Origin of the sequence: Pseudomonas sp. P9_31, from assembly GCF_034008235.1 — a bacterium.
Lineage (GTDB): Bacteria > Pseudomonadota > Gammaproteobacteria > Pseudomonadales > Pseudomonadaceae > Aquipseudomonas.
Genome location: NZ_CP125375.1, coordinates 1,841,539 through 1,898,907 on the forward strand (window position 1 = coordinate 1,841,539; position 57,369 = coordinate 1,898,907).

Consider the following 57,369-nt stretch of genomic DNA (forward strand, 5'->3'; position numbering starts at 1 on the left):
AATTTTGTTGTGTTTTTTATAGGTGGTGCTGGGGATCAGGAAAGCTACTATCTGAGTGGGCCGAATAATAATGTGGATGATGTGCGTGAGATATTTATAAGAGATGCAAAGCAGCTAAAATTTCCGAAAGGAAAATTTGAGTCTTGGCCTCTTGGTTATAATGATTTTATTACTGACAAAGATTTATCAGAGCATGTGCTGAAAAAAATACCTGATTGCTCTACAGCGGTATATATCATCGGTCATAGTCTTGGGGGGTGGAATGGCGCGCACCTGTCCAGTGTTCTGACCGATAAAGGCTACAAGGTAAGAATGTTGATAACCATTGACCCGGTTGGTGAAGGTAAGGTTGTTTGGAGTATTTCGAATATATATAGATTGCAACCTAAGCCGAAAGCTGAGTACTGGGTTAATATTCGAGCTGCTGCTGCACCTGAAAAGCGCAATTTGTCTGACAGGGTCGCAGATTTTGGCGGGCAGTGGGAAGTTGTCGAAGGGCCGGATGTGATGGGGCGGGTTGACGTAAATCACGCCGATGCACATATCATGTACATTCGGCCATTGAATAATGGAAAAACAGCTCGGCAAATACTGAATGAGTCAATTTTGAACTATTTTAAGGAATAACATTTGATATTTCGATGCGTTTTATTGGTCGCTATTGCCTTGTGCGCTTCGTGTTCTCTGAATCACGGGAAGCCGATAGCGACGCTGATATATTCCGATGTTGAGGAGTTAAGAGATACTGGGATATATCAGGTGAGCTTTACTTCGGATGTTGCGATTCTTGATCTATTCAAGTCCAGCATCGGTCAAGGATTGATCTGCGCAGTTGATGATGATCTCGATTTTGCCGTGGCTCATCAGATAAAACGTTCTGGCTATGGTCTGGTGGAACGCATTGAAGATGACTCGGTGTACAAATACAAGGCCGATGTTATTTTCAGGGAGTCAACTGGAGAAAAAGGCGCAGAGATTTTTCCGGAGGGCGAGGTGTTGAGTCGTTGGTTAACTAATCGAAGCTACATTTCCTGTGTGTTTCGGGTTCATACCACAACCTATAAGACTTATTTTTCAAATGTTATGCGTGTTCCAACAGGCGATTTGGTGCGAGCTATCGATAAAAAATAAAATCCAGCGCTTGGCGAGGCCTCTTGTCAGGAAACCAAGAGCCTCGGGACTTTTCATGTCTACTCCGTCGCTTTCCAATCACCGCTTAGCAAACCATCTAGAGGCTGCCTCACGGTTGGTGACACTGGACCCCGCTGGTAATGGAGCGATGGTGGGAGCTATTTCAAACATTTATCCAGAAAAACCAAAGCTAAAGCAGGGTTGGAAGAAGGGCCTAATGTAAATAGTAAAATGGATGTAAATCATGAAGAGGCGGATGTTGTGTTTACGACGGTTTTGGCGGATGAGAAGTCTGCTCTTGCGTACGTGATTCAATCTATTAATAAACATTACAGAGGTTGATGTGAACATCCCGAAATTTTTTTTGCTTGTCACTGTTTTTGTTTTGGGTGGGTGTTCCTTCAATCAAGATAAAGCCCTTGCTAATCTTGATTTCTCAAGAATGGCAAGGGTGCGCGATACACCTGTCTATAATCTATATTTTTCAGCAGATATCGATATTCTCGGTTCATACAAGTCGCGTGTTGGTGAAAAATTAATGTGTGCCTTGGCAGATGATGTCGATTTCAATCTGGATCATCGGATGAAGTATTTCGCTCAGGGTGCCGTTGCTCGGGATAAAACTCAACCGGGATTTAAGTTTGTCTCACAGATTATTTTTAATGAGTCTATTTCCGCTGGCGCTAGCGAGAGGGCTTTGGGGGCACCGGAATTGAAAGGTCTCCTGTCGAATAAAGAGTATGTGACTTGTCGGTTTCTGGTTAGCGCAACGATGACGAATACCTATTTTTCGAATGTGATGTACGTCCCGGTTGTAAGAATAAAACAAGCCGTGGATGGTAAATGAATTTGATGTCAAAGCATTTATTGTTTTGTAGTTGGATTTGCCGTTGGCTAGTGTTGCTTTGTCTTTTTTTTATTTTTTGGGCGAAAAATGAAAAAGTTTCTGTTGGTTTTTGCGTTTTTTATGTGTTCGTCGTGCATGCATTTGGACGTGCCTGCACCACGAATCGAATTTGCATCAATTGAGTATGATTCAGGGCTCTATAACCTGCGCTTTAGGTCCGACAGAGATCTGGTTAATTTGTATAAGGCACATGGCATAAGCGCGCAGGTAGGGACTTGGCTAACCTGCTCTCTGGATGGGGACGTTGATTTTTCTATCCTGCATCATATTCAACTGTCAGGGCGTGCCGTTGTCGATGAAGTGCGCATTGTTGAAGGGGATCGTCGTTATGAATTCAACAGCAGATTTATGTTTGAAGAGGATGAAGATGAGGGGGCTAGTTCTCGTCCTATCCGCAAAGAAGTGTTGCTGTCGTTGTTAAAAAAACAGGAATATATTCCGTGCAAGGCAACAGTTACCGCGTTTTTGTACAAGGCGTATTACTCCAAGGTTATGTACATTCCAACGTCACGGATTATTGTCGAAGTTGAGAAAGAAATTACGGCTCCTGAGTATGTGATTTTGCCACCAGAAGATCGACAACTGTCATGGTTGCAATTTGAACAGATCTGCATCAACGAGACGCGTTACTACGCGGGTGAGATCATCGTTCATGGGGGCGTGTGCAGCGGTTTGCCCTACAGTGGGCTGTTGAGTTCATTCGCACCACTGAAAGGAAAATTTCGCATTGTGGACATGAAAACCATGCAGCCTAAAGCGAACGTCAGTTACACCATAAAGCGTGCCGATGGGCGTGAAGAAGAGGGGCTAAGTGATACTCGGGGCGAAACGCACATGTTCGGTTCGGACCATCACGAAACCTTCAAACTTTTCGTGGCCGAAGACGGTGTTGGAGGGATTCCGATATAAAACACTAAAATCCCAATATGTGGGACGTAAAATTACATATTGAGATTTTCCATATGGAAGGTCTATAGTCCAGCTCACTCACTGCCAAAAAACAAAACAGGTGAAGCGATGCTGGCGCAATTGATCGCGCTCGATTGGGGGACAACCTCATTACGTGCTTACAAACTCGGTTTCGGTGGCCAGGTGCTGGAACTGCGTGCGCTCTCGTCCGGGATCATGCAGCTGCCCAAGACGCCGCGAACCATCGCCGGCCAGGCATGCGCCGACGGTTTTGAACTGGCCTTCGATGAGGCGTGCGGTGACTGGCTCGACGCACAGCCTGATTTGCCGGTGATTGCTTGCGGCATGGTCGGCAGTGCTCAGGGCTGGCGCGAAGCGGCCTACTGCGACACGCCGGCGAACGTCGCCAATCTCGGAACTTCCCTACAAACCGTTCGCAGCCTTCGCGGTGTCGATGTGCACATCGTGCCGGGCGTGATTCAGCGTTCGCGCTTGCCGAATGTGATGCGTGGCGAGGAAACCCAAGTCCTCGGCGTGTTGCAGAGTCTGCCGAGCGGGGCGGGTAACGATCTATTGATTGGCCTGCCGGGCAGTCATTCGAAATGGGTGGAAGTGGCCGATGGCTGCATCGTGCGTTTCGATACCTTCATGACCGGCGAAGTCTTCGCCGTGCTCAGCGAACACAGCATTCTCGGGCGCACTCAGCAGCGCGGCGCATCTTTTGATGGCGAAGCGTTTGACCGTGGCGTGCAAGTGGCGCTGTCGGCGGACGGCGAGATCGGGCCGCTGTCGACGCTATTCAGTGCCCGCAGTCTGGGGCTGACCGGCGAACTGAGTAGCGCCGCGCAACCGGACTATCTGTCCGGCCTGTTGATCGGTCATGAACTGTCGGCCCTGGCCAATGTTCAGCGGCACCGGCACAACAGCGTGCACCTGCCTTCGATCATCCTCATCGGCAACGCCCAACTCTGCAGCCGCTACAGCCGGGCACTCGACGCCTGTGGTTTTGCCCGGGTGGCCCTGGCCGAACAGGCCACCGAGCGCGGGTTGTGGCAGTTGGCGGTCGCCGCCGGACTGATCACTGCAAACCCATCCCGTTAAACCTGACTGGAGGTCTGACATGTTCAAGCAAGCACTGGCACAAAACGGTCTGATCGCGATCCTGCGTGGCCTGCGCCCGCAAGAGGCGGCAGCCGTCGGCGAAGTCCTGTACTCGGCCGGATTTCGCGTCATCGAAGTGCCGCTTAATTCCCCCGAACCGTACGAGAGCATCCGCATCCTGCGCCGTACGTTACCCGCCGATTGCCTGATCGGTGCGGGCACGGTGTTGACGCCGGAACAGGTCGAGCAAGTGAAAGTGGCGGGCGGCCAAGTGATCGTCATGCCTCACAGCGATGCCAAGGTGTTGCGCGCGGCGAAGGCCGCCGGGCTGTTCCTGTCGCCGGGCGTGGCGACGCCGACCGAAGCCTTTGCGGCGCTCGCCGAAGGGGCGGATGTGCTGAAGATGTTCCCGGCCGAACAGATGGGCCCAGCCGTTGTGAAAGCCTGGTTGGCGGTATTGCCGGCGGGGACGGTGCTGGTGCCGGTGGGCGGGATTACGCCGGACAACATGCAGGTGTTTGTCGAGGCCGGCGTCAAAGGTTTCGGCCTCGGTTCCGGGTTGTTCAAACCGGGTATGACGGCTGACGAAGTAGCGGTGCGCGCCAAGGCGTATGTCGCTGCATGGAACGCTCTGCGTTAAGACTTTTTGGCGCCGAGCGCGCTACATCTATAAGAGAGATAAAAAGATGAAAATCACCAAACTCACTACCTTCATCGTTCCGCCGCGCTGGTGCTTCCTCAAAATCGAAACCGACGAGGGCGTGACCGGTTGGGGTGAGCCCGTGGTCGAAGGCCGCGCGCACACCGTCGCCGCTGCGGTCGAGGAATTGTCCGACTACCTGATCGGCAAAGACCCACGCAACATCGAAGACATCTGGACCGTGCTCTACCGTGGCGGTTTCTACCGGGGCGGGGCGATCCACATGAGTGCCCTGGCCGGTATCGACCAGGCGTTGTGGGACATCAAAGGCAAGGCCTTGGGTGTGTCGGTCAGCGACTTGCTGGGCGGCCAGGTGCGGGACAAGATCCGCGTCTACTCGTGGATCGGTGGTGATCGCCCGGCGGACACCGCTCGCGCTGCGAAAGAAGCGGTCAGCCGTGGTTTCACAGCGGTGAAAATGAATGGCACCGAAGAACTGCAATTCCTCGATTCCTTCGAGAAGGTCGACCTGGCCCTGGCCAACGTCGCCGCCGTACGCGATGCCGTCGGCCCGAATGTCGGCATCGGCGTGGACTTCCATGGTCGGGTGCACAAGCCCATGGCCAAGGTGCTGATGAAGGAACTCGACCCGTACAAACTGATGTTCATCGAAGAGCCGGTGCTCAGTGAAAACTACGAAGCGCTGAAAGAACTGGCGCCGCTGACCAGCACACCGATTGCCCTCGGTGAGCGGTTGTTTTCGCGTTGGGACTTCAAGCGTGTGCTCAGCGAAGGCTACGTCGACATCATCCAGCCCGATGCCTCCCACGCTGGCGGCATCACCGAGACCCGCAAGATCGCCAACATGGCCGAAGCCTACGACGTGGCACTGGCGCTGCATTGCCCGTTGGGCCCGATTGCCCTGGCGGCGTGCCTGCAACTGGACGCGGTTTGCTACAACGCGTTCATCCAGGAACAGAGCCTGGGCATTCATTACAACGAGAGCAACGACCTGCTCGATTATGTGAAAGATCCGCGGGTGTTCGACTACGACAAAGGCTTCGTGAAGATCCCCAATGGCCCGGGCCTGGGCATCGAGATCAACGAGGAATACGTGATCGAACGCGCGGCGGTCGGCCACCGCTGGCGCAACCCGATCTGGCGCCATGCCGATGGCAGCTTTGCCGAGTGGTGAGTGGCTGACACAACACCGCCCCCTGTGGGAGCGAGCCTGCTCGCGATGATGGCGGTACATCCGACATTGATGTGACTGACAAGACGCCATCGCGAGCAGGCTCGCTCCCACAGGTTTGATCTCCAGGCAGAGGAGATCCGCGTTCATGTTTGTTCCACGACCTCAATAAACATAAGAAGAGGCACCCCCCATGCAACCGCAAACCCTCACCGGGCAAGCATCGTTGGTGACGCCCAGTCGCAAGCGTTTTTTCATCATGGTCCTGTTGTTCATCACCGTGGTGATCAATTACCTGGACCGCAGCAACCTGTCCATTGCCGCCCCGGCGCTGACCAGCGATCTGGGCATCGATCCGATTCATGTGGGGCTGATCTTCTCCGCGTTCGGCTGGACCTACGCCGCCATGCAGATCCCCGGCGGCTGGTTGGTGGACCGGGTGCCGCCGCGCATTCTCTATAGCGTCGCCTTGCTGCTGTGGTCGCTGGCCACGGTGATGCTCGGCTTCGCCGCCAGTTTCATCGCGCTGTTCGTGCTGCGCATGGCGGTCGGTGCCCTGGAGGCGCCGGCCTATCCGATCAACAGCCGCGTGGTGACGACCTGGTTCCCCGAGCGCGAACGCGCCACCGCCATTGGCTTCTACACCTCCGGGCAGTTCGTCGGCCTGGCGTTCCTGACGCCGGTACTCGCCTGGCTGCAGCACCAATATGGTTGGCACATGGTGTTTGTCAGCACCGGCGTGGTGGGCATTATCTGGGCGGTGATCTGGTACGCGGTGTATCGCGAACCACGGGATTTCAAGGGCGCCAATGACGCTGAAATCGAATTGATCCGCGAGGGCGGCGGGCTGGTGGATATCCAGGTTGAAACCGCGAAGGCCAAGGCGAAATTCAGCTGGGTCGATCTCGGGATTGTCCTGAGTAAACGCAAGTTGTGGGGCATTTACCTCGGCCAGTTTTGCCTCAATTCGACCTTGTGGTTTTTTCTGACGTGGTTCCCGACTTACCTGGTGAAATATCGCGGCATGGACTTCATCAAGTCTGGCTTACTGGCGTCGCTACCGTTTCTGGCGGCTTTCGTTGGCGTGCTGTGTTCGGGGTTCTTCTCGGACTTTTTGATCCGTCGCGGCTATACGGTGGGTTTCGCCCGCAAATTGCCGATCATTGGCGGCCTGCTGATTTCCACCTCGATCATCGGTGCCAACTTCGTCGAGTCGACGCCGCTGGTGATTGCCTTCCTCGCGCTGGCCTTTTTTGGCAACGGTCTGGCCTCGATCACCTGGTCGCTGGTGTCGACCCTGGCTCCGGCACGGTTGCTTGGACTGACCGGTGGCGTGTTCAATTTCATCGGTAACCTGGCGGCGATTACCACGCCCATCGTCATCGGTTTCCTCGCCTCCGGTGATTCGTTTGCCCCGGCGATTACCTATATCTCGGTTCTGGCGTTGTTGGGTGCGCTTTCCTACGTGTTGCTGGTGGGCAAGGTCGAGCGTATCAAGTTGTAGTCGCAGCCGTCGGGCGACCATAATGCCGCCCGTTCACTCGCTCAACGGTAAAGGCTGGATATGCAGGAAGACGCCCCAAAAATCGCCAAGGATGCCGCGCCGACCGGCACCCAGACACTGCTTCGTGGCCTGGGTGTGGTTCAGGCCGTGGCCAGTGGCGCCCGCGATCTCAAGGAAATCGCCCGGCTGATCGGCACGACGCGCAGCACCACCCATCGTCTGGCCAGTTGCCTGGTGGACGAGCGTTATCTGCGGGTGGTGCCGCAAGTTGGTTATCTGCTGGGGCCGAAACTGATCGAGTTGGGTTTCCAGGCGCGTGAAGAGCTGCCACTGGTGACGTTGGCCGGGCCGTATCTGGATGAGTTGTCGGCGTTGACCGGCGACACCATTCACCTGGCGATTCGCGAAGGTGACGAGGTGCTGTACCTGCTCAAGAATCCAGGGCGCAACGGTCCGGAAATGCGTTCGCGGGTCGGCCATCGCATGCCATTGGCGCGTACCGGCATCGGTAAGGCGCTGATGCTCGATGACTCGCAGGAAGAGTGGCAACGGCTGTACGAAGTCAGCTTGCCGGTGGGTGGGAAAAATCAGTTCTGGCCGCAGCACCCGGAGCAATCCTGGGAGCAGTTTCAGCAGCGCATGATCGAGTACGTGGCCGGTGGATACGCCTTCGACCTGGAAGACAACGAACCGTCGATCCGCTGCGTGGCGGCGCCGATCCGCGATGCCAGCAAGCGCATCGTCGCCGGTATCAGCATCGCCAGCACCGTGCCGTACATGCCGCTGGAAAAAATGGCCGAGCTGATTCCCCTGATCAAAGGGGTCACGGCCCGGCTGTCGGCGGAGCTTGGTTTGAAGGTGTAAGCCGCGAAGATTTAGACCTTCAGCGTCGCCATATCGATCACGAAGCGGTACTTCACGTCACCGGCAATCATGCGGGTGTAAGCCTCGTTGATCTGGCGGATGTCGAGCATTTCGATGTCGCAGGTGATACCGTGCTCGGCGCAGAAATCCAGCACTTCCTGGGTTTCGGCGATACCGCCAATCAGGGAGCCTGCCAACACGCGACGACCCAATACCAGTTTGGCAGCGTGGACCGGTGGATCGATCGGTTCAATCAGGCCCACCAGAATGTGTACGCCGTCGAAACGCAGCGTATCGAGGTAGGGATTGAGGTCGTGCTGCACCGGAATGGTGTCCAGCAGGAAGTCGAAATGTCCTGCGGCGGCTTTCATCTGTTCAGCATCTGTGGACACGATCACGTGGTCCGCGCCTTGACGACGACCTTCTTCAGCCTTGCTCGCCGAGCGGGTGAACAACGTCACTTCAGCGCCCATTGCCTTGGCGAACTTGATGCCCATGTGACCGAGGCCACCCATGCCGAGAATCCCGACCTTGTCGCCGGCCTTGACGCCGTAGTGCTTGAGCGGCGAGTAGGTGGTGATGCCGGCACATAGAATCGGTGCGGCGCTGGCCGGGTCGAGTTTCTCCGGGATGCGCACGACAAAGTGCTCGCTGACCACGATGCTGTCGGAGTAACCGCCCATGGTGTTGCTGCCATCGACCCGGTCCGGGGTGGCATACGTCATGGTCGGACCTTCCAGGCAGTATTGCTCCAGATCCGCCTGGCAGGCTTCGCAGTGGCGGCACGAGTCGACCATGCAGCCGACCCCGACCAGATCGCCGACTTTGTGTTGGGTAACATTCGCACCGACGGCGGTGACTTTGCCGACGATCTCATGGCCGGGCATCAGCGGGTAAACCGCAATGCCCCACTCGTTGCGTGCCTGATGGATGTCGGAATGGCAGACGCCGCAGTAGAGAATATCGATCGCAACGTCGTCGGCCCGTGGGCTGCGGCGTTCGAATTTCATCGGGGCGAGGGGAGTGGTGGCTGACTGAGCGGCGTATCCGATGGCGGTGTACATGGTGAACCTCGCAAAAGCAGTGACAGGTGAGGCGAGCCATTCTGGGCGCCGCAAGGGTTACCGGCCATGGCGATTCCTCCGGGTGTCATGCCTAATCCTCCGGCATGCACCGTTGATTGGTCGCATTGGCGTTCAGACCTGCGATGATGCTTTCATCCCTTTTTCGCGACTTTTTTTGTGAAGAGCTCCTCATGTTGTTGACCCGTCATCTCGATGCCAATGCCACCCTGGTTTCGCTGATCCAGCCGCTGACTGTTCGCGATGGTTTCGCTCCCACCGCATTGCCAGGGGTACAGGTTTTGCGGGCCAGTTGTGATGTGGCCCGTGGCCCGCAAATCTACGAGCCAAGCCTGGTCATCATCGCCCAAGGCAGCAAGTTGGCGTATCTGGGCCCGCGTACGCTTGAGTATGGTGCCGGGCATTACCTGATTCAGGCGCTGCCGGTACCCTTCGAGTGCGAGACGTTTTCGGCTCCGGATGGCCCGATGCTGGGCGTTTCCATCGCCATTGACCGGGTGTTGCTCAGTGAGTTGGTGCTGGCCATGGGATTGTCGCCGGGGCGCACTGTTGCCGCGCAGACACCCGAGTCCATGACCTCGGCGGTGCTCGACGATGCCATGCGCGGTTGCGTGGAACGGTTGTTGCGCTGCCTGCACGATCCGCTGGAATGTCAGGTCATGGGCCCGGCGCGCTTGCGTGAATTGTTGTTCGTGGCGTTGCGTGGGCCGCAAGCCGATGTATTGCGGGCGTTGGTGGAGCAACAGGGGCAGTTCGCCCGGATCGCGGCGTCCCTGAGTCATCTGCATGCGCATTACACCGAGCCGCTGAACGTCGAGACCCTGGCCAGTTGCGCGAACATGAGCGCGTCGACGTTTCATGAGCATTTCAAACGCAGCACCTTGTTGTCGCCGGTGCAGTATTTGAAGCGTTTGCGTTTGCTCAGGGCGCAGCAGTTGTTGCTGGGCGAAGGACTGGGCGTGGCTCAGGTGGCGCATCGGGTGGGGTATCAGAGCACGTCGCAGTTCAGCCGCGAGTACAAGCGTTATTTCGAACGTAATCCGGGAGATGAACGCGCCGCTTGATCTAGTGAGGGCTCATGTGGGAGCGAGCCTGCTCGCGATAGCAGTGTGCCAGTCGACATCAATGCTGGATGATAAACCGCAATCGCGAGCAGGCTCGCTCCCACATTGGTCTGGTGCTGATGCTTGAATTGTGGGCAACAAAAAGGCCCCCATTTCGGGAACCTTGTTGTTTAAGTGTTCGACTTACATGTTCGGATAAGTCGGGCCGCCAGAGCCTTCCGGCGCCACCCAGGTGATGTTCTGTGCAGGGTCCTTGATGTCGCAGGTCTTGCAGTGAACGCAGTTCTGGGCGTTGATCTGGAAGCGCTTCTCGCCGTCTTCCTGGGTTACCACTTCGTATACGCCGGCCGGGCAGTAACGCTGGGCGGGCTCATCGTACAGCGGCAGGTTCTTGCCGATCGGGATACTTGGATCGGTCAGCTTCAGGTGGCACGGCTGCTCTTCTTCGTGGTTGGTACCGGAGATGAACACCGAGCTGAGTTTGTCGAAGCTGATCTTGCCGTCCGGTTTCGGGTAGTCGATCTTCTTGCAGTCGGCCGCCAGTTTCAGGCAAGCATAATCCGGCTTGGTGTCGTGCAGGGTGAACGGCAGTTTGCCGCCGAAGATGTTCTGGTCGATCCAGTTGAAACCACCGCCGACAATGGCGCCGAACTTGTGAATCGCCGGGCCGAAGTTACGGCTGGCGAACAGTTCGTCATAGAGCCAGCTCTTCTTGAAGGCGTCGACGTAAGTGGTCAGCTCTTGCGTGCCGTCCAGATCGGCGAACAGCGCGTCGGCCACGGCGTCAGCGGCGAGCATGCCGGACTTCATCGCGGTGTGGCTGCCTTTGATCTTGGCGAAGTTCAGGGTGCCGAGGTCGCAACCGATCAACGCGCCACCCTTGAAGACCATTTTCGGCAGCGAGTTCAGGCCGCCTTTGCAAATGGCACGAGCGCCGTAGCTGATGCGCTTGCCGCCTTCCAGGTATTGCTTGAGCACCGGGTGATGCTTGAGGCGCTGGAACTCGTCGAACGGTGACAGGAAGGTGTTGCTGTAGGAAAGATCGACGATCAGACCGACGACCACCTGGTTGTTTTCCAGGTGATAGAGGAACGAACCACCGGTGTTCTCGGTGCCCATGATGTCCAGCGGCCAGCCGGCGGTGTGGACCACCAGGCCTGGCTGATGCTTGGCCGGGTCGATTTCCCAGATTTCTTTCAAACCGATGCCGTAGTGCTGGGCGTCGGCTTCGCTGTCGAGGTTGAAACGCTTGATCAGCTGCTTGCCGATATGGCCGCGGCAACCTTCGGCGAACAGCGTGTACTTGGCACGCAGTTCCATGCCCGGGGTGTACAGGCCTTCTTTCGGATGGCCTTCACGATCGACACCCAGGTCGCCGGTGATGATTCCGCGAACCACGCCGTTCTCGTCGAACAGCGCTTCCTGGGCGGCGAAGCCCGGGTAGATTTCCACGCCCAGGTTCTCGGCCTGCTGAGCCAGCCAGCGGCACAGGTTGCCCAGGGAAATGATGTAGTTGCCTTCGTTGTGCATGGTCTTGGGCACAAAGAGGTCAGGAATCTTCTGCGCGCTGTCGGCGTTTTTCAGAACGAAGATGTCATCGCGTGTGACGGGCGTATTCAGCGGTGCGCCGAGTTCTTTCCAGTCCGGGAACAGTTCGTTCAGGGCCCGTGGCTCGAACACGGCACCGGACAGGATATGAGCGCCGACTTCGGAGCCTTTTTCGACCACGCAGACGCTGATTTCCTTACCGGCTTCGGCGGCCTTCTGCTTCAAACGGCAGGCGGCGGACAGGCCAGCGGGGCCGGCACCGACGATGACCACGTCGAATTCCATGTATTCGCGTTCCACAGGCTATCTCCTACTCAAGGCTCAACAGTTTTTTTCTAATTGGAGGTTTGGCGTTGCATCCATTATTTACTTCGATCAGGCGTCGAAAGCGACAATGGGTGACCCACCTTTCTCTCTAGGTGGCGCATTATATCTACACCACTCCTAGCGTCCAATACAAACGTTTGTTTGAATTGGCTCAAAGCCAGATAAATCAAAGTCACGCGGCTTATGACTGGCCATTTTGCCGTATTGACCCGAATAGGTGTTCCGGTCAAGATACGGGCGGTTTTGCGCTCGCCGTAGGCTGACTGTTGGTTTCAAGAGCACCTCTAAAGACAGGGCGATGGCAGTACCAGGTGATGCGCCGCGCAGGTTTGGCGCGCAGTTTACACGTCGCGATAATGAATGACTTGTTGGTCACCACTGACGAACGGTCAAAAGCCTCGTGAGCAAGGTTCACCCGATACACCTGCCAGCGTTTTTAGAGGTGCCCTTGCGCCGATGAGCATCAACCGCCAGGTTCGCCTAGGCGACTTTCTTTTCACCGGAGAGTAACGAGGAATCCATGAAGGTTCTTGTAGCTGTCAAACGCGTTGTGGATTACAACGTCAAGGTTCGTGTCAAGGCGGACAATTCCGGCGTCGACCTCGCCAACGTCAAGATGTCGATGAACCCGTTCTGCGAAATCGCAGTGGAAGAAGCCGTACGTCTGAAAGAGAAAGGCGTTGCGACTGAAATCGTCGTCGTCTCCATCGGCCCGTCCACCGCTCAAGAGCAACTGCGTACCGCGCTGGCTCTGGGTGCCGACCGCGCCATCCTCGTCGAATCCGCTGAAGATCTGACTTCCCTGGCCGTTGCCAAATTGTTGAAAGCGGTTGTCGACAAGGAACAGCCTCAGCTGGTGATCCTCGGCAAACAAGCCATCGACAGCGACAACAACCAGACTGGCCAGATGCTTGCGGCATTGAGCGGCTACGGTCAGGGCACGTTCGCTTCGAAAGTCGAAGTGTCCGGCGACAGCGTTGCCGTGACCCGTGAAATCGACGGCGGCGCGCAGACTGTTTCGCTGAAACTGCCGGCCATCGTCACCACCGACCTGCGTTTGAACGAGCCACGCTACGCGTCGCTGCCAAACATCATGAAAGCCAAGAAGAAGCCGCTTGAAGTGCTGACTCCGGACGCTTTGGGCGTTTCCACCGCCTCCACCAACAAGACCCTGAAAGTCGAAGCGCCAGCTGCACGCAGCGCGGGTATCAAGGTCAAGTCGGTGGCTGAACTGGTCGAGAAACTGAAAAACGAAGCGAAGGTAATCTAAATGACTATCTTGGTTATTGCTGAACACGACAACAAAGTACTGGCCCCGGCCACGCTGAATACTGTGGCTGCTGCTGCCAAGATCGGTGGCGACATCCACGTACTGGTTGCAGGTCAGGGCGCTGGCGCCGTGGCTGAAGCCGCTGCGAAAATCGCTGGCGTGGCGAAAGTGCTGCTGGCCGACAACGCCGCTTACGCTCATCAACTGCCGGAAAACGTTGCCCCACTGGTAACTGAGTTGGGCGCTGGCTACAGCCACATCCTGGCTGCCGCGACTTCCAACGGCAAAAACATCCTGCCGCGCGTTGCCGCGCAGCTGGACGTTGACCAGATCTCCGAGATCATCTCGGTCGAAAGCGCAGACACCTTCAAGCGCCCGATCTACGCCGGTAACGCCATCGCCACCGTTCAATCGAACGCTGCGGTCAAAGTGATCACCGTGCGTGCGACCGGTTTCGACCCGGTGGCTGCTGAAGGTGGTTCGGCATCGGTTGAAGCCGTTGCCGCTGCCCACGACGCAGGCACTTCCAGCTTCGTCGGTGAAGAACTGGCCAAGTCCGATCGCCCTGAACTGACCGCTGCCAAGATCGTCGTTTCCGGCGGTCGCGGCATGCAGAACGGCGACAACTTCAAACACCTGTACGCCCTGGCCGACAAGCTGGGCGCTGCCGTTGGTGCTTCCCGTGCCGCGGTCGACGCCGGTTTCGTACCCAACGACATGCAAGTCGGTCAGACCGGCAAGATCGTTGCGCCACAGCTGTACATCGCCGTCGGTATCTCTGGCGCGATCCAGCACCTGGCCGGCATGAAAGACTCCAAGGTGATCGTGGCGATCAACAAGGATGAAGAAGCGCCGATCTTCCAGGTGGCCGATTACGGCCTGGTGGCGGATCTGTTCGAAGCCATCCCTGAGTTCGAGAAGCTGGTCTAATCCGGCGGCTTGACTTATAAAGAGCCCGGCCTTTTGGTCGGGCTTTTTTTGTGCTTCTGTAGGAGCTCCTACGGTCGATATAACGGGGTTTGAGTGGAGTGTGTCGCCATGGATTTGCGCCGCGTGTGTGGCTGGTCATTACTGCTGGGGCTGGCGCTGATGCCGGGGCTGTCTGCTGCCGCGGGCAAATGCGAGCGCTTGATCGTGACCGGCAGCCCGGACGCACCGCCGTACCTGTGGCAAGATCCGCAAAACCCCAAGTATCTGATTGGCGCCAGCGCCGACCTGTTGCAGCACGTGGCGGGGGAGTTGGGCATCAAGGTCGAGCTGCTTTACGCCGGCAAACGCTCCCAGGCCCTGGATGAGGTGCGCAGCGGGCGTATGGACATGCTGGCCGATGCGCCGTTGACGGTCAGTGAGTTGGAAAGTCTGGATTACATTCATCCACCGCTGCTGGAAAACGATTACCTGCTCTGGACCCGCAACGACTCGTTACTGGTCTACAACGAAGCGCAGGACCTTCACGGCCATCCCGGTGCCATGTCGGAAAAGGCTCGAGTGACCCTGTCATTTGGCACGTTCGCCGAGCAGCAATTGACCCTTGTGCGCACACCCAACCTGACCCAGGCCTTTCAGAAATTGCTGCTGGGCGAAGTGGAATTTGTCCTCGCCGGCCGCTACTCGGGCATGGCCATGGCGCAAACGCTGGGGATGGCCAATGACTTGATGGCCCACCCACAACCCGTCGACAAACCGGGTCTGTATCTCGCCATTTCCCATAACTCGGCCTGCAACGATCCCTGGTTGCGCGGACAGCTGGCCAAAAAGATGACAGAATTGCCCGCGTCCGGACTGACGGAAGCCGCGCTGCTGCGCAATATCGAGCGTTGGAAAGCGCAAAGCTCACAACCGCAGCAACAACCTGTCAGTACCCCAAATCAGTAGGGATTTTTAGTGAGTATTCGACCTCTTTTCGCTGCCCTGGCCGTTCTGGCTCTGGCGGGTTGTGCAGCCGATCCGGCGCCGAATGAACAAATGCGCCTGACCGAACAGGCCCTCGAGCAAGCCAAGGCCGTGGGTGCTACCGCCGATGAAGTGCCGGAGCTGAAACTGGCCCAGGACAAGTTCAACCGTGCCAAAGGCAACATGGCCGACCAGTCCTTCAAGAACGCGCGCATGCGGGCCGAACAGGCCGAGCTGGACGCGCGCCTGGCCGAAGCCCGGGTCCTGACCCTCAAGAGCGAGGAGCAGTTGAACGTGCTCAATACCCGCATCACTCGCCTGCGCAAGCAACTGGGAGATGCCCAATGAGCCTCAAGACTCAAGTACTCGGCGGCTTGATCCTGGCTGGTTGCGCAAGCCTTTATGGCTGCGCCGGTCAACACAGCGAAGCCGCGTTACAGCAGGCTGGCGTCGACTTCCAGAAGGTCAAGGAAGACTCCAATGTGCTGCGCATCGCGCCCAAAGACGTGATCCGTGCCGGTGAGTCCCTTGCCCGCGCCGATCGCCTGTCCAGTTACTGGGGCAGCGGTTCGGACGTGTTGCATTACGCCTACCTGAGCCAGCGCTACAGCGAAATCGCCCGGGAACACACCAACCAGGTGCTCAATGAGGAGCGCGCGGCGAAGCTCGAACTCGAGCGTCAGCGCCTGCAACTGGCCCTGCGTGAGTCCAAGTTGCTCAGCGTGCAGCAACAGGGCAAGTGGATCGAAGAGCAGATCGTGGCGTTGGCGACCACCCAGACCGACCGTGGTCTGGTGATGACCTTGGGCGATGTGTTGTTCGATACCGGTGAAGCGGAGCTGAAAACCTCGGCGAACCGCGTGGTGCTGAAGATCGTCCAGTTCCTGCAGCTCAACCCCAAGCGTGTGGTGCGGATTGAGGGCTACACCGACAGCACTGGCGGTAAACAGGAAAACCTCAAGCTGTCCCGTGACCGTGCGCAATCGGTGGCTGACGTGCTGATGGACCTGGGCATCGACGACAAACGCATCCAGGTCGAAGGTTATGGCGATGAATACCCGGTGGACGCCAACGCGTCCGAGCGCGGTCGTGCACAGAACCGTCGGGTGGAAATTGTGTTCTCCGACGAAAAAGGCCAGCTTGGCGCCGCCCGCTAAGGGCTGCGTCACTGGATAAACGCCAGAAATCCTGTAGGACGTATGAGCTGTCGAGTGAAACGAGGCTGCGATCTTTTGATCTTTCGCTTGGGATTCAAGTGGGCCAGGAAAGATCGCAGCCTCGTTTCACTCGACAGCTCCTACCAGCTTCTACGCAGCTCCTATGGCCCGGCCTGTTCAGCAGTGCCGGGTTTTTTGTGCTTGCCGTGCCAATAAAAGCAGTACAGTTTTTGCTGACACTGCACTGTATGGTCGACTATTGTAGTAACTGTCCCAGTACACTTCTAAACTGTTCCGGTATTGTTCCACACAAGAATAAAATGCCCGTGAAATCGAGTGCTGCGTCATGACCAATCTCTTGCTCTATCAACGTATTGCTCAGCAACTGGCCGAAGACATCCGCCGTGGTGTCTATCAACCGGGGGAGCGCGTGCCTTCGGTGCGCAAGATGAGCTCGCAGCTCAACGTCAGCCATGCGACGGTGTTGCAGGCCTATGCCAACCTTGAGGATCAGGGGCTGATCCGCGCCCGGCCGCAATCCGGTTATTACGTGCACCAGACGCCGGCCCTGACGGCGCCCACCCCGGACATCGCCCGGGTCGAGCGCCCCGGCCTTGTCACCCGCAGCAGCATCATTCAGCAAGTCCTGGTCGAATCCCGTCGCGAAGGTGTTTTTCCGTTGGGCGCGGCTGTGCCGAGTGTCGATTATCTGCCGGTGCGGGCGCTGCATCAGCAACTGGCCAAAGTCACTCGTTTCCATAGCCCGCGGGCATTCAGCTACATGTTCAGCCCCGGTTTCGAGCCGTTGCGTCGGCAAGTGGCGATCCGCATGCGCGATGCCGGCGTGGTGGTCGACCCGTCGGAAGTGGTCATCACCCACGGCTGTGTCGATGCGTTGCAGATGTCTTTGCGCGTGTTGACCCGGCCGGGCGATTTGATCGCCGCCGAATCGCCAACCTATTACGGTTTGCTGCAACTGGCCGACCTGCTGGGGTTGAAAGTCATCGAGATTCCCAGCGATCCGGCCACCGGCATGAGCCTCGAGGCTCTGCAACTGGCGGCCAACCAGTGGTCGATCAAGGCGTTGGTGCTGACCACGCGTCTGAGCAACCCCTTGGGCGGCACCATGCCCGAAGAACGGCAAAAACAATTGCTGCGTCTGGCCTCGGATTTCGATATCCAGGTCGTTGAAGACGATATTTACGGCGAACTGATGTTCGAACAGGGTCGCACCAAATCGCTCAAGGCCTACGACCGGCTGGATCGGGTGATCTATTGCTCCAGCTTCTCCAAAACCCTGTCACCGGGCGTGCGGATCGGCTGGATGATTGCCGGCAAGTACCAACAGGAAATCCAGCGCTTGCAGACCTTCAGCACGCATTCGGCTTGCAGCGTCACGCAAATGGGCATTGCGGCTTACCTGGAGAACGGTGGCTACGACCGGCATTTGCGCTATATCCGTCAGGAGTACCGCAAGAACCTCAGCGCTTTCCAGCTGGGGGTGCAGCAGTACTTCCCGGAAGGCACGCAGATGACCCGGCCCACTGGCGGTTTCATTCTGTGGGTCAGCCTGCCGGGGCGGGTCAACACGCAGGAGCTGCATGTGCGTGCATTGCAGCAGGGCATCAGCATTGCGCCGGGGCTGATTTTCAGTAACACCGAGCAGTTCAATCACTGCATTCGCCTGAACTGTGGCATCCCCTGGAACCGCGAGGCCGAGCGTGCATTGATGACGCTGGGGTTGCTGGCGACGCAACTTTGTCAGGAGACGGCGAGCGGTTTTTGACCTGCCGGGCAGTTGTGAACTGCCCGCTTGTCTTGTTGTCGCCAACAGGCGAGCATATGAGCCTCTGCCGTTCGTGTCGTTGGGTCCATGAAACCGATTTTTCCTGTCGCATGGCTGTTGATCTGCCTGTTGATGACCTGTCACGCGCAAGGTGTCATGGCGGCTTCCGTTCAGGAAAAAACGACAGCCAGCACAACCGCGAAAAAACCGGCCCCGGTCAAAAAAGCCGCACCGGTCAATAAGAAGGCTGCTGCGGTCAAAAAACGCCCCCCCATTGCTTCCAAGTCGAAACCGGCCAGTGAAGTCGTGAAAGCCAAACTCCCTCCCGCCAGTCTCGACTTGAGCTTGCCCAAGGACATGGTCGAAGAACTGAAACCGGTCGGCACAGTACCGTTGCCCCGACACGATGCGGTGTTGCCGCAAATGTTCGGTGACAAGAGCAGTCCGTTCCAGCTTAACGGTCGCCTGATCAGCAATGAAATGAAACTGCAACTGCGCAATGAAGAGCGCCGGGAAGTTGAAGGCGCGGCGCTGGAATTCGAATTCAAGCAGTAAATTTTCCCCATTCGTGACCCGCGGACCAGACGCTTTGTCGGAGACTGGCCAGTCACATTCGTTTGAGTGAAAAAACCCGGGCTCTGGTAATTTTAAACAGCCGTTTTAGCCGTTACTCTGTGCCACGTCCCTTTAACACATTGCCCGTCGCGAGGAGCTTGTCGTCATGAGATGCCGTGAAGGCTGTGGCGCCTGTTGCATTGCCCCTTCCATCAGTTCGCCGATTCCCGGCATGCCCAATGGCAAAGCCGCCGGAGAACGTTGCGTACAACTGTCTGCCGATAACCTGTGCAGTATTTTTGGCAAGCCGGAACGTCCTGCGGTGTGTTCAGCGTTTGAAGCCGATGTCGAGGTCTGTGGAAGCAGCCGCGACGAAGCGATCAAGTTGCTGGGCTGGTGGGAGAAAATGACGGTCGCGTGATGTGTTCAACGAACGGAACTTCAACAATAAGGAATAAGATTATGGGTTCGCTGCATCGTATGGCTGTGCTGTGTGGTTTGACTGTTTTGCTGGCCTCCACGGCTCAGGCCGAAGACTGGGAAACCGCCAAGGACGAAGACGGTATAAAAGTGTCCTTGAGTGAAGTGGCCGGTTCCCAATACAAGGCTTACCGCGGCGTAACCGTCATGAAGACCACCATGGCCAAACTGCGTGCATTGCAGGAAGACGTTCCAGGTGCCTGTGCCTGGATTCACGAGTGCAAGACCCAGAAGCTGCTCAAACACGAAGGCAATCAGAGTTGGACTTACACCCAGTTCAATACCCCCTGGCCGGTCACTGCTCGCGATTCGGTGATGCATGTCACCACCGTTGAAGGCGCCGATGGCAGTCTGACCCGCGAACTGGAAGGGCAGCCGAAGTACCTTCCGGAAGAAAAGGGCTTTGTACGGGTCGCCCAGGTCAAAGGTTTCTGGAAGCTCGTGCCTAAAGGCGATCAAGTTGAAGTGACTTATCAGGTTCACACCGATCCAGGCGGCAGAGTACCGTCGTGGCTGGCCAACAAGTTCGTGGTCGACGCGCCGTTCAATACCCTTAAAGCCTTGAAAGAACGCGCCGAGAAGTAATCGCGTACTCTTTTGATACGGCCCGTTCAACAACGCCCCGACTGGTTCGGGGCGTTTGCGTTTCTTACTGAGGGCGGGGCGTTATTTTGTTACCGGATATGCGTTGCACGAAATTTTCACAAGGCCTCCAAGACAATTCACCCGCGCCCCAACGAGTCAACCCCGCAACTTTGCGCCACGCTGCTTGTCCCAGAGCGCTAAGTAATCAATGGTAATGCCGCGGTTGATCGTGCAACATTTGCGCACCGCGCACGCCCCGGGGCCGAGAATGGCCAACAGAGGGCAAGACGCCTAATGCCAGTTCAGTCAAGCGCAATCCATGTGGGAGCAGGCTTGCTCGCGAAAGCGGTGTGTCAGACGACATCAATGTTGACTGTGCCGCGGTCTTTGCGAGCAACCCCGCTCCCACAGGTTGACCGATCAGCATTAGGCAAGGCGCTGCTGTATTTTTGAAACTTCAACTTCCAATGGGTCCTAAAACGACATGGCAAACCCGGACGCCCTGAGTCAGCAGCGAGCTTCTAGTCGCCTGCTGCAACCGACCGTCAAATCGCATCTGGCCTACACGCTGTTGTGTGCCCTGATCATGATGGTCATGTTCAGCCTGCTGCGCGTCGCGCTGCTGGTCTACAACCGCTCGATGATCCTCGACACACCGGCTTCGACCTTCCTGGAAGCGTTCGCCAACGGCCTGCGTTTCGACTTGCGCCTGGTGGTTTACCTCAGCGTTCCGCTGCTGCTGGCCCTGTTCAGCGCCCGGGCCATGGCGGCCCGCGGGTTCTTCCGGTTCTGGCTGACCGTTGCCTCGAGCATCGCGCTGTTCCTCGGCCTGATGGAGATGGACTTCTACCGCGAGTTCCACCAGCGCCTCAACGGCCTGGTCTTCCAGTACGTGAAAGAAGACCCGAAAACCGTGATGAGCATGCTCTGGTATGGTTTCCCGGTGGTTCGCTATCTGTTGGCCTGGGCCGTGGGCACGCTGATTCTGACTCTCGCGCTCAAGGGCGCCGACCGCGCCACGCGTCCTCGCGGGCCGTTCAGCGGTGGCAGCATTGGCACGCGCCAGGTCGCGCCGTGGTATGCGCGCGGCGTGGTGTTCGTGGTCTGCCTGCTGGTCTGCGTGGTCGCGGCTCGTGGCACCCTGCGTCAGGGCCCGCCCCTGCGCTGGGGTGACGTTTACACCACCGACTCCAACTTCGCCAACCAGTTGGGCCTCAACGGTACGCTGTCGCTGATCGCGGCGGCCAAGAGCCGGATGTCCGAAGAACGCGACAATATCTGGAAAGCCACACTGGAACAGCCTCTGGCTCAGCAGACCGTGCGCGATATGTTGCTGACCCCGAGCGACAAGCTGGTCGATTCCGAGACCGCCGCGGTGCGCCGCAACTACAGCCCAGATACCAACAAGACACTGCCGATCAAGAACGTCGTGGTGATCCTGATGGAAAGCTTCGCCGGTCACTCGGTGGGCGCTCTGGGACGTCCGGGCGAGATCACGCCGTACTTTGACAAACTGTCGAAAGAAGGCCTGTTGTTCGACCGTTTCTTCTCCAACGGTACCCATACCCACCAGGGCATGTTCGCTACCATGGCCTGCTTCCCGAACCTGCCAGGTTTCGAATACCTGATGCAGACCCCGGAAGGCAGCCACAAACTGTCCGGCCTGCCGCAGTTGCTCAGCGCTCGTGACTACGACGATGTGTACGTCTACAACGGCGACTTCTCTTGGGACAACCAGTCGGGCTTCTTCAGCAACCAGGGCATGACCAACTTCATCGGGCGCAATGACTTCGTCAACCCGGTGTTCTCCGACCCTACCTGGGGTGTGTCTGACCAGGACATGTTCAACCGTGGCCTGGAAGAACTGAAAACCCGTGACGGCAAGGACAAGAAACCGTTCTATGCCTTGCTGCAAACCCTGTCCAACCACACGCCATACGCTTTGCCGACGCCATTGCCGGTGGAGCGCGTGACCGATCGTGGCAGCCTCAATGAACACTTGACCGCCATGCGCTACTCCGACTGGGCGTTGGGTCAGTTCTTTGAAAAGGCCCGTAAAGAGCCGTATTTCAAGGAAACCCTGTTTGTGATCGTCGGCGACCACGGTTTTGGTAACGAACAGCAGATCACCGAAATGGACCTGGGCCGCTTCAACGTGCCGATGCTGATGATCGGCCCGGGCATCCAGGAAAAATTCGGTCAGGTCGACCACACCGTGGGCACCCAGATCGACATCGTGCCGACCATCATGGGCCGCATTGGTGGCGACGTGGTTCATCAATGCTGGGGGCGCGATTTGCTGAACCTGCCGGAAGGTGACAAAGGCTTCGGCATGATCAAGCCGTCAGGCAGCGATCAGACGGTCGCGTTGCTCACGGCTGATCGCGTGCTGGTACTGCCTAAAGAGATGCCGCCGAGGTTGTATCAATACGAACTGGGCGCTAACCCGAAAGGTGAATTGATCCCGGCATCGGCTGACGAAGCTGCGCTGAAGCAGAAGCTCGAGTCGTTCATCCAGACGGCCACCAAGAGCCTGCTGGACAACACCGCCGGTGTGGTTGACGGCAAGCCGGACTAAGTTCTCCGGACATAAAAAGAGGCCCTTCGCAGGGCCTCTTTTTTTTTGCCGGTAAAATCTTTATATCTTGCCAAGCAGCAACAGGATCAACAACACCACCAACACTACGCCGATGATACCAGACGGGCCATAACCCCAACTTCTGGAATGCGGGAAGACCGGCAAACCACCTATCAACAACAGAATAAGAATAACGATAAGAATTGTGCCCATGTCTATTTCCTTGTTGGAAGCGTTGTGGATTGACCTAGGGTTTTAGCCATCAGCTGGACTTGTATTAATCCTAGCTGCTTACAAAATCCGACTCATGGATATGAGAAAAAATTCCAGGTTTTTTTAATGTATTTGGAAAGCACGCTTATTTCTTTTACTGCGTCTCAAAGTTGAAACAGCCGTACCGCGCCGCGGTTCATCGTTGGCCATTCAGCACTCTGATGGAGCGTGGGTCGCGCATTATCCTTCGCTACACTCGGTGCATCTTCCCCGGAACAACAAGGCTGTTTGCTATGCAAAATCGCATGATGATCACTGGCGCGGGCTCAGGCCTGGGTCGCGAAATCGCGCTGCGCTGGGCGCGTGAAGGCTGGCAGCTAGCCTTGTCGGATGTCAGTGAACCCGGCCTGCAAGAAACCCTGAAGCGGGTGCGCGAAGCCGGCGGCGACGGTTTCATCCTGCGTTGCGATGTGCGCGACTACAGTCAGCTGACCGCCTTCGCCCAAGCCTGCGAAGAGAAACTCGGCGGCATCGATGTCATCGTCAACAACGCGGGTGTGGCCTCGGGCGGTTTCTTCAGTGAACTGTCGCTGGAGGATTGGGACTGGCAGATCGCGATCAACCTGATGGGCGTGGTCAAGGGCTGCAAGGCCTTCCTGCCGCTGCTGGAGAAAAGTAAAGGCAAGATCATCAACATCGCCTCGATGGCGGCCCTGATGCAAGGCCCGGCCATGAGCAACTACAACGTGGCCAAGGCGGGCGTAGTGGCGTTGTCCGAAAGCCTGTTGATCGAACTGGCCCACGAGGAAGTCAGCGTGCATGTGGTCTGCCCGTCGTTCTTCCAGACCAATCTGCTGGACTCTTTCCGCGGCCCGACCCCGGCCATGAAAGCCCAGGTCGGCAAATTGCTGGAAAGCTCGCCGATTACCGCTGCCGACATTGCCGACTACATCTATCAGCAGGTCGCCGCCGGCGAATTCTTGATCCTGCCTCACGAACAGGGGCGCATGGCCTGGGCGATCAAGCAGAAAAACCCGCAATTGCTCTACAACGAAATGACCGTGATGGCCGACAAAATGCGCGCCAAGGCCAAACAAAACGCAAGCTGAACTTGCCCGTGCGCAACAGCGTCGTTAGGGTGGCCGCAACCGGCCATCCTAACGAGACCTCTGCATGCTCAATTACCTGTGGTTTTTCCTCGCCGCGCTGTTTGAAATCTCCGGCTGCTTCGCCTTCTGGATGTGGCTGCGCCAAGGTAAAAGCGTCTTGTGGGTCATCCCTGCGTTGCTCAGCCTGATCTTGTTCGCGTTGTTGCTGACACGTGTCGAAGCGAGCTACGCCGGCCGCGCCTATGCCGCCTACGGTGGCATCTACATCATTGCGTCGATCGGCTGGCTGGCGGTGGTCGAGCGGATTCGTCCACTGGGCTCGGACTGGATTGGCGTGGCGCTGTGTGTGCTTGGGGCGAGTGTCATCCTGTTTGGTCCGCGCTTCTCTGCTTCCTGAAGGATCGGTCCTTCATTCAACCGGTTTGTCGGACGCGTCCGTCAGGGCGATGCATCTTGCGCTGTAGGGCGGGACTGTTTTGCTGCTGTTGCATTGAAGACCCGCCACGCGCCGGGCATCTTCAAGGGCCGGTCATCCAGAAGGACGAATGCCATGCTTGTACTCAGTCGCGTTGTGGGCGAGTTGATATCCATTGGTGACAACATTTCCGTGCGGGTTCTTGCCGTCAACGGAAGCAGCGTGCGCTTCGGTATTGAAGCGCCGCAGCAGGTCAACGTACACCGCGCCGAAGTCTATGAGCGCATCCAGATCAAACAGGCAAAAGCCAAAGCTCGTTAGGGGGCGTTTTCAAGGGCCTCAGTCGAACAGGTGCTTGGGCACGTCGTGCTTGAGCATCAACTGGCATTGCTCGCTTTCCGGATCGAAGACGATCAGTGCCTGGCCCTTGGTCAATGCCTGACGGACACGCAAGACACGGGTTTCCAGCGGTGTGTCGTCGCCGTTGTCCGTGCCGTCACGGGTCACGAAATCCTCGATCAGACGGGTCAGCGTATCGACTTCAAGTTGGTCGTGTGGGATCAGCATAGGCACCTCGGCTAAACAATGGCGCGATGCTACGGCGGTTATGAACGCATCACCAGTAGGAGCTGCCGAAGGCTGCGATCTTTTGATCTTTGCACCTGTTGCATCGCTGCAGATCAAGATTCAAAGATCGCAGCCTTCGGCAGCTCCTACAGTTCGCCTTAGCTGTCTGTGCGCTGCCCAATCAAACTATCGACCGACGGTACTCGTGTATCGCTTTCCATCTGTGTGTCGTGTTCTATCTGGTGACTGAACCGGTCCAGCGATCCCGTGGCCGGTTGTGCATCGCTGGCGAACACCGGTGGGCTGAGGATGTAGGCACCGAGCAAACGGCTGAGGGCGGCGAGGCTGTCGATGTGGGTGCGTTCATAGCCGTGGGTGGCGTCACAACCGAAGGCCAGCAGGGCGGTGCGAATGTCGTGGCCGGCAGTGACGGCCGAGTGAGCATCGCTGAAGTAATAGCGGAACAGGTCCCGACGCGCCGGCAGTTCGTTGTCGCTGGCCAGACGCAGCAGGTGCCGCGACAGGTGATAGTCATAAGGCCCGCCGGAATCCTGCATCGCCACGCTCACCGCGTGTTCGCTGGAGTGTTGGCCGGGCGCGACCGGCGCAATGTCGATGCCGACGAATTCGCTGACGTCCCAGGGCAGGGCCGCCGCCGCACCGCTGCCGGTTTCTTCGGTGATGGTGAACAGCGGATGGCAGTCGATCATCAACTCTTCGCCGCTGTCGACAATCGCTTTCAGCGCCGCCAGCAGTGCGGCAACGCCGGCCTTGTCATCGAGGTGACGGGCGCTGATGTGGCCGCTTTCTGTGAACTCCGGCAGCGGGTCGAAGGCGACGAAATCGCCGACGCTGATCCCCAGCGAGTCGCAATCGGCGCGGGTGGCGCAATAGGCGTCCAGGCGCAATTCGATGTGATCCCAGCTGATCGGCATTTCATCCACGGCGGTGTTGAATGCGTGCCCGGAGGCCATCAACGGCAACACGCTGCCGCGGATCACGCCGTTGTCGGTGAACAGACTGACGCGGCTGCCCTCGGCAAAACGGCTGGACCAGCAACCGACTGGCGCCAGGGTCAGGCGGCCGTTGTCCTTGATCGCGCGAACCGCCGCGCCAATGGTATCCAGGTGGGCGGAAACCGCGCGGTCCGGGCTGTTCTTCTTGCCCTTGAGGGTGGCACGGATGGTGCCGCGACGGGTCATTTCAAAGGGAATACCCAGCTCTTCAAGACGCTCGGCGACGTACCGCACAATGGTGTCGGTGAACCCGGTCGGGCTGGGAATGGCGAGCATTTCCAGCAGGACTTTTTGCAGGTAATTGAGATCCGGTTCGGGAATTTTGCGGGTCATGGAAACTCCTGATGAAGTGAGAGCATCGGTTTCGATGAGGAGAAGAGTGTGTGATCCGTCAGGGCCCCATCGCGAGCAGGCTCGCTCCCACAGGGGAATGCGGTCAAATGTGGGAGCGAGCCTGCTCGCGATGGCGATGGAACAGGCGACACATCAATGTCAGGCCGCCGGCTGACTATGCGGAAACAACAAATCCACAAACCGCTCGGCCGTCGGCTGCGGTTCATGGTTGGCCAGCCCCGCGCGCTCGTTGGCTTCGATAAACACATACTCCGGCTGGTCGGCGGCCGGCACCATCAGGTCGAGCCCGACCATCGGAATATCCAGCGCCCGCGCCGCGCGCACTGCCGCGTCCACCAGGGTTGGATGCAGGATCGCCGTGACGTCTTCAAGAATGCCGCCGGTATGAAGGTTCGCCGTGCGCCGTACGAACAGATGCTCGCCGGCCGGCAGAATGCTGCTGTAGTCGTAACCCGCCGCCTGCAATGTGCGCTGGGTCTCATGGTCCAGCGGGATCTTGCTTTCACCGCTGGTGGCGGCCTGACGGCGACGGCTCTGGGCCTCGATCAGCGCCCCGATGGAATACTGACCATCACCCACCACTTCCGCCGGCCGGCGAATGGCGGCCGCGACGACCTCGAATCCGATCACCAGAATCCGCAAATCGAGGCCTTCGTGAAAACTTTCCAGCAGCACTCGACTGTCGAATGCGCGGGCGTTTTCGATGGCTTGCTGGACCTCTTCGATGCTACGTAAATCCACCGCCACCCCTTGGCCCTGTTCACCGTCCAGCGGTTTGACCACCACCCGTTGGTGCTCGTCGAGAAACGCCAGATTGTCGTCCGCGCTCCCCGCCCGTTGTTGGGCTGGCAGTTTAAGACCGGCATTTTTCAGCGCCTTGTGGGTCAGGCTCTTGTCCTGACACAAGGTCATGCTGATGGCGCTCGTCAGATCGCTCAGGGATTCGCGACAACGCACGCGGCGAGTACCGTGCGTCAAGGTGAACAGACCGGCTTGCGCATCGTCCACTTGCACATCAATGCCGCGGCGATGAGCCTCCTCGACGATGATTCGCGCATACGGATTGAACTCGGCCTCGGGGCCCGGGCCAAGAAACAACGGCTGATTGATGCCGTTCTTGCGCTTGATGGCGAAGGTCGACAAGTTGCGAAAACCGAGCTTGGCGTAAAGACTTTTCGCCTGACGGTTGTCGTGCAACACGGACAGGTCCAGGTAGCTCAGGCCACGACTCATGAAGTGTTCGATCAAGTGCCGCACCAACACCTCACCGACACCTGGACGGGGGCATTGCGGATCGACCGCCAGGCACCAGAGGCTGCTGCCGTTTTCCGGGTCGTTGAATGCCTTGTGATGATTGAGGCCCATGACGCTGCCGATGATTGCGCCGCTGTCCTCATCTTCGGCCAGCCAATACACCGGGCCGCCCTGATGGCGTGGGGTCAGCAAGCTGGCGTCGATCGGCAGCATGCCGCGGGCCTGATACAGCTGATTGGTCGCCTGCCAGTCCGCCTCGCTTTGCGCCCGACGGATGCGGAAACCGCGAAATACCCGGGTGGCCTGTCGGTAATCGCTGAACCACAGGCGCAAGGTGTCGGACGGGTCGAGAAACAACTGGGCAGGCTCCAGCCCCAGCACTTGCTGGGGAGCGGCGACGTACAGGGCGATGTCCCGTTCACCGGGCTGCTCATTGAGCAACTCTTGGGCGAGGCTCGCGGCATCGGGAAAGGTATGGCCGATCAGCAACCGGCCCCAGCCGCAATGCACGGCTATCGGCGCAGCACCGAGTTCACTGCCGTCTTCGGCCAGGCGTGCCTGCAAGCGTTCGTAGGAGGGGGCCTGACCGCGCAACAAGCGTTGGCTGTAAGCCGTGGCGTGGGGTTTCATCGATCAGATTCCTTGTTCGCTGAGCCACAGGTTCAGGGCCGCCAATTGCCACAGCCTGGAGCCGCGCAACGGGGTCAGTTGACCTTGCGGATCGGTCAGCAGGCGGTCGAGCATGGCGGGGTTGAACAGGCCGCGATCCTGACTCGGGTCGAGCAGCAATTCACGCACCCAATTCAGCGTGTCGCCCTGCAAATGTTTGAGTCCCGGCACTGGGAAGTAGCCTTTTTTACGGTCGATCACCTCACTCGGAATGACCCGTCGCGCCGCCTCTTTCAACACCTGCTTGCCGCCATCTGGCAGTTTGAATTTACCCGGCACCCGCGCCGATAATTCCACCAGGCGATAGTCGAGAAACGGCGTACGCGCTTCCAGACCCCAGGCCATGGTCATGTTGTCGACCCGTTTGACCGGGTCGTCCACCAGCATCACGGTGCTGTCCAGACGCAGGGCTTTGTCCACCGCCGCATCGGCACCGGACTGGGCGAAATGTTCCTTCACGAAGTCACCGGCCGCGTCGTTGGCCGTCAGCCATTTCGGCTGCACCGTGGCGGTGTAGTCGGCGTAGCTGCGGTCAAAAAACGCATCGCGGTACGCTGTGTACGGATCGCTGGCGCCGTCCACCTGCGGGTACCAGTGATAACCGGCGAACAACTCGTCCGCGCCTTGGCCGCTCTGCACCACCTTGCAGTGCTTGGCCACTTCCCGGGACAGCAGGTAGAAGGCGATACAGTCGTGGCTGACCATCGGCTCGCTCATGGCGCGGAACGCTGCGGGCAGCTGATCGATGATCTCTTTTTCGTCGATGCGCAGTTGATGGTGCCGGGTGCCGTAGTGTTTGGCGATCAGGTCCGAATACTGGAACTCGTCACCGCGCTCGCCGCCAGCATCCTGAAAGCCGATGGAAAAGGTCGACAAGTCTTCGACCCCGACTTCGCGCAACAGCCCCACCAGCAAGCTCGAATCGACGCCACCCGAGAGCAGCACACCGACATCCACCGCTGCCCGCTGACGGATCGCCACCGCTTCACGGGTGCTGTCGAGTACGCGGTCGCGCCAGTCTTCAAGGGTCAGATTCAGCTCGTCGGCGTGTGGGCCGTAGGGCAGGGTCCACCAGGTTTTTTGCTCGGTGGTGCCGTCCGCTTCGATGCGCATCCAGCTCGCCGGGGGCAGTTTCTCGATGCCCGCCAACAAGGTGCGCGGGGCCGGGACCACTGCGTGGAAGTTCAGGTAATGATTGAGCGCCACCGGATCGAGGATCGGGTTGATGTCGCCGCCCTTGAGCAATGCCGGCAGGGCCGAGGCAAAGCGCAGGCGCTGGCCGGTACGCGACAGGTACAGCGGCTTCACGCCGAGACGGTCACGGGCAATGAACAGACGTTTGGCATCGCGCTCCCAAATGGCGAAGGCGAACATGCCGTTGAGCTTGGGCAACAGCGCTTCGCCCCAGGCGTGATAACCCTTGAGCAGCACTTCGGTGTCGCCACCGGAATAGAAGGCGTAACCGAGGCTTTCCAGCTCGGTACGCAGTTCCGGGAAGTTGTAGATCGCGCCGTTGAAAGCCAGGGACAGGCCCAACTGGTTGTCGATCATCGGCTGCGCCGAGCCGTCCGACAGGTCCATGATTTTCAGGCGCCGATGACCGAGGGCAATCGGGCCTTGGCTGTGGAAGCCCCACGCATCAGGGCCGCGAGGGGCCAGGTGATGGGTGATTCGTTCAATGGCTGCGAGGTCCGCAGGTTGATGGTCGAAACGTAATTCTCCAGCTAATCCGCACATAAGTCCTTACCGGTTTTTCCGTTGGGGAGGGTCAATCGATACCCGCCAAAAACGGCAGGTACTCAGAAACTGACCCGGCTGAATCCCCGGAGTTTTAGACCGATAAGTTATAAGCGGGCGCGTCAGACTTTTCCGCGGATCAACTGGCGCAACGCAAAACGGTTGGGATGGCAAGCCTCGGCCACCACTTTGGGCAAGGGCAGCGGCTCGTTCTCAAGCCATGCCGCCAACAGCTCGCCAGACAATGGCGCGGTGATCAAACCGCGAGAACCATGGCCGCTGTTGACGTAAAAACCCTCGAGCCATGGGCAGGGGACGTCGGGCACTTGCCGGGCATCTTTGCTCAGCGCGGCATAGGCAGTGGCGAAGGTGGCCTGGTCGGCCAGTGGTCCGACGATCGGCAGGTAGTCGGGGCTGGTGCAGCGGAACGCCGCGCGCCCTTCTAGCTGCTGCGGCTCCAGGTCTTGAACATGCAGACGGGCGACCAAGTCGGTGGATATTTCTTCGAGCAACGCCAGGTTGCCGAGGTGCTCGGCGACGGTCGGGGTCAGATCATCGCTCTTGAAATCGAAGCTGGCGCCAAGGGTGTGTTCGCCCAGGCGAGCGGGAGCCACGTAGCCTTCGGCGCAGACGACGGTCGCCAGGCTCTGGCTTTCAGGGGTTTGCGCCAGTCGGGTGATCTGGCCGCGAATGCGTTTGAGGGGCAGCTCGGCGCTCTGGGGAAACCGCTTGATCTCGGCGGCGCCGGCCAGAATCACCACGGGCGCGCTGGCCAGCAGTGCATCGCCGTCCCAGGCCTGCCATTGATCCTCCACCTTGCGCAGTCGCAGCACCTCGCGGTGGGGCAGCCACTGGATGTTCGTTGAGGACGCCTGCCACTGGCACAACGCAGGCGGATGAACCCAGCCACCTTCAGGGAAGAACAGGCCGCCGTGCTCCAGTTCGATGCCGGCCTGGGCCTGGGCCTGGGGTTGATCGAGCGGGTGCACCAGGCCTGGCGAAAAAGCTGCGGCCAACTGCGCCTGACGCTCGGCTTCCTTGGCATTGAAGGCCAATTGCAAGACCCCGCAATCGTCCCAGTCGACGCCGCGCTGTAATTGTTCCAGCAGGCGTCGGGTGTAACCGAAACCGCTGACGATCAATTGCGACAACGCGGTGCCATGGGCCGAAAGCTTGAGGTAAAGCACGCCTTGAGGATTGCCCGAAGCTTCCTGCGCCAGTGCTTCATGGCGTTCCAGCAGGCTCACTTGCCAGCCCCGTGCGGCGAGGCTGGCGGCACTGGCGCAACCGGCCAGCCCGGCGCCGATCACCAGGGCGCGGCGTTCGCCGGTCAGCGGGGTTGGGCGAGCGAACCACGGTTTAGTCGCGGTCGGTTCAGCGGTCTCTTCAGGCCAGCCAAGGAAGGTCCCCCGCAGGATCTCCCACTTGTGGCCGATACCTGGCGTGCGCTTCATCTTGAAGCCCGCCGCGTTCAACAGGCGGCGCACCCAGCCAGTGCTGGTGAAGGTGCTGATGGTCGAGCCGGGTGCCGCCAGGCGAGCCAGTTCGGCAAACAATTCGGCGGTCCACATGTCGGGGTTTTTCGCTGGGGCGAAACCGTCGAGAAACCAGGCGTCGATCTGTGCATCCAGTTGCGGTAACTGCTCCAGCGCGTCGCCGACCAGCAAGGTCAGAGTGACGCGGCCATTGCCCAGCACCAAGCGCTGGAAACCTTGATGGATCGCTACGTATTGCGCCAGCAGTTGATCGGCGAACGGCTTGAGATCTGGCCATAACGCCAGGGCTCGTTGCAGGTCGGGGGCGCTCAGCGGGTACTTTTCGACACTGACAAAATGCAGCCGTGCACCGGTCACCGCGTGTTGTTCGAACAACTGCCAGGCACAGAGAAAATTCAGCCCGGTGCCGAACCCGGTCTCGCCAATCACCAGTCGACCATTCACCGGCAATGCGGCGAAACGGTCACGCAAATCGTTTTGCTCCAGAAACACGTAACGGGTTTCTTCAAGGCCCGACTGGTCGGAAAAATACACATCATCGAACACCCGCGAGCGCGGGCGACCTTGGTCGTCCCAGTCGAGCTGGGCGTGGGGCAATACAGGTTTCATGGCAGGCTCGGCAACGGCAAGGGGGCCATTCTAGCCCGCCAGCTCGGAATGGTGGTTGCCGCAAAAGATCGCAGCCTTCGGCAGCTCCTACAGGTGTACGCCAATCCTTTGTTGGCGCTGCCGAAGGCTGCGATCTTTTGATCTTTTTTGCTTCACCGCAAACCTCCATCTTCCGCTAGTCTTGCTCAATCCTGGAAGGAGCCGCGCCATGTTCGAATCTGCCGAAATCGGTCATGCCATCGACAAAGAAACCTATGAAGCCGAAGTGCCGGCGTTGCGTGAAGCCTTGCTCGAAGCGCAGTTCGAACTTCGGCAGCAACACCGCTTTCCGGTCATCATTTTGATCAACGGCATCGAAGGGGCCGGCAAGGGCGAGACGGTCAAGTTGCTCAGCGAATGGATGGACCCGCGTTCGATCGAGGTCCGCACGTTCGACCAGCAGACCGACGAAGAGCTGGCGCGACCGCCGGCCTGGCGCTACTGGCGGATGCTCCCGGCCAAGGGGCGCATGGGTATTTTCTTCGGCAATTGGTATAGCCAGATGCTGCAGGGACGGGTTCACGGTTTGTTCAAGGATCCGCGACTCGATCAAGCCATCAACGGGGCCGAGCGGTTGGAGAAGATGCTGTACGACGAAGGCGCGTTGATCTTCAAGTTCTGGTTTCACCTCTCCAAGAAACAAATGAAAACGCGACTCAAGGCGCTGGCCGACGACCCGTTGCACAGTTGGCGCATCAGCCCGCTGGACTGGCAACAATCCGAGACCTACGACAAATTCGTGAAGTACGGCGAACGGGTGCTGCGCCGCACCAGTCGCGACTATGCGCCGTGGCATGTGATCGCCGGCGTGGACGCGCGCTATCGGAGCCTGACGGTCGGCAAGATCTTGCTCGAGGGTCTGCAGAGCGCGCTGAAGAGACCGAGGATTCACCCGCATAAAGTCAGCGCCGCGCCCTTGTTCCCCAGCGTCGATCAAGTGAATCTGCTCGATAGCCTGGACCTGACCCTGAACCTGGACAAGGACGATTACGAAGAGCAACTGATTACCGAGCAGGCACGGTTTTCCGGGCTGATGCGCGACAAGCGCATGCGTCGTCACGCGTTGATCGCGGTGTTCGAAGGCAACGACGCGGCAGGCAAGGGCGGGGCAATTCGTCGGGTGGCCGCGGCGCTCGACCCACGCCAGTACGACATCGTGCCGATCGCCGCGCCTACCGAGGAAGAACGGGCGCAGCCGTATCTCTGGCGTTTCTGGCGGCATATTCCGGCGCGGGGCAAATTCACTGTGTTCGACCGCTCCTGGTATGGCCGGGTGTTGGTGGAGCGCGTCGAAGGTTTTTGCAGCAAGGCGGACTGGATGCGCGCCTATGGCGAGATCAACAACTTCGAAGAGCAGATCGCCGATGCCGGGGTGATCGTGGCCAAGTTCTGGCTGGCCATCGATAAACAGACTCAGATGGAACGCTTTCAGGAGCGCGAACAGATCCCCTTCAAGCGCTTCAAGATCACTGAAGATGACTGGCGCAATCGCGATAAATGGGATGACTATCGCACCGCCGTTGGCGACATGGTCGATCGCACCAGCACTGAGATATCGCCCTGGACCCTGGTGGAAGCCAACGACAAGCGCTGGGCGCGGGTCAAGGTCCTGCGCACCATTAACCATGCGCTGGAAGAGGCCTTCGAAAAGTCCGACAAACGCGAGAAGAAACTGCAGAAAAACAAGCGCTGAACCGATGGCTACGCATACGCGGGGTGAATGATTGTCGCGGTCAGTCATGGGCTGGACTTATGCTCGTTCCAACTCCTGACTGACAACAACAATGAGGTGTATGCCATGCGTGAAGTGGTGATCGTCGACAGCGTGCGGACCGGCCTGGCCAAATCCTTTCGCGGCAAGTTCAACATGACCCGTCCGGACGACATGGCGGCCCACTGCGTCAATGCGCTGCTCACGCGCAATGACGTCGACCCGGCCAGTGTCGAGGATTGCATCGTCGGCGCCGGCTCCAACGAAGGCGCCCAGGGCTACAACATCGGTCGCAACGTCGCGGTGCTCTCGCACTTGGGTATCGGCACGGGAGGCATGACCCTTAACCGCTTCTGTTCGTCGGGCTTGCAGGCCATTGCCATTGCCGCCAACCAGATCGCTTCGGGTTGCAGCGACATCATTGTCGCCGGTGGCGTCGAATCCATCAGCCTGACCATGAAAAGCGTCAACACCGACAACCTGATCAACCCGCTGCTGAAAGAACAGGTGCCGGGCATCTATTTCCCCATGGGCCAGACCGCCGAGATCGTCGCGCGTCGTTACAACGTCAGCCGCGAAGAGCAGGACTTGTATGCCCTGCAAAGCCAGCAGCGTACCGCCCAGGCGCAGGCCGCCGGGTTGTTCAACGATGAAATCGTGCCAATGGCAGTGAAGTATCGCGTTGAAGACAAGACCACCGCTCAGGTGCAGATCCTCGACGGCATTGTCGATCACGACGACTGCAACCGCCCCGACACCACCCTTCAAAGTCTGGCCGGATTGAAACCGGTGTTTGCCGAAGACGGTTCGGTAACCGCCGGCAACTCGTCGCAATTGTCCGACGGCGCCTCGATGACCCTGGTGATGAGCCTGGAAAAAGCCCTGGCGCTGGGGCTCAAGCCCAAAGCCTTCTTTCGCGGTTTCGCCGTGGCCGGGTGCCAGCCGGACGAGATGGGCATCGGCCCGGTGTTCTCGGTGCCGAAGTTGCTCAAGGCCAAGGGGTTGCAGATTGCCGACATTGATCTGTGGGAGCTCAACGAAGCGTTCGCGTCCCAGTGCTTGTACAGCCGCAATCGGCTGGAAATCGATAACGACAAATACAACGTCAATGGCGGCTCGATTTCCATCGGCCATCCGTTCGGCATGACGGGGTCGCGTCAGGTCGGGCACATCGTGCGTGAGTTGCAGCGGCGTAACCTGCGTTACGGCATCGTCACCATGTGCGTGGGGGGCGGGATGGGGGCTACGGGGTTGTTTGAGGCGGTGCGTTAAATCTGCAAATTCGTGTTGTCTGATTGACCGCTATCGCGAGCAGGCTCGCTCCCACATTGATCACTGGTGTTCACCAATATTGTGTTCACCATAGATCCACTGTGGGAGCGAGCCTGCTCGCGATGAAGGCGCCGCGGTTTACCGGCTTATGCACAAGAACTGCATCCGCTCGATATACGCCTGAATCTCACGCACCGCTGCTTCCCGGTTTGCAAACGGCCCCTCCAGCGTGTGCTCCCGGGTGGTGAAATACAACTCTCCATTGACACGACACAACCGGTCACAGCGAAAGTGCGTGGCGGGGGCGTTGTCCTGGGCGCGCATGCCGTACATGGGCGATCTCCTGCGGATGTCGGTTTCAATGAGCTTATGCATGAACCACTTGCAACGCCTGGCCACCTGATCGACGGCATATCGTCAACGTTATGGTGCGACCTGCACAGTTTCATTTGCGGCCCGCCGGCAACGGTCCCTGTGTCGCGCTCCGGTCTGAGCCTAGAATGACCGTTCTTGCCAATGGGCTTCGGGGTCAGCATGCATATTTCATCGGGTCGCTGGGTGTACGGTTTGTTCCTGGCCTTGCTGACTGCGTTGCTGTGGGGAATCCTGCCGATCAAGCTCAAGCAAGTGCTGCTGGTGATGGACCCGGTGACGGTGACCTGGTTTCGCCTGCTGGTGTCCGGTGGTTGCCTGTTCATTTATCTGGCGGCGACCAAACGCCTGCCGAGTCGCAAAGTGCTTGGCCCGCGCGGTGGCTGGCTGGTGTTGATGGCGGTACTCGGACTGGTCGGCAACTACGTGCTGTACCTGATGGGCCTGAACCTGCTCAGCCCCGGCACCGCGCAACTGGTGGTGCAGATGGGCCCGATCATGTTGTTGATCGCCAGTCTGTTCGTGTTCAAGGAGCGGTTCAGCGTGGGGCAGGGGATTGGCCTGTTGGTGCTGCTGATCGGCTTTGGGCTGTTCTTCAATCAGCGCTTGAGCGAGTTGCTCACCTCCCTCACCGATTACACCGCAGGCGTGCTGATGGTGCTGTTGGCGTCCACGGTCTGGACCTTCTATGCCTTGGGCCAGAAGCAGTTGCTCACGGTGTGGAATTCGTTGCAGGTGATGATGGTGATTTACCTGTTCTGCGCGCTGTTGCTGACGCCGTGGGTGCATCCACTGGAAGCGCTGCAACTGAGCCCGCTGCAAGGCTGGCTGCTGCTGGCGTGCTGTTTGAACACCCTGATCGCGTATGGCGCCTTCGCCGAAGCCCTGGCGCACTGGGAAGCCTCGCGGGTCAGTGCGACGCTGGCGATCACGCCGCTGGTGACCTTTGCCGCTGTGGCTGTGGCGGCCTGGTTATGGCCGGAGTACGTGCATGCCGAGCAGATCAATGGTCTGGGTTATGGCGGGGCGGTGTTGGTGGTGTTGGGGTCGGCGCTGGTGGCGTTGGGGCCATCGTTGATGGCCGGGCTTCGTGCCAGAAAGACCAAAATGGCGGTTGAATGATCGTTCCCACGCTCTGCGTGGGAACGATCAAGGGCGGTGGTGATTCACCCCTGCTTGCCAGCTTCCAGCATATTCTCCGGCCTCACCCACGCATCGAACTCTTCATTGGTCAGATACCCCAGCTGCAACGCCGCCTCACGCAAGGTCAGCCCCTCGCCATAAGCCTTCTTGGCAATCTCCGCCGATTTGTCGTAGCCGATATGCGGATTCAGCGCCGTCACCAGCATCAAGCCTCGCTCCAGATGCTCGGCCATTTTCTCGGCATCCGGTTCCAGCCCGGCGATGCAATGCTGTTGGAAGTTGCTGCAGCCGTCGCCCAGCAAGCGGATTGATTGCAGCAGGTTGTGAATGATTACCGGTTTGAACACGTTCAATTGCAGGTGCCCCTGACTGGCGGCAAAACCGATGACGACGTCGTTGCCCAACACCTGACAGGCCAGCATTGACAGCGCTTCGCATTGGGTCGGATTGACCTTGCCGGGCATGATCGAGCTGCCCGGCTCGTTGGCCGGCAGTTTCACTTCAGCGAACCCGGCTCGAGGTCCGGAGCCCAGCACGCGCAGGTCGTTGGCGATTTTCATCAGGGTCACGGCGAGGGTTTTCAGGGCGCCGGATAGGGTGACCAACGGCTCGTGACCGGCCAGGGCGGCGAATTTGTTGTGGGCGGTGACGAACGGCAGGCCGGAGAGGGCGGCCAGTTCGGCGGCGATCGCTTCGCCAAAACCGTGGGGCGAGTTCAACCCGGTGCCGACCGCGGTGCCGCCCTGAGCCAGTTCACAGACCGCCGGCAGTGCGCTGCGGATCGCCCGTTCGGCGTAATCCAGTTGTGCGATGAACGCCGAGAGTTCCTGGCCGAAGGTAATCGGCGTGGCGTCCATCATGTGGGTACGACCGGTCTTGACCAGTTTCATGTGCCGCGTGGACAGCTCCGCCAGCCCGCCAGACAACTCGCTGATCGCCGGCAGCAAATGCTGTTGCACCGCCTGAACCGTCGCGATGTGCATGGCCGTGGGGAAGCAGTCGTTGGAACTCTGGGAGCGATTGACGTGATCGTTGGGGTGCACCGGGGTCTTGCCGCCACGCGGGTTGCCGGCCAGTTCGTTGGCGCGACCGGCGATCACTTCGTTGACGTTCATGTTGCTCTGGGTGCCGCTGCCGGTCTGCCAGACCACCAGCGGGAACTGATCGTCATGGTTGCCGTCGAGCACTTCGTCGGCGGCCTGTTCGATCAGGCGGGCGATGTCGGCGGGCAGGTCGCCATTGCGATCATTGACGCGCGCCGCGGCTTTCTTGATCAGGGCCAGGGCGTGCAGCACCGCCAGCGGCATGCGTTCGTTGCCGATGGCGAAGTTGATCAGCGAGCGTTGCGTCTGAGCGCCCCAGTAAGCTTCGTCCGGGACTTCCACCTGGCCCAGGCTGTCGGTTTCGATACGGCTCATCATGCACACTCCTGTAGGTCGATAGCGCAGTTTAGGCCGTGATCGCCGGTCGTGGTTCCATCAGTCGATATTTTGACCGTTCAACCCCTCTAAATCAGGCCCGACAAGGCTTGGGGTTGAGCGACACACTTTTTTAGGCGCAGAATGGACGCCCTTGGGGTTTTACCTCGCCTGCTAGAAAAGGAAACTCGATGACTCGTCTTCGTGCCATCTGTACCGCGGTTGCACTGGTTTGCGCCAGCGGCCAGGTTTTTGCCGATACCGCCAGCCACAACGCCAGTGCCGAAGCTTTCCTGACCCTGGCGCACGCTGACAAACTGGGCACTCCGGTGTACATGCAAGTGCAGCAAATGTTCGCTCAGCGCTTTGAACAGACCAAAGCCCCTGAATCGAAAAAAGCCGTTCTGGAAACTTACCAGGCCAAGGCCAACGCCGCGCTGGACGCAGCCATTGGCTGGAACAAGCTGAAACCGGACATGGTCAAGCTCTACACCACCAACTTCAGCGAATCCGAGCTCAAGGAGCTGGTCGCGTTCTACCAGTCGCCACTGGGCAAGAAAGTCCTGGAAAAAATGCCGCAGCTGACTCAGCAATCGGCCCAGATGACTCAAGCCAAGCTGGAAAGCGCTGTGCCTGTGGTCAACAAACTGTTGGCTGACATGACCAACGAACTGGATCCTAAGGCTGCAGCTACTGCACCTGCTCCTGCCAAGAAAAAGCCTTAAGCGGAGTTCGGTATGACCATGCAACAACGCATCGAATCGACGCTGGGGCTGTTGCAGCCCGAGCACCTGCAAGTGCTGGATGAAAGCCACATGCACAGCCGTGGGTTGCAAACCCACTTCAAGGCCGTGGTGGTCAGCCAGCAGTTCGAAGGGCTCAATCGCGTCAAGCGTCACCAGAAGGTGTACGGCACTTTGGGCGAACTGATGGGCGAGTTCCATGCGTTGGCGCTGCATACCTACACGCCTGAGGAATGGGCACAGATCGACGCGGCTCCGGCCTCGCCGACCTGTGCTGGCGGCAGTAAGCATTAATGTGAAGGGCTGAAGCGCTGTTGTGGCGAGGGAGCAAGCTCCCTCGCCACAAAGGCATTCTCGCAGTCCTAAAATCACGCCGTTTTTGCTAGAATCCGCAACGCGCCGCTCACCCGGCGCGTTTTTTTTCGTATCCGGTTCACCCCTTACGAGGGTAGCCACCTGGAGAATTACCCATGACACAACAGATTGTCGTGGCGGCACTGTATAAGTTCGTCACCCTGGAAAATTACGTCGACCTGCGCGAGCCACTGCTGCAAGCGATGGTCGACAATGGCATCAAGGGCACCCTGCTGATCGCCGAAGAAGGCATCAACGGCACCGTGTCCGGCAGCCGCGAAGGCATTGACGGGCTGATGGCCTGGCTCAAGAACGACCCACGCATGGACGACATCGACCACAAAGAGTCGTACTGCGACGATCAGCCGTTCTATCGCACCAAAGTCAAACTCAAGAAAGAAATCGTCACGCTGGGCGTTGAAGGCGTGGACCCGAACAAAAAGGTCGGCACCTATGTGGATCCGCAGAACTGGAACGCGCTGATCAGCGATCCGGAAGTGTTGCTGATCGACACCCGCAACGACTATGAAGTCTCGATCGGCACCTTCGAAGGCGCCATCGATCCGAAGACCACCAGTTTTCGCGAATTCCCCGACTACATCAAAGCCAATTTCGACCCGGCCGTGCACAAGAAAGTCGCGATGTTCTGCACCGGCGGCATTCGCTGCGAGAAGGCCTCGAGCTACATGCTCAGCCAGGGTTTCGATGAGGTCTATCACCTCAAGGGTGGCATTCTGAAGTACCTCGAAGAGGTGCCGCAGGAAGAAACCAAATGGCAGGGCGACTGTTTCGTGTTCGATAACCGCGTGACCGTTCGTCACGACCTCAGCGAAGGCGACTACGATCAATGTCATGCCTGTCGTACGCCCGTCAGCGTGGAAGACCGCGCATCCGAGCATTATGTGGCCGGCATCAGTTGCCCGCATTGCTGGGATAAGCTGAGCGAGAAAACCCGTCGCAGTGCCATCGACCGGCAGAAGCAGATCGAACTGGCCAAGGCGCGCAACATGCCGCACCCGATCGGTTACAACTACAAGCAATCCGCTTCCGAGGCTTGAACCATGTCTGCGCGCCTGCTCTATGTGATGGATCCGATGTGTTCCTGGTGCTGGGGCTTCGCTCCGGTGGCCAAAGCGCTGGTTGAGCAGGCGCAGGCAGCGGGTGTGGAGTTGCATCTGGTGGTGGGTGGTTTGCGCACCGGCAGTGGCGCGGCACTGGAGCCGACCACCCGGCGCTACATCCTTGAGCACTGGCAGGCGGTCAGCGAGGCCACCGGCCAACCGTTCAAGTTTGAGGGCGCATTGCCCGACGGGTTTGTCTACGACACCGAGCCTGCCTGTCGGGCGCTGGTGACCGCGCGCAGCCTGGCACCGGATTGCGCCTGGACACTGCTCGGGCTGATCCAGCAGGCGTTCTACGTCGAGGGTCGCGACGTCACCCATGCCAGCGTGTTGGTGGAACTGGCGGAGCAGGCCGGTTTGCCGCGCATCGAGTTCGCCGCCGCGTTCGATCGTGCCGATCAGCACGCCGCGACCGCTGCCGATTTCACCTGGGTCCAGGACCTGGGCATTGCCGGTTTCCCGACCTTGCTGGCGGAGCGTGATGGTCAATTGGCGCTGCTGACCAATGGTTATCAGCCCCTGAGCGAGTTGTCACCGTTGCTCGGCCGCTGGCTGGAGCGCGCAGCCTGTGCATGATCTGCCCGATGATGCAGCGGCTCCCAAACGTGTCGATCGGCTGAGCTGGGCGGAAATCCGTCGTCTGGCCCTGCACCATAAAAAATCCCTGTGGATCGCCAATGGCGTAGCGGTATTGGCAACGCTGTGCAGCGTGCCGATCCCGTTGCTGTTGCCGTTGCTGGTGGACGAAGTGCTGCTGGGCCATGGTGACGCCGCACTGAAAATCATGAACCACGCGCTGCCCGAAGGCTGGCAGAAAGCCGCGGGTTACATTGGTCTGATGCTGCTGGTGACCCTGGTGCTGCGCTGCACCGCCTTGATGCTCAACGTGGTGCAGGCGAAATTGTTTGCGGCGCTGGCCAAGGACATCGTGTATCGGATTCGGGTGCGGCTGATCGAACGGCTCAAGCGCATCTCGCTGGGGGAATACGAAAGCCTGGGCAGCGGCACGGTGACCACTCACCTGGTCACTGACCTGGACACGCTGGACAAATTCATCGGTGAAACCCTCAGTCGTTTCCTCGTGGCCATGCTGACGTTGGTGGGCACCGCCTCCATCCTGATGTGGATGCACTGGAAACTCGCGCTGCTGATTCTGTTGTTCAACCCGCTGGTGATCTACGCCACGGTGCAGCTGGGCAAGCGCGTCAAACATCTGAAGAAACTCGAGAACGACAGCACCTCGCGTTTCACTCAGGCCTTGACCGAAACCCTGGACGCCATCCAGGAAGTGCGCGCCGGTAACCGTCAGGGTTTTTTCCTCGGACGGTTGGGGCAGCGAGCGCGGGAAGTACGCGATTACGCGGTGAACTCGCAGTGGAAAACCGATGCATCGAACCGGGCCAGCGGTTTGCTGTTCCAGTTCGGCATCGATATTTTTCGCGCCGCGGCCATGCTCACCGTGCTGTTTTCCGACCTGTCCATTGGCCAGATGCTGGCGGTGTTCAGTTACCTGTGGTTCATGATCGGTCCGGTGGAACAACTGCTCAACCTGCAGTACGCCTTTTACGCCGCCGGCGGTGCGCTGTCGCGGATCAACGAGCTGCTGGCCCGTGCAGACGAGCCGCAATACACCGGCACTGTCGACCCGTTTCAGGGGCGCGACACGGTGGGCATCGAAGTTCAAGGGCTGAGTTTCGGCTACGGCGATGAACTGGTGCTGAACCAAATGAACCTGTCGATTGCCCCCGGTGAAAAAGTCGCGATTGTCGGCGCCAGCGGTGGTGGCAAAAGCACGCTGGTGCAGTTGCTGCTGGGCTTGTACACGCCGCTGGCCGGCACCATCCGTTTCGGTGGTTCGACTCAGCAAGAGATCGGCCTGGAAACCGTGCGTGAGAATGTTGCCGTGGTCTTGCAGCATCCCGCCCTGTTCAATGACACCGTGCGGGCTAACCTGACCATGGGCCGCGAACGCAGCGACGAAGCCTGCTGGCAGGCATTGGAAATTGCTCAGCTGCACCACACGGTGCGTGCATTGCCCAATGGCCTGGACAGCATCGTCGGGCGTTCCGGCGTGCGTTTATCCGGCGGGCAGCGTCAGCGTCTGGCCATTGCGCGGATGGTGCTGGCCGAACCCAAGGTGGTGATCCTCGACGAGGCCACGTCCGCCCTGGACGCCGCCACTGAATACAACCTGCACCAGGCGCTGGCGCGGTTCTTGAGCCATCGCACCACGTTGATCATTGCGCACCGGTTGTCGGCCGTGAAGCAGGCTGACCGGGTATTGGTATTCGACGGCGGGCAGATTGCCGAGGATGGCGACCACCAGCAGCTGATTGCCGATGGTGGTTTGTACGCCAAGCTTTACGGGCATTTGCAGCAAATTCAACGACCTTGAACGTCGTGCGACTTACTGTACTTAGTGTTTGAGCTGTCCCGGGGAAAATCCGACATTGGCGTTTTCATGCTCTGTCTGATCAGACCATCGGGTTTTAGCTGCGTGCCCGATCATTCGAAGTGTCGAAAATTAGCCTAGTCTGTGCTGTCGGGTGCGGGACTTATTCGGGTGTTCATCAGGCTGTGCTAATGCAAGGGACCTCATGAAGCAAAAGCGGACTCTCGGAACGCCTCGGCTGTTGGGCATCGTCTGGCCATTTATCGCCGTCGTGTTGTTTCAGGCACTGTTGGGCGGCGTCAGTCTTTACGTTCTTTCGGCGGTTCGCGGCTACGTCGGCGGTGAAAGCCTGTGGTCCAAGGGCCAGAAAGACGCCATCTATTACCTCAATCTCTACGCCGACAGCCGCGACGAGACGATCTTTCTCAAATACCAGAATGCGATTGCCGTGCCTCAGGGTGGCCATGAGTTGCGTATGGCGCTGGATCATCAGCCACCGAATATCGAGGCCGCGCGGCTCGCGATTCTCAAAGGCGGCAATCACCCGGACGACGTCTCCAGCCTGATTTGGCTGTACCTCAATTTCCGGCACTTCAGTTACCTTGAAAAAGCCATCGAACTCTGGACGGTCGGTGACGCGTACCTGGTGCGGCTCGATGATGTCGCGCGGGAGATGCATCAGCGTATTGTCGATGGCCAGGCCACCGATGCCGACATCAAGCGCTGGAAGGAGCAGATTTTAGTCATCAACGATGGCGTGACGCCCCCTGCCAAAGCGTTCAGCGATGCCTTGGGCGAGGGCTCACGCATGATTCTCCGGCTGCTGCTGGTGACGAACCTCGCCACGGCGCTGGGCCTGATCGTGCTGGCCTTGCTGCGCACCCACAAGCTGCTCAAGCAGCGCCATGCTTTCGCCGATGCCTTGCAGTTGGAGAAAGACCGGGCGCAGATCACTTTGCAATCGATTGGTGACGGGGTGATCACCACGGACGTCGAGGGCGCGATCGCCTACATGAACCCGGCCGCCGAGGCCTTGACGCACTGGAAAGCCGAACAGGCGGCGGGGTTGCCATTGGCGGCGCTGTTCAACCTGCTGGACGAGAACGCTCAGGCCGACGGTTTTGCCTTGATCGAGCACATTTTGAGCGGGCAGCTCAGCGGTGGCAGCGAACATTCCAGACTGATCCAGCGGCTGGATGGCAGTACGGTCTCGGTCACTCTGGTCGGCGCGCAGATCCGCAACACGGGTAAGGTCAGTGGCACCGTGCTGGTGCTGCATGACATGACCCAGGAGCGGCAGTACATCGCCAATCTGTCCTGGCAAGCGACCCATGACGCCTTGACCGGGCTGGCCAACCGCCGCGAATTCGAATATCGCCTGGAGCAAGCCCTGCATCACCTGACGCGACAGGTGGGGCGTCACGCCTTGATGTTCCTCGATCTGGATCAATTCAAGCTGGTCAACGATACCTGCGGTCATGCCGCGGGCGACGAGCTGTTGCGGCATATTTGTGCGTTGCTGCAATCAGGTTTGCGCGAAGGCGACACCCTGGCCCGGTTAGGGGGCGACGAGTTCGGTATTTTGCTGGAAAACTGTGCGCCGGAAGCGGCCGAGAAAATTGCCGAAGGCCTGCGGTTGACCGTGCAGAACCTGCATTTTGTCTGGAAAGGCCGGCCGTTCGTGACCACGGTGAGTATCGGTCTGGTGCATGTGGCCCAGAGTCCGGCCACCCTCGAGGCTTCGCTGCGTGCGGCTGACATGGCCTGTTATATGGCCAAGGAAAAGGGTCGCAACCGGGTTCAGGTCTATCACGCCGACGACTCGGAGCTGTCTCTGCGCTTTGGCGAGATGGCCTGGGTGCAGCGCTTGCACATGGCATTGGAAGAAGACCGCTTTTGCCTGTATGCCCAGGAAATCGCGCCCCTTGGCCCTGGCGAGCAGGGCGGCGGGCATATCGAAATCCTGCTGCGCCTGCATGACGAAGCCGGGCGCATGATTCTGCCGGACAGTTTCATTCCGGCCGCTGAGCGTTATGGTTTGATGACGTCGCTTGATCGCTGGGTGGTGGAGAACGTTTTCAAGGTCATTGCCCAAGCCATCACTGAAGAACGCCGAGGGCCGTTGGCCATGTGTGCGATAAATCTGTCAGGTATTACGATCGGAGACGAGGCGTTTCTGGACTTCCTTCGTGAACAGTTTGTTACCTATTCAATTCCGCCTGAAATGATTTGTTTTGAAATTACAGAAACCAGCGCGATTTCCAATTTAGGAAGCGCAATTAGATTTATCAATGAACTCAAAGGCTTAGGTTGCCACTTTTCATTAGATGACTTCTGCGCCGGTATGTCCTCATTCGCTTACTTGAAACATTTACCTGTAGACTTCCTGAAGATCGACGGGAGTTTCGTAAAGGATATGCTGGACGACCCGATTAACCGCGCCATGGTCGAAGTGATCAACCACATCGGCCATGTCATGGGTAAGCGCACGATTGCCGAGTTCGTTGAAACACCTCAGATCGAGCAGGCATTGCTGGAGATCGGGGTGGATTACGCTCAAGGGTATGTGATTGAACGCCCGCATCTGTTTACCTGCGATAGTTTGCAAAGTCGTCCTGCCAGGCCACAACCTTTGTTATTCAAGGCGCCCGGCACGTTCCGTTGAAATCTCTTGCTGATCTTAAAATCACAATCAAAAGGAGCCGACAGTGATCGACACATTCAACCGAACCGGACCACTCATGGAAGCTGCAAGTTACCCCGCCTGGGCTCAGCAATTGATTCAGGATTGCAGCGAGAGCAAGCGCCGGGTTGTCGAACACGAACTGTATCAGCGCATGCGTGATAACAGACTCAGCGCAAAAACCATGCGTCAGTACCTCATTGGTGGCTGGCCAGTGGTCGAACAGTTCGCGTTATACATGGCACAGAACCTGACAAAAACCCGATTTGCGCGCCACCCTGGCGAAGACATGGCGCGTCGTTGGCTGATGCGCAACATTCGCGTCGAATTGAACCATGCCGACTACTGGGTGCACTGGAGTCGTGCTCACGGCGTCAGCCTGGAAGATCTGCGAGCGCAGCAGGTTACCCCTGAACTTCACGCCTTGAGCCACTGGTGTTGGCACACCAGTTCGTCGGATTCGTTGATCGTGGCCATCGCCGCCACCAACTACGCCATCGAGGGTGCAACCGGGGAGTGGTCGGCAGTGGTCTGTTCCAATGGCGTCTATGCGGCCTCGTTTCCCGAGGAAGATCGCAAACGGGCCATGAAGTGGTTGAAGATGCACGCCCAGTACGACGATGCCCATCCATGGGAAGCGCTGGAAATCATCTGCACCCTGGCGGGCATGAACCCGAGCAAATCCCTTCAGGTGGAATTGCGCCAGGCTGTCTGCAAAAGTTACGACTACATGTACCTGTTCCTGGAACGTTGCATGCAGTTGGAACTGGCAGGAAAAACCCCGGTAGCCCGTGAGCGGATGGCGTTGGCCGAAAGCTGATCCTCTGAAAGCGACACAAACCAAATGTGGGAGCGGGCTTGCTCGCGAAGACGGCTTAACATTCAACACAGATGCTGAATGTCAAACCGCTTTCGCGAGCAAGCCCGCTCCTGCATGGGTTATGCAGTGTTGCTGAAATTTCAGCCAGCCATCGCCAACCGGTTACGCCCCTCGCGCTTGGCCACATACAGCGCACTGTCAGCCCGTCGTAACAGGCTTTCGGCAGACTCGCCGGGCAGCAGGGTCGAGCAACCCAGGCTGACCGTCAGCGCGATCACCTTGCCATCGGCCACATAGTCCTGAGTCTGCGCCGCAAAGCGCAGACGTTCACCGACCATGGCCGCGGCTTCCCGACTGGTGTTGGAGAGCAGGATCATGAATTCTTCGCCACCAAACCGGAACACCATGTCCACGTTGCGCAACTGGTTTTTGATCGAGGCTGCGACCGCCTTGAGTACTTCATCGCCAGCACTGTGCCCGTAGGTGTCGTTGATGTGTTTGAAGTGATCGATGTCCAGCATCAGCAGCGACAGAGGTTGCGAGTGTCGCCGTGACATCTCGATTTCCCGTTGCAGCGTCTGATCCATAGCGATGCGGTTGCCGGTATCGGTCAGCGGATCACGCAACGCACTTTGGGTCGCCGCTCGATAGAGCAGGGCGTTTCGCATGGGGAAGAGCAGAGTGGACAGCAGTGATTCCAGAGAGCCCTGTTCCTGCTCGCTGAAACGCTGATTGCGACGGAACACCAGTTCACCCAACGGCTCGCCTTCATGGCTGAGGTTGTAGGTGATTGAATGATGCCCCCGCAGGCCGAATTGCAGGCGCAAGTCGCTGGGCTGATGCTCATAGCTCAAGGCATCCAGTGGCACAAGGCGCTGAATTTCGCGGAAGAAAAGCCCGAGAATGCGTTGCGGCTCAAGACTGGTTTGCAGCTTCAGGCCCAGCACCTGGCGCAACTGCGCAAGACTGACGGGCCGCCCCAGGAGAGGAGGCTGCTGACCAAAGCCCAGGCGTTGCAATTTGGCACTGTCGAAGTCAATTGCGTTGGTCTGGGGAGGTGATTTCATATGGCGTGAGCCCCTAAGCAGTAAGGCTGTCTTACAGGCTGGGTGAGAGCGGCTTTGGGCTGCGCGTCATACTGGTCCATCAGTCCCGTAGGACATTTGGCACGAGTTTAGTCCGCTTTACCGAAGATTAGTAACCTATCGGCTCACGCTCCGCCCCGTTTGCTTTCACTCGGCGTGTCTGAGCAAAATTAGAGCGAAAGTCGTGCCATTCGGTTCAGTTGGATAAAAAACGTTCTAAATCAAAAAGGTGAAAGGTTGTGCGAGAGGGGCTGCTGAGTGCGTTGACATTTATTTGACTTGAAGTGGCTGCAATTAATACCTGTTTTGCGTGCCGCGTCGGGAAACCGTCGCGACACAAAAGCGACGCACGGGCATTACTGAGCGTTGAACGCCTGGCCATTGATGCCGGTGCTGTCCGGACCCATCAGGTAAAGGTAGACCGGCATGATTTCCTCGGGCGTCGGGTTGTTCAGCGGATTTTCCCCAGGGTAGGCCTGAGCGCGCATGCTGGTACGGGTGGCGCCGGGGTTGATGCTGTTGGAGCGCACCGGTGCCACGGTATCGACTTCGTCGGCCAGGGTTTGCATCAGGCCTTCGGTCGCAAACTTGGAAACGCCGTAAGCACCCCAGTACGCACGACCCTTGCGACCGACACTGCTGGAGGTGAACACCACCGAGGCGTCCTGCGACAGCTTGAGCAGCGGCAGCAGGGTGCTGGTGAGCATGAACATGGCGTTGACGTTGACGTGCATGACGCGCATGAAGTTCTCGCCGGACAACTGCTCGATGGGTGTGCGGGGACCGATGATCGACGCGTTGTGCAGCAGGCCATCGAGGTGGCCGAATTCGGTCTCGATCATGGCCGCCAGTTCATCGTATTGATGGGGCAGGGCGGTTTCCAGATTGAACGGGATCACGACCGGTTGTGGATGCCCGGCCGCTTCGATTTCGTCGTAGACCTGCGTCAGGTTGGCTTCGGTCTTGCCCAGCAGCAGCACGGTGGCGCCGTGAGCGGCGTAGGCTTTTGCGGCGGCAGCACCGATGCCACGGCCAGCGCCGGTGACCAGTATGACCCGGTCCTTGAGCAATTCGGGGCGGGCGGAATAATCAAACATAAAAAACCTCACAAAAACAGAAGACAGATCGCGGCGCGGCCAATCGCGGGCAAGCCCGCTCCCACAGGGACTGAGAGTGTTCACACATTTTCTCCGGGCAACGTGATCCTGTGGGAGCGGGCTTGCCCGCGAAGGCGTCAGCATTCACGCCACATCCCCGGAGCCTGAAAACGGGTCTCAGCAGCTACAGAGGGCGCTATCCAGCACCTGGCGCAACTCCAGCGGATGATCGACCACCACATCCGCACCCCAATGCCGCGGGTTATCGTCCGGATGAATATAGCCATAGGTCACGGCGGCTGTTTTGGTGCCGGCATCTCGCCCGGACTCGATATCGCGCAGGTCATCGCCGACAAACAGCACACTGGCCGGGTCGAGGTCGAGCATCTTGCACGCCAGGATCAACGGCTCCGGGTCCGGCTTGCTGTTCTTCACATGATCCGGGCAGATCAGCAGCGCCGAACGCTCGGCCAGCCCCAGTTGCTGCATGATCGGTTCGGCGAAGCGCAGCGGTTTATTGGTGACCACGCCCCAGATCAGGTTGGCCTTCTCGATGTCGGCCAACAATTCGCCCATGCCGTCAAAGAGCTTGCTGTGCACCGCACAACCTTTGACATAGCGCTCCAGAAATTCCAGGCGCAGCGCTTCGAAGCCCGGCGATTCCGGGTCCATGGAAAAGGTCACAGCGACCATCGCCCTGGCGCCGCCGGAGATCTCGTCGCGGATATGCTTGTCGTTCATTGGCGGCAAACCACGCTCGGCGCGCATCGCCTGGCAGATGGCAATGAAGTCCGGCGCGGTGTCGAGCAGGGTGCCGTCCATGTCGAAAAGAACTGCTCTGATACGCATCGGCTTACTCCTCGCGCAGGGTCTGGATCATGTAATTGACGTCGACATCGGCCGCCAGTTTGTAGTGCTTGGTCAGCGGGTTGTAGGTCAGGCCAATGATGTCCTTGACGGTCAGGCCGGCCATGCGGCTCCAGGCACCCAGCTCGGAAGGGCGGATGAATTTCTTGAAGTCGTGGGTGCCGCGCGGCAGCAGCTTCATGATGTATTCGGCGCCGACGATGGCGAACAGATAGGCCTTCGGGTTGCGGTTGATGGTGGAGAAGAACACCTGGCCGCCAGGTTTGACCATGCGGAAGCAGGCGCGGATGACCGAGGACGGATCCGGTACGTGTTCGAGCATTTCCAGGCAGGTGACCACATCGAACTGTTCAGGCAGTTCCTCGGCCAGTGCTTCGGCGGTGATTTGGCGATACTCGACATTCACGCCGGATTCCAGCTGATGCAACTGTGCGACCGCCAGTGGCGCTTCGCCCATGTCGATGCCCATGACGGTGGCGCCGCGCTGGGCCATGGCTTCGCTGAGGATGCCGCCGCCGCAACCGACGTCGAGAACTTTCTTGCCGGCCAGATTGACGCGCTCGTCGATCCAGTTGACCCGTAGCGGGTTGATGTCGTGCAGCGGTTTGAACTCGCTTTCGCGGTCCCACCAGCGATGAGCCAGGGCTTCGAATTTGGCGATTTCGGCGTGGTCGACGTTGCTCATGGTGTCAGTCCTCTAAAACTTGAAAAATCCTGTTGCCCCGGTTTTGGTCCAGGGTGCTTACAATTCGGTGCTTACGATTCGGTATGGCCGCTGATGCGCTGGCCCCAGGCCTTGGCCGTGGCGCACAGTTGCGCTTCATCCAGGCGGGTCAGGCGGCCGTCGTCGAGCAATTGCTTGCCAGCGACCCAAAGGTGTTTCGCGCAGTCGCGGCCAGTGGCATAAATCAGTTGCGAAACCGGGTCGTAGACCGGTTGCTGCGCCAGGCCCGACAGGTCGAACGCGACGATGTCCGCCGCTTTGCCGACTTCCAGCGAACCCGTTTCAGCTTCGATTCCCAGTGCGCGGGCGCCATTGAGCGTGGCCATGCGCAGGGCGCGATGGGCGTCCAGCGCGGTGGCCGAGCCGGCGACCGCTTTGGCCAGCAACGCGGCGGTGCGGGTTTCGCCGAGCAGGTCCAGGTCATTATTGCTGGCCGCGCCATCGGTGCCGACCGCCACATTGACCCCGGCCTGCCACAAGCGCTCGACCGGGCAGAAACCGCTGGCCAGCTTCAGGTTCGACTCCGGGCAATGAATCACATTGGTGTTACTTTCTACCAGCAGCGCCAGGTCTTCATCGCTGATCTGGGTCATGTGAACGGCCTGGAAGCGCGGCCCGAGCAGGCCCAGGCGGCCGAGGCGGGCCAGTGGCCGTTCGCCGCGTTGTTCCACTGACTGCTGCACTTCGAAGGCGGTTTCGTGGACGTGCATATGAATCGAGGCGTCCAGCTCTTCGGCGATCACCCGGATTTTTTCCAGGTTTTCGTCGCCCACGGTGTAGGGGGCATGGGGGCCGAAGGTAACTTTGATTCGCTCGTGATGCTTGAGATCGCCGAATAATTCGACGCCCTGACGAATGGCTTCATCCGCCGTGCTGGCGCCTGGAATCGGAAAATCGAGGATCGGAATGGCGATCTGGGCGCGAATGCCGCTGTTATGTACGCGTTCGCTGGCGACCTTCGGGAAGAAATACATGTCAGAGAAGCAGGTGATGCCACCTTTGATCTGCTCGGCGATGGCCAGGTCAGTGCCGTCGCGTACGAAAGCCTCGTCGACCCACTTCGCTTCAGCGGGCCAGATATGGTTTTCCAACCAAGTCATCAGCGGCAGATCGTCGGCCAGGCCGCGGAACAGCGTCATTGCCGCATGCCCGTGGGCATTGATCAGGCCGGGGCTGAGCAGCATGCCCGGCAATTCGCGGACTTCGGTTGCGTTAAGCTTCAAGGCTGCTGCGCGCGGGCCGATAAATACGATGCGACCGTCGCGGATGCCCAGGGCATGCTCTTTAAGGACCACGCCAGCCGGTTCGACGGGTACCAGCCAGGTCGGCAGCAATAATAGGTCGAGCGCAGCGGTGGGGGTCGGCATCGAGAGTCGGTTCCAGTGCTTTTGTAGAGGATGGCGAAGTATACCCGAGCGTCTTCGCGGGGGGATCGCTATAATCGGCGGCTTTTGTTCATGAGTGCGGGGTGTGGGGATGCGCGATCGACTGTTGGCTGCGGAGAAGGTGAAGGCCATCGATTGGCGTGATGGCGCACTGTACCTGCTGGATCAGCGTATTTTGCCGTTCGAGGAAACCTGGATCGCCTACACCAGCGCCGCGGGTGTGGCCGAAGCCATTCGCTCGATGGTGGTGCGCGGCGCGCCAGCGATTGGCATCAGTGCGGCGTATGCCATGGTGCTGTCAGCCCGCGCCCGAATTGCCGAGGGCGGTGACTGGCAGGCAGCGTGGGAAGAGGATTACGCGTTACTGGCCGATTCCCGTCCAACAGCGGTTAACCTGTTCTGGGCCTTGAGTCGCATGCGTGACCGCCTGGACCGTCTCAAGGAGGACGCAGACCCTCTGGCGGCACTGGAGGCGGAGGCTATCGCCATTCACGAAAGCGATCGCGAAGCCAACCTGACCATGGCCCAGCTGGGTGTCGATCTGATCCGCAAGCATCAGGGCAACGCCCAGGCGATCCTCACGCACTGCAACACCGGCGCACTGGCCACCGGTGGCTTCGGCACGGCGCTGGGGGTCATTCGCGGAGCCTTCATCGAAGGCATGGTCGAGCGCGTCTACGCCGACGAAACCCGACCATGGCTGCAAGGTTCGCGATTGACCGCATGGGAATTGGCCAATGAAGGCATTCCCGTGACCCTCAATGCCGATTCCGCCGCCGCGCATATCATGAAAACCAAGGGCGTAACCTGGGTGATCGTCGGCGCCGACCGGATCACTGCCAATGGCGACGTGGCGAACAAGATCGGCACCTATCAATTGGCGGTCAACGCCATGCACCACGGCGTGCGCTTCATGGTGGTGGCGCCGAGTTCGACCATCGACATGAACCTGGCCAGTGGCGACGAGATTCCTATCGAAGAACGTGATGGTCGCGAGTTGCTGGAAGTCGGCGGCAAGCGGGTGGGGGCGGATGTCGATGCCTTCAACCCGGTGTTCGACGTGACCCCGGCCGACCTGATCGATGCAATCGTCACCGAAAAGGGCATTGTCGAGCGTCCGGATACGGCGAAAATGGCGCAGTTGATGTGCCGTAAGCGTCTGCATTAATGATTTTTGGCGCCTGAGAGATTGCCATCGCGAGCAGGCTCGCTCCCACAGGGGATTTGTTAACGATGCAGATCCAATGTGGGAGCGAGCCTGTTCGCGATGAGGCCCTGACAGCCAACAAATACGCTTCAATCCCCTCTGGAATTTTCCTCTAAGCCCCTCTCGTCCCCTTTAAGCCTGTCACCGGTCAACTAACTATGCTCCATGCGCATCTGGGGGATAGGTGCGTGGCGGCTCTTGTGATAACATCCGGCGGTTTCCAGGGTAGCCTGATGTGGCTGCCTTTACTGCGCAGATCCATGGCATAACTCGTTGATTTGTCGTAAGTCGGTGCACGGCACTCAGTCTGCATCGGCGAGCTTCGTTCGTCCCATATGGATGTGACGAAGTTTCACCAAAAAAAGGAATCAGGCTTCTCATGGGCGAACTGGCCAAAGAAATCCTCCCGGTCAATATCGAAGACGAGCTGAAGCAGTCCTACCTCGACTACGCGATGAGCGTAATTGTCGGGCGGGCACTGCCGGATGCGCGCGATGGCTTGAAGCCCGTGCACCGGCGTGTGCTGTTCGCGATGAGCGAGCTGGGCAACGACTTCAACAAGCCGTACAAGAAATCTGCCCGTGTTGTCGGTGACGTGATCGGTAAGTATCACCCTCACGGTGATACCGCGGTGTACGACACCATCGTTCGGATGGCGCAGCCATTCTCGCTGCGTTACCTGCTGGTAGACGGTCAGGGCAACTTCGGTTCGGTGGACGGCGACAACGCCGCGGCCATGCGATACACCGAAGTGCGCATGACCAAGCTGGCACACGAGCTGCTGGCCGACCTGCACAAAGAAACCGTGGACTGGGTGCCGAACTACGACGGCACCGAAATGATCCCGGCGGTCATGCCGACCCGCATTCCCAACCTGCTGGTCAACGGCTCCAGCGGTATCGCCGTGGGCATGGCGACCAACATCCCGCCGCACAACCTCGGTGAAGTCATCGACGGTTGCCTGGCGCTCATCGACAACCCTGAGCTGACCGTCGATGAGCTGATGCAATACATCCCCGGTCCGGACTTCCCGACCGCCGCGATCATCAATGGTCGCGCCGGCATCATCGAAGCCTACCGCACCGGTCGCGGGCGCATTTACATGCGTGCCCGCTCGATGATCGAAGACATCGACAAGGTCGGTGGCCGTCAGCAGATCGTCATCACCGAACTCCCTTACCAGCTGAACAAGGCCCGTCTGATCGAGAAGATCGCCGAGCTGGTGAAAGAGAAGAAACTCGAAGGCATCACTGAACTGCGTGACGAGTCCGACAAGGACGGTATGCGCGTCGTGATCGAACTGCGTCGCGGCGAAGTGCCTGAGGTCATCCTCAACAACCTCTACGCCCAGACTCAGCTGCAAGCGGTGTTCGGTATCAACATCGTCGCGCTGATCGACGGCCGTCCGCGGATCCTGAACCTCAAGGACCTGCTGGAAGCCTTCGTTCGTCACCGTCGCGAAGTCGTGACCCGTCGTACCGTGTTCGAGCTGCGTAAAGCGCGCGAGCGTGGTCACATTCTGGAAGGTCAAGCGGTTGCCCTGTCGAACATCGACCCGGTCATCGCCCTGATCAAGGCCTCGCCAACGCCGTCGGAAGCCAAGGAAGCGCTGATCAGCACGCCGTGGGAATCGACTGCCGTAGTGGCGATGGTCGAGCGTGCCGGTGCCGATTCGTGCCGTCCGGAAAACCTCGATCCGCAATACGGTCTGCGCGACGGCAAGTACTTCCTGTCGCCAGAGCAGGCACAAGCCATTCTGGAACTGCGTCTGCACCGTCTGACCGGTCTGGAGCACGAAAAGCTGCTGGCCGAGTATCAAGAGATCCTCAACCAGATCGGCGAGCTGATCCGCATTCTCAACAGTGCCACGCGCCTGATGGAAGTGATTCGCGAAGAGCTGGAAGTGATCCGTGCCGAATACGGCGATGTGCGCCGCACCGAGATTCTCGATGCCCGTCTCGACCTGACCCTGGGTGACATGATCCCGGAAGAAGAGCGCGTCGTGACTATTTCCCACGGTGGCTACGCCAAGACCCAGCCGTTGGCTGCGTACCAGGCTCAGCGTCGCGGCGGTAAAGGCAAGTCGGCCACCGGCGTCAAGGATGAGGACTACATCGCTCACCTGTTGGTCGCCAACAGCCACACCACGCTGTTGCTGTTCTCCAGCAAAGGTAAAGTGTACTGGCTGAAAACCTACGAAATTCCGGAAGCGTCCCGTGCTGCCCGTGGTCGTCCGCTGGTCAACCTGCTGCCGCTGGACAGTGATGAATACATCACCACCATGCTGCCGGTCGAGGAGTACACCGAAGGTCACTTCATCTTCATGGCCACTGCTAAAGGCACGGTGAAGAAGACCCCGCTGGAATCCTTCAGTCGTCAACGCAGTGTCGGTCTGATCGCGCTGGAGCTGGATGAAGGCGACGTACTGATTTCTGCCGCCATTACCGATGGTGAGCGCGAAGTCATGCTGTTCTCCGACGGCGGCAAGGTCACTCGCTTCAAGGAAACCGACGTTCGCGCCATGGGTCGTACCGCTCGCGGTGTCCGCGGCATGCGTCTGCCGGAAGGCCAGAAGCTGATTTCCATGCTGATCCCGGAAGAAGGCAGCCAGATCCTCACCGCTTCGGCGCGTGGTTTCGGCAAGCGCACTGCGATCACCGAGTTCCCTGAGTACAAGCGTGGCGGTCAGGGCGTTATCGCCATGGTCAGCAACGAGCGTAACGGCCGTCTGGTCGGCGCAGTCCAGGTGCTTGATGGCGAGGAAATCATGCTGATTTCCGACCAGGGTACTTTGGTTCGTACCCGTGTCGACGAAGTGTCCAGCCTGGGTCGTAACACCCAGGGCGTGACCCTGATCAAGCTGGCCAACGATGAAACGCTGGTGGGCCTGGAGCGGGTTCAGGAGCCGTCGGAAGTCGAGGGCGAAGAGCTTGAAGGTGAAGAGGGTGCAGTGTTCGACGGTGAAGTCGTGATCGACGACGTTGCCGACGACCAGCAACTCGACGCTGCCGCCGACGAAGAACCGCAAGAGTAAGCGGGCAAGCAGGGGGCGGATGAAGATTCGCCCCCTTGTTGTTTGTTCTGTTTGAAAATTTGCGACACTGCGCAGGATCGTTCCCACGCTCTGCGTGGGAATGCCGCTCGGGACGCTCCGCGTCCCATGACGCAGAGCGTCATTGGATGCATTCCCACGCAAAGCATGGGAACGATCATCCGCAGACCGAAAGATTTAAGTGACCACCAAATCAGAGCGAGATTGGATGTGAGCAAGAGAGCCTATAACTTCTGTGCCGGCCCTGCGGCGCTTCCCGAAGCTGTCCTGAAGCGCGCCCAGGCTGAACTCCTTGATTGGCATGGCAAGGGCCTGTCGGTCATGGAAATGAGCCATCGCAGCGATGAGTTCGTGTCCATTGCCACCAAGGCCGAGCAGGATCTGCGTGATCTGCTGAATATCCCCTCGAACTATAAAGTGCTGTTTCTGCAAGGTGGCGCGAGCCAGCAATTTGCTCAGATTCCTCTGAACCTGTTGCCGGAATGCGGCACCGCCGACTATATCGACACCGGTATCTGGTCGCAGAAAGCTATCGAAGAAGCCTCGCGCTACGGCCACGTCAACGTTGCCGCCACCGCCAAGCCTTACGACTATTTCGCTATTCCCAGTCAGAACGAATGGAACCTGTCTGCAGATGCGGCCTACGTTCACTACGCGCCGAACGAAACCATTGGCGGCCTGGAATTCCAATGGATCCCGGAAACCGGTGATGTGCCGCTGGTCGCAGACATGTCCTCGGACATTCTTTCGCGCCCGGTGGACGTCTCGCGCTTCGGCATGATCTACGCCGGCGCCCAGAAAAACATCGGTCCGAGCGGCATCGTCGTGAACATCGTTCGCGAAGACCTGCTGGGTCATGCCCGTTCCATTTGCCCGACCATGCTCAACTACAAGGTCGCGGCCGATAATGGCTCGATGTACAACACTCCACCCACCCTGGCCTGGTACTTGTCCGGTCTGGTGTTCGAGTGGCTGAAAGAGCAGGGTGGCGTCGAAGCCATCGGCAAGCTCAATGACGTGAAGCAGCGCACGCTGTACGACTTCATCGACGCCAGCGGCTTGTATAGCAACCCGATCAACAAGTCGGACCGCTCGTGGATGAACGTGCCGTTCCGTCTGGCCGACGATCGTCTCGACAAGTCGTTCCTGGCCGGTGCCGACGAACGAGGCCTGCTGAACCTCAAAGGCCACCGTTCCGTGGGCGGCATGCGTGCCTCCATCTATAACGCCGTCGATATCGTTGGGGTCAACGCACTGGTTTCGTACATGGCAGAGTTCGAGAAGGAACACGGTTAATGTCTGAGCAAGAACTCAAGGCACTGCGCCTGCGCATTGACGCTCTGGACGAAAAAGTCCTGGAGCTGATCAGTGAGCGCGCACGCTGCGCCCAGGAAGTTGCGCGAGTAAAGATGGCCTCGCTGGCCGAAGGCGAAGTGCCGGTGTTCTATCGTCCTGAGCGTGAGGCTCAGGTGCTCAAGCGCGTGATGGAGCGTAACCAGGGGCCGCTGGGCAACGAAGAGATGGCGCGGCTGTTTCGCGAAATCATGTCCTCGTGCCTGGCGCTCGAGCAGCCGCTGAAGGTGGCTTACCTTGGCCCTGAAGGTACATTCACTCAGGCTGCGGCCATGAAACACTTCGGCCATGCGGTGATCAGCAAGCCGATGGCGGCGATCGACGAAGTGTTCCGTGAAGTGGCGGCTGGCGCGGTGAACTTTGGCGTGGTCCCGGTGGAAAACTCCACCGAGGGCGCGGTCAACCACACCCTCGACAGCTTCCTCGAACACGACATGGTGATCTGTGGCGAAGTCGAGTTGCGGATTCACCATCACCTGTTGGTCGGTGAAAACACCAAGACCGACAGTATCAGCCGCA

At 58.9% G+C, this 57,369-nt stretch carries 52 protein-coding genes (2 of these 52 cut by a window edge); 37 read left to right on the plus strand and 15 right to left on the minus strand.

Features of this window, described 5'->3' with window-relative positions:
* From QMK51_RS08360 to QMK51_RS08400, 9 genes are all read left to right on the plus strand, one after another.
* On the plus strand, positions 1–627 hold the 3' portion of the coding sequence (locus QMK51_RS08360) for an alpha/beta hydrolase (protein ID WP_320393717.1). It extends 114 nt beyond the left edge of the window; 627 of the gene's 741 nt are visible here — the last part of the coding sequence; its start codon lies off the left edge, out of view; its stop codon occupies positions 625–627.
* 132 nt (positions 628–759) lie between these two features.
* The gene (locus QMK51_RS08365; RefSeq protein ID WP_320393718.1) at positions 760–1,131 is read left to right on the plus strand and encodes a hypothetical protein; all 372 of its coding nucleotides are present in this window, start codon (positions 760–762) and stop codon (positions 1,129–1,131) included.
* Between the two features lie 343 nt (positions 1,132–1,474).
* Positions 1,475–1,978, plus strand: coding sequence for a hypothetical protein (locus QMK51_RS08370; RefSeq protein ID WP_320393719.1), 504 nt, complete (start codon positions 1,475–1,477; stop codon positions 1,976–1,978).
* Positions 1,979–2,065: 87 nt separating this feature from the next.
* Positions 2,066–2,947: a hypothetical protein gene (locus tag QMK51_RS08375; protein WP_320393720.1), complete on the plus strand. Its 882-nt coding sequence runs from the start codon at positions 2,066–2,068 to the stop codon at positions 2,945–2,947.
* A gap of 108 nt (positions 2,948–3,055) precedes the next feature.
* A complete protein-coding gene (locus tag QMK51_RS08380; RefSeq protein ID WP_320393721.1) occupies positions 3,056–4,048 on the plus strand; it encodes a 2-dehydro-3-deoxygalactonokinase in 993 nt (330 codons plus the stop codon).
* Between the two features lie 19 nt (positions 4,049–4,067).
* Positions 4,068–4,688: a 2-dehydro-3-deoxy-6-phosphogalactonate aldolase gene (locus tag QMK51_RS08385; protein WP_320393722.1), complete on the plus strand. Its 621-nt coding sequence runs from the start codon at positions 4,068–4,070 to the stop codon at positions 4,686–4,688.
* 46 nt (positions 4,689–4,734) lie between these two features.
* Entirely contained in the window at positions 4,735–5,883 is a 1,149-nt protein-coding gene (gene dgoD, locus QMK51_RS08390) for a galactonate dehydratase (RefSeq protein WP_030131992.1), read from the plus strand.
* A 190-nt stretch (positions 5,884–6,073) separates the two neighbouring features.
* Positions 6,074–7,384 (plus strand): MFS transporter, encoded by a 1,311-nt coding sequence (locus QMK51_RS08395; protein WP_258699654.1) that lies wholly within the window; start codon positions 6,074–6,076, stop codon positions 7,382–7,384.
* Between the two features lie 60 nt (positions 7,385–7,444).
* Positions 7,445–8,248: an IclR family transcriptional regulator gene (locus tag QMK51_RS08400; protein ID WP_223487284.1), complete on the plus strand. Its 804-nt coding sequence runs from the start codon at positions 7,445–7,447 to the stop codon at positions 8,246–8,248.
* 11 nt (positions 8,249–8,259) lie between these two features.
* On the opposite strand, the gene QMK51_RS08405 is transcribed toward QMK51_RS08400, so the two are convergent.
* On the minus strand, positions 8,260–9,312 hold the full coding sequence (locus QMK51_RS08405) for an NAD(P)-dependent alcohol dehydrogenase (protein ID WP_052964829.1): 1,053 nt from the start codon (positions 9,310–9,312) through the stop codon (positions 8,260–8,262).
* 191 nt (positions 9,313–9,503) lie between these two features.
* On the opposite strand from QMK51_RS08405, the gene QMK51_RS08410 reads away from it, so the two are divergent.
* Entirely contained in the window at positions 9,504–10,394 is an 891-nt protein-coding gene (locus QMK51_RS08410; RefSeq protein ID WP_320393723.1) for an AraC family transcriptional regulator, read from the plus strand.
* 183 nt (positions 10,395–10,577) lie between these two features.
* On the opposite strand, the gene QMK51_RS08415 is transcribed toward QMK51_RS08410, so the two are convergent.
* Entirely contained in the window at positions 10,578–12,242 is a 1,665-nt protein-coding gene (locus QMK51_RS08415) for an electron transfer flavoprotein-ubiquinone oxidoreductase (RefSeq protein ID WP_320393724.1), read from the minus strand.
* 547 nt (positions 12,243–12,789) lie between these two features.
* On the opposite strand from QMK51_RS08415, the gene QMK51_RS08420 reads away from it, so the two are divergent.
* From QMK51_RS08420 to QMK51_RS08465, 10 genes are all read left to right on the plus strand, one after another.
* On the plus strand, positions 12,790–13,539 hold the full coding sequence (locus QMK51_RS08420) for an electron transfer flavoprotein subunit beta/FixA family protein (protein WP_003226982.1): 750 nt from the start codon (positions 12,790–12,792) through the stop codon (positions 13,537–13,539).
* Positions 13,540–14,469, plus strand: a complete 930-nt coding sequence (locus tag QMK51_RS08425) for an electron transfer flavoprotein subunit alpha/FixB family protein (protein WP_258699658.1) — start codon at positions 13,540–13,542, stop codon at positions 14,467–14,469.
* 108 nt (positions 14,470–14,577) lie between these two features.
* A complete protein-coding gene (locus tag QMK51_RS08430; RefSeq protein WP_320393725.1) occupies positions 14,578–15,414 on the plus strand; it encodes a substrate-binding periplasmic protein in 837 nt (278 codons plus the stop codon).
* A gap of 9 nt (positions 15,415–15,423) precedes the next feature.
* Positions 15,424–15,780, plus strand: a complete 357-nt coding sequence (locus QMK51_RS08435; protein ID WP_320393726.1) for a DUF4398 domain-containing protein — start codon at positions 15,424–15,426, stop codon at positions 15,778–15,780.
* Positions 15,777–16,589, plus strand: coding sequence for an OmpA family protein (locus tag QMK51_RS08440; RefSeq protein WP_258699661.1), 813 nt, complete (start codon positions 15,777–15,779; stop codon positions 16,587–16,589). The genes QMK51_RS08435 and QMK51_RS08440 overlap by 4 nt, the downstream gene beginning before the upstream one ends.
* 346 nt (positions 16,590–16,935) lie before the next feature.
* Complete coding sequence (locus QMK51_RS08445; RefSeq protein WP_258699662.1) at positions 16,936–18,375, plus strand: PLP-dependent aminotransferase family protein; 1,440 nt, start codon at positions 16,936–16,938, stop codon at positions 18,373–18,375.
* Between the two features lie 87 nt (positions 18,376–18,462).
* On the plus strand, positions 18,463–18,930 hold the full coding sequence (locus QMK51_RS08450; protein ID WP_258699663.1) for a translation initiation factor 2: 468 nt from the start codon (positions 18,463–18,465) through the stop codon (positions 18,928–18,930).
* Positions 18,931–19,096: 166 nt separating this feature from the next.
* Positions 19,097–19,351, plus strand: a complete 255-nt coding sequence (locus QMK51_RS08455) for a YkgJ family cysteine cluster protein (protein ID WP_258699664.1) — start codon at positions 19,097–19,099, stop codon at positions 19,349–19,351.
* A 41-nt stretch (positions 19,352–19,392) separates the two neighbouring features.
* Positions 19,393–19,995 (plus strand): START domain-containing protein, encoded by a 603-nt coding sequence (locus QMK51_RS08460; RefSeq protein WP_320393727.1) that lies wholly within the window; start codon positions 19,393–19,395, stop codon positions 19,993–19,995.
* A gap of 484 nt (positions 19,996–20,479) precedes the next feature.
* On the plus strand, positions 20,480–22,573 hold the full coding sequence (locus tag QMK51_RS08465; protein WP_320393728.1) for an LTA synthase family protein: 2,094 nt from the start codon (positions 20,480–20,482) through the stop codon (positions 22,571–22,573).
* Positions 22,574–22,633: 60 nt separating this feature from the next.
* Here the strand turns inward: QMK51_RS08465 and QMK51_RS08470 are convergent, their stop codons facing one another.
* Positions 22,634–22,792 (minus strand): DUF3309 family protein, encoded by a 159-nt coding sequence (locus QMK51_RS08470; RefSeq protein ID WP_172901242.1) that lies wholly within the window; start codon positions 22,790–22,792, stop codon positions 22,634–22,636.
* Positions 22,793–23,079: 287 nt separating this feature from the next.
* Between QMK51_RS08470 and QMK51_RS08475 the strand changes: the two genes are divergently transcribed.
* The 3 genes from QMK51_RS08475 (at position 23,080) to csrA (ending at position 24,631) form a co-directional block, all read left to right on the plus strand.
* On the plus strand, positions 23,080–23,895 hold the full coding sequence (locus QMK51_RS08475) for an SDR family oxidoreductase (protein WP_320393729.1): 816 nt from the start codon (positions 23,080–23,082) through the stop codon (positions 23,893–23,895).
* A 64-nt stretch (positions 23,896–23,959) separates the two neighbouring features.
* Positions 23,960–24,292 (plus strand): YnfA family protein, encoded by a 333-nt coding sequence (locus QMK51_RS08480; protein ID WP_320393730.1) that lies wholly within the window; start codon positions 23,960–23,962, stop codon positions 24,290–24,292.
* Positions 24,293–24,445: 153 nt separating this feature from the next.
* Positions 24,446–24,631 (plus strand): carbon storage regulator CsrA, encoded by a 186-nt coding sequence (gene csrA / locus QMK51_RS08485; protein ID WP_320393731.1) that lies wholly within the window; start codon positions 24,446–24,448, stop codon positions 24,629–24,631.
* Positions 24,632–24,649: 18 nt separating this feature from the next.
* Here the strand turns inward: csrA and QMK51_RS08490 are convergent, their stop codons facing one another.
* The 5 genes from QMK51_RS08490 to mnmC form a co-directional block, all read right to left on the minus strand.
* The gene (locus QMK51_RS08490) at positions 24,650–24,877 is read right to left on the minus strand and encodes a YheU family protein (RefSeq protein WP_003199186.1); all 228 of its coding nucleotides are present in this window, start codon (positions 24,875–24,877) and stop codon (positions 24,650–24,652) included.
* A gap of 158 nt (positions 24,878–25,035) precedes the next feature.
* On the minus strand, positions 25,036–26,226 hold the full coding sequence (locus QMK51_RS08495; protein ID WP_320393732.1) for an osmoprotectant NAGGN system M42 family peptidase: 1,191 nt from the start codon (positions 26,224–26,226) through the stop codon (positions 25,036–25,038).
* Positions 26,227–26,385: 159 nt separating this feature from the next.
* Positions 26,386–28,131: an N-acetylglutaminylglutamine synthetase gene (gene ngg, locus QMK51_RS08500; RefSeq protein WP_320393733.1), complete on the minus strand. Its 1,746-nt coding sequence runs from the start codon at positions 28,129–28,131 to the stop codon at positions 26,386–26,388.
* Positions 28,132–28,134: 3 nt separating this feature from the next.
* On the minus strand, positions 28,135–29,907 hold the full coding sequence (locus QMK51_RS08505) for an N-acetylglutaminylglutamine amidotransferase (RefSeq protein WP_320393734.1): 1,773 nt from the start codon (positions 29,905–29,907) through the stop codon (positions 28,135–28,137).
* A gap of 122 nt (positions 29,908–30,029) precedes the next feature.
* Complete coding sequence (gene mnmC / locus QMK51_RS08510) at positions 30,030–32,012, minus strand: bifunctional tRNA (5-methylaminomethyl-2-thiouridine)(34)-methyltransferase MnmD/FAD-dependent 5-carboxymethylaminomethyl-2-thiouridine(34) oxidoreductase MnmC (protein WP_320393735.1); 1,983 nt, start codon at positions 32,010–32,012, stop codon at positions 30,030–30,032.
* Positions 32,013–32,220: 208 nt separating this feature from the next.
* Here mnmC and pap point away from each other — a divergent pair, with 208 nt between their 5' ends.
* Together pap and QMK51_RS08520 are read left to right on the plus strand one after the other, a co-directional pair.
* On the plus strand, positions 32,221–33,744 hold the full coding sequence (gene pap, locus QMK51_RS08515; protein WP_320393736.1) for a polyphosphate:AMP phosphotransferase: 1,524 nt from the start codon (positions 32,221–32,223) through the stop codon (positions 33,742–33,744).
* Positions 33,745–33,849: 105 nt separating this feature from the next.
* The gene (locus tag QMK51_RS08520; protein WP_258699674.1) at positions 33,850–35,034 is read left to right on the plus strand and encodes a thiolase family protein; all 1,185 of its coding nucleotides are present in this window, start codon (positions 33,850–33,852) and stop codon (positions 35,032–35,034) included.
* A gap of 138 nt (positions 35,035–35,172) precedes the next feature.
* Here the strand turns inward: QMK51_RS08520 and QMK51_RS08525 are convergent, their stop codons facing one another.
* Positions 35,173–35,367: a DUF6316 family protein gene (locus QMK51_RS08525; protein ID WP_320393737.1), complete on the minus strand. Its 195-nt coding sequence runs from the start codon at positions 35,365–35,367 to the stop codon at positions 35,173–35,175.
* A gap of 201 nt (positions 35,368–35,568) precedes the next feature.
* Between QMK51_RS08525 and QMK51_RS08530 the strand changes: the two genes are divergently transcribed.
* Entirely contained in the window at positions 35,569–36,528 is a 960-nt protein-coding gene (locus QMK51_RS08530) for a DMT family transporter (RefSeq protein WP_320393738.1), read from the plus strand.
* A 44-nt stretch (positions 36,529–36,572) separates the two neighbouring features.
* Here QMK51_RS08530 and QMK51_RS08535 read toward each other — a convergent pair whose 3' ends face one another.
* Positions 36,573–37,967, minus strand: coding sequence for a class II fumarate hydratase (locus QMK51_RS08535; protein ID WP_320394491.1), 1,395 nt, complete (start codon positions 37,965–37,967; stop codon positions 36,573–36,575).
* Positions 37,968–38,158: 191 nt separating this feature from the next.
* Between QMK51_RS08535 and QMK51_RS08540 the strand changes: the two genes are divergently transcribed.
* The 7 genes from QMK51_RS08540 (at position 38,159) to QMK51_RS08570 (ending at position 46,080) form a co-directional block, all read left to right on the plus strand.
* The gene (locus QMK51_RS08540) at positions 38,159–38,692 is read left to right on the plus strand and encodes a DUF2059 domain-containing protein (RefSeq protein WP_320393739.1); all 534 of its coding nucleotides are present in this window, start codon (positions 38,159–38,161) and stop codon (positions 38,690–38,692) included.
* Positions 38,693–38,704: 12 nt separating this feature from the next.
* Positions 38,705–39,004, plus strand: a complete 300-nt coding sequence (locus QMK51_RS08545; RefSeq protein WP_052964137.1) for a BolA family protein — start codon at positions 38,705–38,707, stop codon at positions 39,002–39,004.
* Between the two features lie 176 nt (positions 39,005–39,180).
* Positions 39,181–40,122 carry a rhodanese-related sulfurtransferase gene (locus QMK51_RS08550; protein ID WP_320393740.1) on the plus strand — a complete coding sequence of 314 codons (942 nt, stop codon included), beginning with the start codon at positions 39,181–39,183 and terminating at the stop codon, positions 40,120–40,122.
* 36 nt (positions 40,123–40,158) lie between these two features.
* Positions 40,159–40,761, plus strand: a complete 603-nt coding sequence (locus QMK51_RS08555) for a DsbA family protein (RefSeq protein WP_320394492.1) — start codon at positions 40,159–40,161, stop codon at positions 40,759–40,761.
* Positions 40,754–42,580, plus strand: coding sequence for an ABC transporter ATP-binding protein (locus QMK51_RS08560; RefSeq protein ID WP_320393741.1), 1,827 nt, complete (start codon positions 40,754–40,756; stop codon positions 42,578–42,580). The genes QMK51_RS08555 and QMK51_RS08560 overlap by 8 nt, the downstream gene beginning before the upstream one ends.
* 202 nt (positions 42,581–42,782) lie before the next feature.
* Positions 42,783–45,242, plus strand: coding sequence for an EAL domain-containing protein (locus QMK51_RS08565; RefSeq protein WP_320393742.1), 2,460 nt, complete (start codon positions 42,783–42,785; stop codon positions 45,240–45,242).
* Positions 45,243–45,318: 76 nt separating this feature from the next.
* On the plus strand, positions 45,319–46,080 hold the full coding sequence (locus tag QMK51_RS08570; protein ID WP_413817516.1) for a TenA family transcriptional regulator: 762 nt from the start codon (positions 45,319–45,321) through the stop codon (positions 46,078–46,080).
* 140 nt (positions 46,081–46,220) lie between these two features.
* On the opposite strand, the gene QMK51_RS08575 is transcribed toward QMK51_RS08570, so the two are convergent.
* From QMK51_RS08575 to QMK51_RS08595, 5 genes are all read right to left on the minus strand, one after another.
* Positions 46,221–47,147: a GGDEF domain-containing protein gene (locus tag QMK51_RS08575; RefSeq protein ID WP_320393744.1), complete on the minus strand. Its 927-nt coding sequence runs from the start codon at positions 47,145–47,147 to the stop codon at positions 46,221–46,223.
* Positions 47,148–47,521: 374 nt separating this feature from the next.
* Complete coding sequence (locus QMK51_RS08580) at positions 47,522–48,262, minus strand: YciK family oxidoreductase (protein WP_320393745.1); 741 nt, start codon at positions 48,260–48,262, stop codon at positions 47,522–47,524.
* A gap of 177 nt (positions 48,263–48,439) precedes the next feature.
* Positions 48,440–49,111, minus strand: a complete 672-nt coding sequence (gene mupP / locus QMK51_RS08585) for an N-acetylmuramic acid 6-phosphate phosphatase MupP (protein ID WP_258699684.1) — start codon at positions 49,109–49,111, stop codon at positions 48,440–48,442.
* A gap of 4 nt (positions 49,112–49,115) precedes the next feature.
* Positions 49,116–49,814, minus strand: a complete 699-nt coding sequence (gene ubiG, locus QMK51_RS08590; RefSeq protein ID WP_258699685.1) for a bifunctional 2-polyprenyl-6-hydroxyphenol methylase/3-demethylubiquinol 3-O-methyltransferase UbiG — start codon at positions 49,812–49,814, stop codon at positions 49,116–49,118.
* A 71-nt stretch (positions 49,815–49,885) separates the two neighbouring features.
* On the minus strand, positions 49,886–51,220 hold the full coding sequence (locus QMK51_RS08595; RefSeq protein WP_320393746.1) for a TRZ/ATZ family hydrolase: 1,335 nt from the start codon (positions 51,218–51,220) through the stop codon (positions 49,886–49,888).
* Positions 51,221–51,329: 109 nt separating this feature from the next.
* Between QMK51_RS08595 and mtnA the strand changes: the two genes are divergently transcribed.
* The 4 genes from mtnA to pheA all read left to right on the plus strand — a co-directional run.
* Complete coding sequence (mtnA, locus tag QMK51_RS08600) at positions 51,330–52,406, plus strand: S-methyl-5-thioribose-1-phosphate isomerase (RefSeq protein ID WP_123357749.1); 1,077 nt, start codon at positions 51,330–51,332, stop codon at positions 52,404–52,406.
* Positions 52,407–52,824: 418 nt separating this feature from the next.
* Positions 52,825–55,479, plus strand: a complete 2,655-nt coding sequence (gene gyrA / locus QMK51_RS08605; RefSeq protein WP_258699687.1) for a DNA gyrase subunit A — start codon at positions 52,825–52,827, stop codon at positions 55,477–55,479.
* A gap of 228 nt (positions 55,480–55,707) precedes the next feature.
* Positions 55,708–56,793 (plus strand): 3-phosphoserine/phosphohydroxythreonine transaminase, encoded by a 1,086-nt coding sequence (gene serC / locus QMK51_RS08610; protein WP_320393747.1) that lies wholly within the window; start codon positions 55,708–55,710, stop codon positions 56,791–56,793.
* A protein-coding gene (gene pheA / locus QMK51_RS08615; RefSeq protein ID WP_007899727.1) for a prephenate dehydratase crosses the window boundary here: on the plus strand, positions 56,793–57,369 show its 5' portion. 518 nt of this gene lie beyond the right edge of the window; only the first 577 of its 1,095 coding nucleotides appear in the window; the start codon lies at positions 56,793–56,795; the stop codon falls past the right edge of the window. The genes serC and pheA overlap by 1 nt, the downstream gene beginning before the upstream one ends.

What these genes read in the sequence shown, in the direction of transcription:
- QMK51_RS08495 (WP_320393732.1), bottom strand. Translation starts at nt 26,226, where the DNA reads ATGACCCGCAAAATTCCCGAACCGGATCTCAATTACCTGCAAAAAGTC.
- QMK51_RS08530 (WP_320393738.1), top strand. Translation starts at nt 35,569, where the DNA reads ATGCATATTTCATCGGGTCGCTGGGTGTACGGTTTGTTCCTGGCCTTG.
- QMK51_RS08490 (WP_003199186.1), bottom strand. Translation starts at nt 24,877, where the DNA reads ATGCTGATCCCACACGACCAACTTGAAGTCGATACGCTGACCCGTCTG.
- QMK51_RS08475 (WP_320393729.1), top strand. Translation starts at nt 23,080, where the DNA reads ATGCAAAATCGCATGATGATCACTGGCGCGGGCTCAGGCCTGGGTCGC.
- QMK51_RS08430 (WP_320393725.1), top strand. Translation starts at nt 14,578, where the DNA reads ATGGATTTGCGCCGCGTGTGTGGCTGGTCATTACTGCTGGGGCTGGCG.
- QMK51_RS08520 (WP_258699674.1), top strand. Translation starts at nt 33,850, where the DNA reads ATGCGTGAAGTGGTGATCGTCGACAGCGTGCGGACCGGCCTGGCCAAA.
- QMK51_RS08385 (WP_320393722.1), top strand. Translation starts at nt 4,068, where the DNA reads ATGTTCAAGCAAGCACTGGCACAAAACGGTCTGATCGCGATCCTGCGT.
- QMK51_RS08550 (WP_320393740.1), top strand. Translation starts at nt 39,181, where the DNA reads ATGACACAACAGATTGTCGTGGCGGCACTGTATAAGTTCGTCACCCTG.
- mnmC (WP_320393735.1), bottom strand. Translation starts at nt 32,012, where the DNA reads ATGAAACCTGTATTGCCCCACGCCCAGCTCGACTGGGACGACCAAGGT.
- QMK51_RS08420 (WP_003226982.1), top strand. Translation starts at nt 12,790, where the DNA reads ATGAAGGTTCTTGTAGCTGTCAAACGCGTTGTGGATTACAACGTCAAG.
- QMK51_RS08525 (WP_320393737.1), bottom strand. Translation starts at nt 35,367, where the DNA reads ATGTACGGCATGCGCGCCCAGGACAACGCCCCCGCCACGCACTTTCGC.
- QMK51_RS08400 (WP_223487284.1), top strand. Translation starts at nt 7,445, where the DNA reads ATGCAGGAAGACGCCCCAAAAATCGCCAAGGATGCCGCGCCGACCGGC.
- QMK51_RS08375 (WP_320393720.1), top strand. Translation starts at nt 2,066, where the DNA reads ATGAAAAAGTTTCTGTTGGTTTTTGCGTTTTTTATGTGTTCGTCGTGC.
- QMK51_RS08440 (WP_258699661.1), top strand. Translation starts at nt 15,777, where the DNA reads ATGAGCCTCAAGACTCAAGTACTCGGCGGCTTGATCCTGGCTGGTTGC.
- ubiG (WP_258699685.1), bottom strand. Translation starts at nt 49,814, where the DNA reads ATGAGCAACGTCGACCACGCCGAAATCGCCAAATTCGAAGCCCTGGCT.
- ngg (WP_320393733.1), bottom strand. Translation starts at nt 28,131, where the DNA reads ATGAAACCCCACGCCACGGCTTACAGCCAACGCTTGTTGCGCGGTCAG.
- QMK51_RS08450 (WP_258699663.1), top strand. Translation starts at nt 18,463, where the DNA reads ATGAAACCGATTTTTCCTGTCGCATGGCTGTTGATCTGCCTGTTGATG.
- QMK51_RS08395 (WP_258699654.1), top strand. Translation starts at nt 6,074, where the DNA reads ATGCAACCGCAAACCCTCACCGGGCAAGCATCGTTGGTGACGCCCAGT.
- csrA (WP_320393731.1), top strand. Translation starts at nt 24,446, where the DNA reads ATGCTTGTACTCAGTCGCGTTGTGGGCGAGTTGATATCCATTGGTGAC.
- QMK51_RS08455 (WP_258699664.1), top strand. Translation starts at nt 19,097, where the DNA reads ATGAGATGCCGTGAAGGCTGTGGCGCCTGTTGCATTGCCCCTTCCATC.
- QMK51_RS08445 (WP_258699662.1), top strand. Translation starts at nt 16,936, where the DNA reads ATGACCAATCTCTTGCTCTATCAACGTATTGCTCAGCAACTGGCCGAA.
- QMK51_RS08460 (WP_320393727.1), top strand. Translation starts at nt 19,393, where the DNA reads ATGGGTTCGCTGCATCGTATGGCTGTGCTGTGTGGTTTGACTGTTTTG.
- QMK51_RS08425 (WP_258699658.1), top strand. Translation starts at nt 13,540, where the DNA reads ATGACTATCTTGGTTATTGCTGAACACGACAACAAAGTACTGGCCCCG.
- QMK51_RS08570 (WP_413817516.1), top strand. Translation starts at nt 45,319, where the DNA reads ATGGAAGCTGCAAGTTACCCCGCCTGGGCTCAGCAATTGATTCAGGAT.
- dgoD (WP_030131992.1), top strand. Translation starts at nt 4,735, where the DNA reads ATGAAAATCACCAAACTCACTACCTTCATCGTTCCGCCGCGCTGGTGC.
- QMK51_RS08545 (WP_052964137.1), top strand. Translation starts at nt 38,705, where the DNA reads ATGACCATGCAACAACGCATCGAATCGACGCTGGGGCTGTTGCAGCCC.
- QMK51_RS08555 (WP_320394492.1), top strand. Translation starts at nt 40,159, where the DNA reads ATGTGTTCCTGGTGCTGGGGCTTCGCTCCGGTGGCCAAAGCGCTGGTT.
- QMK51_RS08505 (WP_320393734.1), bottom strand. Translation starts at nt 29,907, where the DNA reads ATGTGCGGATTAGCTGGAGAATTACGTTTCGACCATCAACCTGCGGAC.
- QMK51_RS08405 (WP_052964829.1), bottom strand. Translation starts at nt 9,312, where the DNA reads ATGTACACCGCCATCGGATACGCCGCTCAGTCAGCCACCACTCCCCTC.
- QMK51_RS08595 (WP_320393746.1), bottom strand. Translation starts at nt 51,220, where the DNA reads ATGCCGACCCCCACCGCTGCGCTCGACCTATTATTGCTGCCGACCTGG.
- mupP (WP_258699684.1), bottom strand. Translation starts at nt 49,111, where the DNA reads ATGCGTATCAGAGCAGTTCTTTTCGACATGGACGGCACCCTGCTCGAC.
- QMK51_RS08380 (WP_320393721.1), top strand. Translation starts at nt 3,056, where the DNA reads ATGCTGGCGCAATTGATCGCGCTCGATTGGGGGACAACCTCATTACGT.
- QMK51_RS08535 (WP_320394491.1), bottom strand. Translation starts at nt 37,967, where the DNA reads ATGAGCCGTATCGAAACCGACAGCCTGGGCCAGGTGGAAGTCCCGGAC.
- QMK51_RS08410 (WP_320393723.1), top strand. Translation starts at nt 9,504, where the DNA reads ATGTTGTTGACCCGTCATCTCGATGCCAATGCCACCCTGGTTTCGCTG.
- QMK51_RS08575 (WP_320393744.1), bottom strand. Translation starts at nt 47,147, where the DNA reads ATGAAATCACCTCCCCAGACCAACGCAATTGACTTCGACAGTGCCAAA.
- gyrA (WP_258699687.1), top strand. Translation starts at nt 52,825, where the DNA reads ATGGGCGAACTGGCCAAAGAAATCCTCCCGGTCAATATCGAAGACGAG.
- pap (WP_320393736.1), top strand. Translation starts at nt 32,221, where the DNA reads ATGTTCGAATCTGCCGAAATCGGTCATGCCATCGACAAAGAAACCTAT.
- QMK51_RS08565 (WP_320393742.1), top strand. Translation starts at nt 42,783, where the DNA reads ATGAAGCAAAAGCGGACTCTCGGAACGCCTCGGCTGTTGGGCATCGTC.
- QMK51_RS08580 (WP_320393745.1), bottom strand. Translation starts at nt 48,262, where the DNA reads ATGTTTGATTATTCCGCCCGCCCCGAATTGCTCAAGGACCGGGTCATA.
- QMK51_RS08480 (WP_320393730.1), top strand. Translation starts at nt 23,960, where the DNA reads ATGCTCAATTACCTGTGGTTTTTCCTCGCCGCGCTGTTTGAAATCTCC.
- QMK51_RS08465 (WP_320393728.1), top strand. Translation starts at nt 20,480, where the DNA reads ATGGCAAACCCGGACGCCCTGAGTCAGCAGCGAGCTTCTAGTCGCCTG.
- QMK51_RS08540 (WP_320393739.1), top strand. Translation starts at nt 38,159, where the DNA reads ATGACTCGTCTTCGTGCCATCTGTACCGCGGTTGCACTGGTTTGCGCC.
- mtnA (WP_123357749.1), top strand. Translation starts at nt 51,330, where the DNA reads ATGCGCGATCGACTGTTGGCTGCGGAGAAGGTGAAGGCCATCGATTGG.